Source organism: Specibacter sp. NPDC078692, assembly GCF_040686835.1.
Taxonomy (GTDB): domain Bacteria; phylum Actinomycetota; class Actinomycetes; order Actinomycetales; family Micrococcaceae; genus Specibacter.
Genome location: NZ_JBFBLV010000022.1, coordinates 1 through 57671, shown reverse-complemented (window position 1 = coordinate 57671; position 57671 = coordinate 1). Strand labels below are relative to the sequence as shown.

Annotated in this window: 47 protein-coding genes (1 of these 47 running past the window's edge); 26 read left to right on the top strand and 21 right to left on the bottom strand. The window is 59.4% G+C overall.

Annotation, left to right across the window (positions count from 1 at the left end):
• From AB0O97_RS14585 to AB0O97_RS14575, 3 genes are all read left to right on the top strand, one after another.
• Positions 1-448 carry the 3' portion of a 1,4-dihydroxy-2-naphthoyl-CoA synthase gene (locus tag AB0O97_RS14585; RefSeq protein WP_363883690.1) on the top strand. Its footprint begins 515 nt before the window's first position, so the window shows 448 of its 963 coding nt (coding positions 516-963); its start codon lies off the left edge, out of view; the stop codon is at positions 446-448.
• Positions 449-460: 12 nt separating this feature from the next.
• Positions 461-1603, top strand: a complete 1143-nt coding sequence (locus AB0O97_RS14580) for an AMP-binding protein (protein WP_363883650.1) — start codon at positions 461-463, stop codon at positions 1601-1603.
• Between the two features lie 94 nt (positions 1604-1697).
• A complete protein-coding gene (locus tag AB0O97_RS14575) occupies positions 1698-2576 on the top strand; it encodes a 1,4-dihydroxy-2-naphthoate polyprenyltransferase (RefSeq protein ID WP_363883648.1) in 879 nt (292 codons plus the stop codon).
• 69 nt (positions 2577-2645) lie between these two features.
• Here AB0O97_RS14575 and AB0O97_RS14570 read toward each other — a convergent pair whose 3' ends face one another.
• Positions 2646-3005, bottom strand: coding sequence for a DUF4229 domain-containing protein (locus AB0O97_RS14570; RefSeq protein ID WP_363842749.1), 360 nt, complete (start codon positions 3003-3005; stop codon positions 2646-2648).
• An 82-nt stretch (positions 3006-3087) separates the two neighbouring features.
• On the opposite strand from AB0O97_RS14570, the gene AB0O97_RS14565 reads away from it, so the two are divergent.
• From AB0O97_RS14565 to ugpC, 5 genes are all read left to right on the top strand, one after another.
• Entirely contained in the window at positions 3088-3513 is a 426-nt protein-coding gene (locus AB0O97_RS14565; protein ID WP_363842747.1) for a PLD nuclease N-terminal domain-containing protein, read from the top strand.
• Positions 3514-3746: 233 nt separating this feature from the next.
• On the top strand, positions 3747-4994 hold the full coding sequence (locus tag AB0O97_RS14560; RefSeq protein ID WP_363842923.1) for an extracellular solute-binding protein: 1248 nt from the start codon (positions 3747-3749) through the stop codon (positions 4992-4994).
• 8 nt (positions 4995-5002) lie between these two features.
• A complete protein-coding gene (locus AB0O97_RS14555; protein ID WP_363883688.1) occupies positions 5003-5959 on the top strand; it encodes a sugar ABC transporter permease in 957 nt (318 codons plus the stop codon).
• A complete protein-coding gene (locus tag AB0O97_RS14550) occupies positions 5956-6798 on the top strand; it encodes a carbohydrate ABC transporter permease (protein ID WP_363842745.1) in 843 nt (280 codons plus the stop codon). The genes AB0O97_RS14555 and AB0O97_RS14550 overlap by 4 nt, the downstream gene beginning before the upstream one ends.
• Positions 6799-6828: 30 nt before the next feature.
• Positions 6829-8079 carry a sn-glycerol-3-phosphate ABC transporter ATP-binding protein UgpC gene (gene ugpC / locus AB0O97_RS14545; RefSeq protein ID WP_363883646.1) on the top strand — a complete coding sequence of 417 codons (1251 nt, stop codon included), beginning with the start codon at positions 6829-6831 and terminating at the stop codon, positions 8077-8079.
• A gap of 124 nt (positions 8080-8203) precedes the next feature.
• Here the strand turns inward: ugpC and AB0O97_RS14540 are convergent, their stop codons facing one another.
• From AB0O97_RS14540 to AB0O97_RS14525, 4 genes are all read right to left on the bottom strand, one after another.
• Complete coding sequence (locus tag AB0O97_RS14540) at positions 8204-8443, bottom strand: hypothetical protein (protein ID WP_363883644.1); 240 nt, start codon at positions 8441-8443, stop codon at positions 8204-8206.
• A gap of 107 nt (positions 8444-8550) precedes the next feature.
• A complete protein-coding gene (locus tag AB0O97_RS14535) occupies positions 8551-9330 on the bottom strand; it encodes a TM2 domain-containing protein (RefSeq protein WP_363883643.1) in 780 nt (259 codons plus the stop codon).
• A 94-nt stretch (positions 9331-9424) separates the two neighbouring features.
• A complete protein-coding gene (locus AB0O97_RS14530) occupies positions 9425-10015 on the bottom strand; it encodes a hypothetical protein (RefSeq protein ID WP_363883641.1) in 591 nt (196 codons plus the stop codon).
• A 26-nt stretch (positions 10016-10041) separates the two neighbouring features.
• The gene (locus AB0O97_RS14525; protein WP_363883640.1) at positions 10042-10515 is read right to left on the bottom strand and encodes a hypothetical protein; all 474 of its coding nucleotides are present in this window, start codon (positions 10513-10515) and stop codon (positions 10042-10044) included.
• A 237-nt stretch (positions 10516-10752) separates the two neighbouring features.
• On the opposite strand from AB0O97_RS14525, the gene AB0O97_RS14520 reads away from it, so the two are divergent.
• The 4 genes from AB0O97_RS14520 to AB0O97_RS14505 all read left to right on the top strand — a co-directional run bounded on the left by AB0O97_RS14520 (position 10753) and on the right by AB0O97_RS14505 (position 16478).
• Positions 10753-12813: a hypothetical protein gene (locus AB0O97_RS14520; protein WP_363883639.1), complete on the top strand. Its 2061-nt coding sequence runs from the start codon at positions 10753-10755 to the stop codon at positions 12811-12813.
• Between the two features lie 41 nt (positions 12814-12854).
• On the top strand, positions 12855-14432 hold the full coding sequence (locus AB0O97_RS14515; RefSeq protein WP_363883686.1) for a class I SAM-dependent DNA methyltransferase: 1578 nt from the start codon (positions 12855-12857) through the stop codon (positions 14430-14432).
• A complete protein-coding gene (locus AB0O97_RS14510) occupies positions 14429-15643 on the top strand; it encodes a restriction endonuclease subunit S (protein ID WP_363883637.1) in 1215 nt (404 codons plus the stop codon). The genes AB0O97_RS14515 and AB0O97_RS14510 overlap by 4 nt, the downstream gene beginning before the upstream one ends.
• A gap of 181 nt (positions 15644-15824) precedes the next feature.
• Complete coding sequence (locus AB0O97_RS14505; RefSeq protein WP_363883635.1) at positions 15825-16478, top strand: DUF4230 domain-containing protein; 654 nt, start codon at positions 15825-15827, stop codon at positions 16476-16478.
• Positions 16479-16928: 450 nt separating this feature from the next.
• Here AB0O97_RS14505 and AB0O97_RS14500 read toward each other — a convergent pair whose 3' ends face one another.
• A complete protein-coding gene (locus tag AB0O97_RS14500; RefSeq protein ID WP_363883633.1) occupies positions 16929-18266 on the bottom strand; it encodes a Fic family protein in 1338 nt (445 codons plus the stop codon).
• A 495-nt stretch (positions 18267-18761) separates the two neighbouring features.
• On the opposite strand from AB0O97_RS14500, the gene AB0O97_RS14495 reads away from it, so the two are divergent.
• Positions 18762-19145 (top strand): hypothetical protein, encoded by a 384-nt coding sequence (locus tag AB0O97_RS14495; RefSeq protein ID WP_363883631.1) that lies wholly within the window; start codon positions 18762-18764, stop codon positions 19143-19145.
• 87 nt (positions 19146-19232) lie between these two features.
• Positions 19233-20675, top strand: a complete 1443-nt coding sequence (locus tag AB0O97_RS14490; protein WP_363883630.1) for a hypothetical protein — start codon at positions 19233-19235, stop codon at positions 20673-20675.
• 84 nt (positions 20676-20759) lie between these two features.
• Here the strand turns inward: AB0O97_RS14490 and AB0O97_RS14485 are convergent, their stop codons facing one another.
• A complete protein-coding gene (locus AB0O97_RS14485; RefSeq protein ID WP_363883628.1) occupies positions 20760-22553 on the bottom strand; it encodes a plasmid pRiA4b ORF-3 family protein in 1794 nt (597 codons plus the stop codon).
• Positions 22554-22627: 74 nt separating this feature from the next.
• Here AB0O97_RS14485 and AB0O97_RS14480 point away from each other — a divergent pair, with 74 nt between their 5' ends.
• Positions 22628-23704 (top strand): PDDEXK nuclease domain-containing protein, encoded by a 1077-nt coding sequence (locus tag AB0O97_RS14480; protein WP_363883626.1) that lies wholly within the window; start codon positions 22628-22630, stop codon positions 23702-23704.
• 57 nt (positions 23705-23761) lie between these two features.
• Here AB0O97_RS14480 and AB0O97_RS14475 read toward each other — a convergent pair whose 3' ends face one another.
• Positions 23762-24214: an OsmC family protein gene (locus AB0O97_RS14475; protein WP_363883624.1), complete on the bottom strand. Its 453-nt coding sequence runs from the start codon at positions 24212-24214 to the stop codon at positions 23762-23764.
• A 142-nt stretch (positions 24215-24356) separates the two neighbouring features.
• Between AB0O97_RS14475 and AB0O97_RS14470 the strand changes: the two genes are divergently transcribed.
• A complete protein-coding gene (locus AB0O97_RS14470) occupies positions 24357-27593 on the top strand; it encodes a type I restriction endonuclease subunit R (protein WP_363883622.1) in 3237 nt (1078 codons plus the stop codon).
• A 266-nt stretch (positions 27594-27859) separates the two neighbouring features.
• On the opposite strand, the gene AB0O97_RS14465 is transcribed toward AB0O97_RS14470, so the two are convergent.
• The 8 genes from AB0O97_RS14465 to otnK form a co-directional block, all read right to left on the bottom strand.
• The gene (locus AB0O97_RS14465) at positions 27860-29989 is read right to left on the bottom strand and encodes a PhoX family phosphatase (protein ID WP_363883620.1); all 2130 of its coding nucleotides are present in this window, start codon (positions 29987-29989) and stop codon (positions 27860-27862) included.
• 387 nt (positions 29990-30376) lie between these two features.
• Complete coding sequence (locus AB0O97_RS14460; RefSeq protein WP_363883618.1) at positions 30377-31636, bottom strand: amidohydrolase; 1260 nt, start codon at positions 31634-31636, stop codon at positions 30377-30379.
• Positions 31637-32401: 765 nt separating this feature from the next.
• The gene (locus AB0O97_RS14455; RefSeq protein ID WP_363883616.1) at positions 32402-33025 is read right to left on the bottom strand and encodes an aldolase; all 624 of its coding nucleotides are present in this window, start codon (positions 33023-33025) and stop codon (positions 32402-32404) included.
• Positions 33026-33074: 49 nt separating this feature from the next.
• Positions 33075-34526, bottom strand: a complete 1452-nt coding sequence (locus tag AB0O97_RS14450; protein ID WP_363883614.1) for a gluconate:H+ symporter — start codon at positions 34524-34526, stop codon at positions 33075-33077.
• 30 nt (positions 34527-34556) lie between these two features.
• Entirely contained in the window at positions 34557-35519 is a 963-nt protein-coding gene (denD, locus tag AB0O97_RS14445) for a D-erythronate dehydrogenase (protein ID WP_363883613.1), read from the bottom strand.
• Positions 35520-35533: 14 nt separating this feature from the next.
• Positions 35534-36316 carry a DeoR/GlpR family DNA-binding transcription regulator gene (locus AB0O97_RS14440; RefSeq protein ID WP_363883611.1) on the bottom strand — a complete coding sequence of 261 codons (783 nt, stop codon included), beginning with the start codon at positions 36314-36316 and terminating at the stop codon, positions 35534-35536.
• Positions 36313-37092 carry a 2-oxo-tetronate isomerase gene (gene otnI, locus AB0O97_RS14435; RefSeq protein WP_363883609.1) on the bottom strand — a complete coding sequence of 260 codons (780 nt, stop codon included), beginning with the start codon at positions 37090-37092 and terminating at the stop codon, positions 36313-36315. The genes AB0O97_RS14440 and otnI overlap by 4 nt, the downstream gene beginning before the upstream one ends.
• Positions 37093-37107: 15 nt before the next feature.
• Positions 37108-38355, bottom strand: coding sequence for a 3-oxo-tetronate kinase (gene otnK / locus AB0O97_RS14430; RefSeq protein ID WP_363883607.1), 1248 nt, complete (start codon positions 38353-38355; stop codon positions 37108-37110).
• Between the two features lie 634 nt (positions 38356-38989).
• Between otnK and AB0O97_RS14425 the strand changes: the two genes are divergently transcribed.
• The 6 genes from AB0O97_RS14425 (at position 38990) to AB0O97_RS14400 (ending at position 49485) form a co-directional block, all read left to right on the top strand.
• Positions 38990-41218, top strand: a complete 2229-nt coding sequence (locus AB0O97_RS14425) for a putative transposase (protein WP_363883605.1) — start codon at positions 38990-38992, stop codon at positions 41216-41218.
• A 117-nt stretch (positions 41219-41335) separates the two neighbouring features.
• Complete coding sequence (locus tag AB0O97_RS14420) at positions 41336-42778, top strand: DUF3375 domain-containing protein (protein WP_363883603.1); 1443 nt, start codon at positions 41336-41338, stop codon at positions 42776-42778.
• Positions 42775-43446, top strand: a complete 672-nt coding sequence (locus tag AB0O97_RS14415; RefSeq protein WP_363883601.1) for a DUF4194 domain-containing protein — start codon at positions 42775-42777, stop codon at positions 43444-43446. The genes AB0O97_RS14420 and AB0O97_RS14415 overlap by 4 nt, the downstream gene beginning before the upstream one ends.
• Positions 43443-46823, top strand: a complete 3381-nt coding sequence (locus AB0O97_RS14410; protein ID WP_363883599.1) for an SbcC/MukB-like Walker B domain-containing protein — start codon at positions 43443-43445, stop codon at positions 46821-46823. Before AB0O97_RS14415 ends, AB0O97_RS14410 begins: the two co-directional genes overlap by 4 nt.
• On the top strand, positions 46813-47991 hold the full coding sequence (locus tag AB0O97_RS14405) for a Wadjet anti-phage system protein JetD domain-containing protein (RefSeq protein ID WP_363883597.1): 1179 nt from the start codon (positions 46813-46815) through the stop codon (positions 47989-47991). Before AB0O97_RS14410 ends, AB0O97_RS14405 begins: the two co-directional genes overlap by 11 nt.
• 54 nt (positions 47992-48045) lie before the next feature.
• Positions 48046-49485 carry a DUF5129 domain-containing protein gene (locus tag AB0O97_RS14400; protein ID WP_363883595.1) on the top strand — a complete coding sequence of 480 codons (1440 nt, stop codon included), beginning with the start codon at positions 48046-48048 and terminating at the stop codon, positions 49483-49485.
• Between the two features lie 242 nt (positions 49486-49727).
• On the opposite strand, the gene AB0O97_RS14395 is transcribed toward AB0O97_RS14400, so the two are convergent.
• Both AB0O97_RS14395 and AB0O97_RS14390 read right to left on the bottom strand, forming a co-directional pair.
• Positions 49728-50720 carry a D-glycerate dehydrogenase gene (locus tag AB0O97_RS14395; protein WP_363883594.1) on the bottom strand — a complete coding sequence of 331 codons (993 nt, stop codon included), beginning with the start codon at positions 50718-50720 and terminating at the stop codon, positions 49728-49730.
• 6 nt (positions 50721-50726) lie between these two features.
• Complete coding sequence (locus AB0O97_RS14390; RefSeq protein ID WP_363883593.1) at positions 50727-52025, bottom strand: MFS transporter; 1299 nt, start codon at positions 52023-52025, stop codon at positions 50727-50729.
• Positions 52026-52223: 198 nt separating this feature from the next.
• Here AB0O97_RS14390 and AB0O97_RS14385 point away from each other — a divergent pair, with 198 nt between their 5' ends.
• From AB0O97_RS14385 to AB0O97_RS14375, 3 genes are all read left to right on the top strand, one after another.
• On the top strand, positions 52224-52427 hold the full coding sequence (locus tag AB0O97_RS14385; protein WP_363842683.1) for a helix-turn-helix domain-containing protein: 204 nt from the start codon (positions 52224-52226) through the stop codon (positions 52425-52427).
• Positions 52424-53686: a HipA domain-containing protein gene (locus AB0O97_RS14380; protein ID WP_363883591.1), complete on the top strand. Its 1263-nt coding sequence runs from the start codon at positions 52424-52426 to the stop codon at positions 53684-53686. Before AB0O97_RS14385 ends, AB0O97_RS14380 begins: the two co-directional genes overlap by 4 nt.
• A 67-nt stretch (positions 53687-53753) precedes the next feature.
• Positions 53754-54380 (top strand): TetR/AcrR family transcriptional regulator, encoded by a 627-nt coding sequence (locus AB0O97_RS14375; protein ID WP_363883589.1) that lies wholly within the window; start codon positions 53754-53756, stop codon positions 54378-54380.
• A 46-nt stretch (positions 54381-54426) separates the two neighbouring features.
• On the opposite strand, the gene AB0O97_RS14370 is transcribed toward AB0O97_RS14375, so the two are convergent.
• Both AB0O97_RS14370 and AB0O97_RS14365 read right to left on the bottom strand, forming a co-directional pair.
• Positions 54427-55278 (bottom strand): LytR C-terminal domain-containing protein, encoded by an 852-nt coding sequence (locus tag AB0O97_RS14370; RefSeq protein WP_363883587.1) that lies wholly within the window; start codon positions 55276-55278, stop codon positions 54427-54429.
• A complete protein-coding gene (locus tag AB0O97_RS14365; protein ID WP_363883586.1) occupies positions 55271-55570 on the bottom strand; it encodes a type II toxin-antitoxin system VapB family antitoxin in 300 nt (99 codons plus the stop codon). Before AB0O97_RS14365 ends, AB0O97_RS14370 begins: the two co-directional genes overlap by 8 nt.
• 119 nt (positions 55571-55689) lie before the next feature.
• Between AB0O97_RS14365 and AB0O97_RS14360 the strand changes: the two genes are divergently transcribed.
• Positions 55690-56577 carry a hypothetical protein gene (locus tag AB0O97_RS14360; protein ID WP_363842668.1) on the top strand — a complete coding sequence of 296 codons (888 nt, stop codon included), beginning with the start codon at positions 55690-55692 and terminating at the stop codon, positions 56575-56577.
• A gap of 171 nt (positions 56578-56748) precedes the next feature.
• On the opposite strand, the gene AB0O97_RS14355 is transcribed toward AB0O97_RS14360, so the two are convergent.
• A complete protein-coding gene (locus AB0O97_RS14355; RefSeq protein ID WP_363842665.1) occupies positions 56749-57228 on the bottom strand; it encodes a glutathione peroxidase in 480 nt (159 codons plus the stop codon).
• Between the last annotated feature and the right edge of the window lie 443 nt (positions 57229-57671).

Genomic DNA, 57671 nt, shown 5'->3' with positions numbered 1-57671 from the left:
CGTGGTCTCTGATTTGACCATCGCCTCTCGCCAACACGGCAAGTTCAAGCAGACGGACGCCACCGTGGGAAGTTTCGACGCCGGATACGGCTCGGCTTTGCTGGCCCGCCAGATCGGTCAGAAGAAAGCTCGGGAAATCTTCTTCCTAGCCCGTGAATACTCGGCCGAGGATATGGTCGCCATGGGTGCCGTCAACGAGGCCGTGGACCACAAAGACCTAGAAAACGTGGCCCTGGAATACGCGGCAGATATTGCCCGTCAGTCCCCGCAGGCCATCCGCATGCTCAAGTTCGCCTTCAACCTGGCCGACGACGGCCTCGCCGGCCAGCAGGTCTTCGCCGGCGAAGCCACCCGCCTGGCCTACATGACCGATGAAGCCGTGGAGGGCAAGGAAGCGTTCTTGGAAAAACGCGATCCCGACTGGTCCTCCTTCCCCTACTACTTCTAACTACAGGCGAGCATGTTCATCGAACCCCTCCTCAAGGCCCTCTCCGAAGCACTCGCAGGCGAAGGCCCCGCAGTCCAGATCGCCCCTGACGGTAGCTTCACGCTCATCCCCCAAAGCGAGCTGGGACTCGCCGAAGGAAGCAAAACCGAGATTGCCGCCGTCGTACTTACCTCGGGGAGCACGGGCACACCCAAGCGGACCATGCTCAGCGTCGAGGCGCTGGCGGCGTCGTCCGTGGGCACGGCGCTGACACTGCAGGGCGAGGGCCAGTGGCTGCTCGCGCTGCCCATGAATTACGTAGCCGGGCTGCAGGTTCTGGTGCGCAGCCTGTTCGCCGGAACGCGCCCGTGGGCCATGGATCTGAGCGGCGGATTCACCCCCGAAGCGTTCACCGAGGCCGCCCTTGAGCTGACCGACAAGATGCGTTTCACCTCGCTGGTCCCCACGCAGCTCAGCCGCCTGCTGAGGAATCCGAGCGCCGAAACGCTGACCGTGTTGCGCCGTTTCAACGCGATCCTGCTCGGCGGCGGGCCCATCAACCCCGTGCTGCTCGAGGCCGCGCGCGGTGCCGGGCTGAACGTGGTCACCACCTACGGCATGTCCGAGACGTGCGGCGGTTGCGTGTACGACGGCGTCCCGCTCGAGGGCGTGCGCGTCGCCATCCGCGAGGGCCGGGTCTGGCTCGGCGGGGAGGTGGTGGCGGCCGGGTATCTGGGCAATGCCGCGCTCACCGAGGCGTCTTTCTCCGAGGAAGAGGACGACGGCGAGATGGTGCGTTGGTATAAAAGCGGCGACTTGGGCGAGCTGGATGGTGAGGGACGGCTGCGGGTGCTTGGCCGCGTTGACGACGTGATCATCACCGGCGGGCTGAAGGTTTCTGCCGGTGCCGTGACCGATGGTTTGCACCGGGTACAGGGCGTTCGCGAGGCGTTTGTGCTTCCTGTTCCGTCCGCGGAGTGGGGACAGCAGGTGGCCGCTATGGTGGTTGGCTCGTGCACCGAGGCCGAACTGCTGGCCGCGGCCGGCACCCTGATGGAGCCGCATCTTCTCCCTAAGACTGTGGTGTTCGTCTCCGAGTTGCCACTGCTGCCCAATGGAAAGCCTGATAGGACGGCAATTTTGGCGGCATTGCTCGGTGCTGCGCAAGCAGTCTGAGTTAAGAAAAGGGGCAGAATAAGCCTTAGCCCCAGTCTCTGGGCCGCCATCATCTTGTTTGCTAACGTTTTACGAGTTCTAAAGGAGTACCGCTGTGGCCACTGTGGGTCAATGGATTGCCGGAGCCCGTCTGAGGACCCTTCCCATGGCAGTGGCTCCGGTCATCATCGGTACGGCTGCAGCCTACGATCTTGGTGGGCTGAATTGGGGGCGCGCAATTTTGGCGATGCTGGTCGCCTTGCTCCTGCAGATTGGCGTGAACTACGCCAACGACTACTCCGACGGCATCCGCGGCACCGACGAGGTCAGGGTTGGCCCGCTGCGCTTGGTGGGTAGCGGTGTGGCGAAACCGTCGCACGTGAAAATGGCGGCATTCACCATGTTTGGTCTGGCCATGCTGGCCGGTCTGGGCTTGGTCCTCGCCTCGAGCGCGTGGTGGCTACTGCTGGTGGGCGCTGGCGCGGTGCTCGCTGCGTGGGGTTACACCGGAGGGAAGAATCCCTACGGCTACATGGGTCTGGGCGATGTCTTCGTCTTTGTGTTCTTTGGCCCCGTGGCAACCCTGGGCACCACCTTCACCCAGGCCGGGCAGGTGAGCCCGGCGGCAGTGTTGGGTTCCATCGCAACGGGACTGATCGCCGTCGCACTTTTGATGGCCAACAATGTCCGCGACATCCCCACCGATACCGAGGTGGGCAAACGGACCCTCGCCGTGCGGTTGGGGGACAAGAACGCCCGGCTCAGCTACGTGGTGATGCTGGCGTTGTCGGTGGGCCTGATGATGTTCCTGGTGCCGAGCAAGCCGTGGATTTTGTTGCTCCTGCTGCTGGTGCCGGCCATGCTGATGCCCAGCTGGCTGATGCTCAAGGGCAAGAAGCGCAAGAGTCTGATCCCGGTATTACAGCAAACGGGACTGCTCAACCTCGGATTCAGCGTACTTTTTGCCGTAGCCATGGTGATGACCGCGCTCTAGAGCCGACATTCCGAGCCGAGCGAGTCGGGGCCGAGTGAGTCGGGGCCGGTCGAATAGGGGCCTGGCGGATCAGGCCTGCTCGGCGCCTTCGGGCTTGCTCAGGTTGACGCTGTTCAAGTGGGCGCTGCCGGACTTGCGGTCGGCGTCGATCCAGATGTCGGGGTTCTCATCGATGAGAGCGTCTTCGGCGTCGGCGTCGGCCATGGCCCCGGAAGACTGGGTTGTTGTGGCGTTCGGGGCGAAGGTCTTGGCAACCACTGCGGTTGCGCCGGCGCGCTGCTTACGCAGGAAAATGAAGCTGACCACGAAGGCGCACAGGGCAGCGATCAGGGCCGCGGTGAGCGGGGTGAAGTTCAGCGCCATGTAGGCGATGAGGAAGAACGCCATAAAGAGCACGCCGCGGATCAGGGAGTATTTGAAGAAAGCCACGGACCAAGTTTAGCGGTTGAAGCTGGGCGTCTGCCCTACGCCTGCCAGGGTGCTGATTTTTCTCACAACGGTAGAATGAAGTATGCGCTATATCATTCCAGTGACCATAGGTGTTGTCCTGTTTGTGTACGGACTCATTGACTGCATCCGCAGTGAAGCCCGCGACGTACGCAGCATCCCTAAGCCTGCGTGGATTCTGGTGATCATCTTCTTGAACGTCATCGGCGTGGGGCTGTGGTTCCTCTTCGGGCGCCCGCAGTATGCCGCTTCGGGCTCGGGCAGTTCCTCCTCGTTTGGCCCTTCCGCCGCCGGTCCGCGTCGGCCCGCCGCTACCGGTAGTCAGCAACGTTCAACCGCGCCCGACGACGACCCCGAGTTCCTGCGCAATCTGGCGGTTAACAGGGCTCAGAAGCTGGAAGCCGATAGGCTCCGTAAGCTCAAAGCCGATTTGGACGCCCGCGAAGCCAAACTCCGCGAAGAGCACCCGAACGACGAAACGAAGAATTAGTCTCTAGGATCCCTGCGCACCAACTAAAGGGCTAAATTCCACGCCCTCCCATGGTCAAGCACCCTCCCCGCGGCTATGGTGGAAATCACAGTCGGCTGCTATTCCGCCAAGGAAGCTCAGCCGATGGCTACGTTGGGAGGGAACGTAATATGCCACGAACTAGTGCCATCAACATCCGTGCAAGCGGGAAAAGGAAACGGCTCAGACACTGGGCCTCCATCGTGGCGCTGGGGATGGGCCTAACGATTTTGCCCGGCTGTGCCGCCTCTGATGGCGTTCCCACCCTGACCTGGTACATCAATCCTGACGACGGCGGCCAAGCGAACCTGGCCCAGGTATGCACCACGGCGGCCGAGGGCGCCTACCGGATCGAAACCTCTCTGCTACCCAAGGATGCGGCCGCCCAGCGTGAGCAGTTGGCCCGCAGGCTTGCTGCCGGCGATTCTTCGCTGGACATCATGAGCATCGATCCCCCCTTCATTCCCGAACTTGCCGAGCCTGGCTTTCTGGCTCCGGTGCCCGCAGACGTGGCAGAGCGGACCAGTAAGAACGTTCTGGACGGTGCACTGGCAGGGGCAACCTGGAAAGACCAGCTGGTGACGGTTCCCTTCTGGGCTAACACCCAAATCCTCTGGTACCGGAAATCCGTGGCGAAAGCCGCTGGCCTGGATATGACAAAACCGGTGACGTGGGATCAGCTGATGGAAGCAACTCAGGAGCAAGGCAAATACCTCGGCGTCCAAGGCGCCCAAGCCGAGTCCATGACCGTATGGATCAACGCCCTCATCGAGTCCGCCGGCGGGCATATTCTACTGAACCCGGGAGCCCGGGCTGATGAGATCAAGCTCGGGCTGACCTCTCCCGCAGGCGAGAAGACCGCCGCAATTATTGGCACTATCGGCAAGAAGAATCTTGGCGGTCCTGGCCTGCCCACCTCAACGGAAAATGACTCCATGATTCTTTTCCAAGGGGACAAGGGTTCCTTCATGGTCAATTATCCGTTTGTCTGGCCGGCAACTAATGCGGCTGTGAAGGCAGGAAGCGTTAGCCAGGACGTCCTCGATGACATTGGCTGGACGCTTTACCCTCGCGTTGATGCGGATACTGATACTGCTCCTCCTCTGGGCGGGATCAATTTGGGCGTGGGCTCCAAGAGCCAGCATCAAGATCTGGCCTACAAGGCCATCGAGTGCATCACCTCTCCGGAGAATCAGGCCACCTACTTTGTGACCAACGGCAACCCGCCGTCAAATTCCACGGCATATGACGATCCGCGGGTGGAGAAGCAATTCCCCATGGCTCCGACGATCCGAGAATCACTGAAGCTCGCAGCACCCCGGCCACAGACGCCGTTCTACAACGAAATCTCCACGGGATTGCAGCAGCGTTGGACTCCACCGTCAGCGGTAGATCCCGCAACCACTCCACAGAATTCCCAAGACTTCATCCTTGCTGTACTTAGGGGGGACAGGCTGCTGTGAGCACCTCAATCAAAGCGTCCACGGACGCACCAGCAACTCGAGCGCAGCGCCGGCGTCCGCATCTGAGCGACCGGGCCAAGTCTGAGCGCAGACTGGGCTGGTATCTGGCCGGGCCTGCCTTCATTGTGATGCTGGCCGTAACCCTTTATCCCATCCTGCAGGCCTTTTGGGACTCGCTGTTTTCCCTGCGGCTGACAGCTCCTGACGACAAGGCGTTCATTTGGTTCGCCAACTACGTGACCGTTCTCTCCGATCCTGTCTGGTGGCGAGACTTGGGCGTCACGGTCATCATCACCGTTGTCACTGTGGTGATTGAGCTAATTCTGGGCTTTGCACTGGCTCTAGTCATGGATAAGGCGATCAAATCCCTGCGGGGTCTGTTGCGTACAGCCATTTTGGTTCCCTACGGAATCATTACCGTGGTCTCCGCCTACGCATGGTTCTACGCATTCGATATCAACTCTGGCTACGTCAACCATTGGTTCAGCTGGATCCCAGGGATTAGCACGGACCTGAACTGGTTCGCCGAATTCTGGCCGTCGCTCTTTGTCATCATGGCCTCGGAGATCTGGAAAACCACTCCCTTCATTTCTCTGTTGTTGCTGGCTGGCTTGGCGCAGGTGCCTGGCGAACTCACAGAAGCAGCCCAGGTGGATGGAGCCACCTGGTGGGAACGCTTTCGGAAGGTCATTGTGCCCAACATGAAGGCGGCCATTATGGTTGCCGTTCTGTTCCGCACCTTGGATGCCTTCAGAATCTTTGACAATGTCTTCATCATGACCAACGGGGCCCACGGCACCGAGGTGCTGTCACTGCTGGCTTACCGTACGTCCATTTCCCGGCTGGAAATTGGGCTCGGCTCAGCTATCTCGGTGCTCTTGTTTGTGTGCGTGCTGATCATTTGTTTTGTTGCCATCAAACTTTTCAAGGTGGATCTCGCAGGAACGCAGGGAGGTAAGTCATGACCAGCGGAAAGCAAAAGATCACTTGGGCGGGTATCGCCATCTTGGTGCTGATTTACGCGCTTTTTCCTGTGGCATCAATTCTCTCCACATCGTTCAAGGCACCCAGCGACCTCACCTCAGGAAAATTCCTGCCCAGCTCCGGTGCTGGCACCTTGGAGAACTACGAGCAGATATTAGTCGGCGATGCCCAGGGACTTTTCCTCTCGGCATTGCGCAACTCGATCGGGATCGCACTGATCGCAACTTTCATCGCGGTGGTGCTAGCCACCTTGTGCGCCTACGCCATTGCCAGACTAGATTTCCCTGGCAAGAAAATTGTGCTGACGACGGCGCTGGCTGTCTCGATCTTCCCTGTCATCTCCATCGTCACACCACTGTTCAACCTGTGGCGAAACATTGGCCTCTATGACACGTGGCTCGGATTGATCATCCCGTATCTTTCGCTGACACTGCCCATCTCGATCTGGACGCTGGCAGCATTCTTCCGCCAGATCCCGTGGGAACTTGAACAGGCGGCTCAGGTGGATGGAGCCACTACATGGCAGGCCTTCCGCAAGGCGATTGTGCCACTGGCTGCACCTGGGGTCTTCACCACGGCGATCATTGCGTTTTTCATCGCCTGGAATGACTTTGTGTACGGCATTTCCCTCACCTCTACTGAAAGCGCACGAACAGTGCCGGCGGCTCTGGCGTTCTTCACCGGCGCATCCCAGTTTGAAGCGCCAACGGGCGCCATCTCGGCTGCGGCCATCATCGTGACAATTCCCGTGGTCCTGTTGGTCTTGCTTTTCCAACGCCAAATTGTCTCGGGCTTGACCCAGGGCGCCGTCAAGGGCTGAAACCTTTACTCACAGAATAGGATCGCGAGCATGGCTGCTATCACCCTCAAAAATATCGTCAAGAAGTACGGGGACGGCTTTCCGGCAGTTAACGATGTCAGCATTGACATCGCCGATGGTGAATTCGTCATCTTGGTAGGCCCCTCGGGTTGCGGTAAATCCACTATCTTGCGCATGATCGTGGGCTTGGAGGACATTACCTCCGGAGAATTGCTGATTGGCGGGCAACGTGCCAATGACAAGGCTCCCCGAGACCGGAATCTTGCCATGGTCTTCCAGAACTATGCCTTGTACCCACACCTCACGGTGTTTGAAAATATTGCGTTCCCTTTGCGTTTGGCCAAGGGCAGGCACCAGGAAGAGGATGTCCAGCGGCTGGTCACAGAAGCCGCGGCCATGCTGGAACTCACAGATCACCTGCAACGTAAACCGGCCAACCTATCCGGCGGGCAGCGGCAGCGGGTGGCTATGGGCCGGGCCATTGTTCGTCAGGCGGATGCGTTTCTCTTTGATGAGCCCCTCTCAAACCTGGATGCAAAGCTGCGCGGTCAGATGCGTTCAGAAATTTCTCAGATGCAGCGCCGGCTAGCCACTACTTCTGTCTACGTCACGCACGATCAAACCGAGGCCATGACCCTCGGTGACAGGGTCGCCGTGCTCAAGAAGGGTGAACTGCAGCAGATCGCTTCACCACGCGAGCTCTACGAGCAGCCGGTGAACTTGTTCGTGGCAGGATTCATTGGTTCCCCTTCGATGAACTTCCTACCGGCCAGCCTCGAGGGGAACATCCTGAGCACAGCCATCGGAGACATTGAAATCTCTCCCGAGAAAGCAGACAAGGCCAGAGACCGTCCGGTGATACTGGTGGGTGTGCGTCCGGAGTTCTTTGAGGACGCTTCCCTAGTAGAGGAGCACAAACTTCATCACGGTTCCACCTTCACCGCTGAGTTGACCCACACCGAGTGGCTGGGCAACGAACAGTACGGCTACATCAATTTCGATCCAGCCCCGGAAGTCCGCGAAATGCTGAACAGTCTGGCACGGGATATGGACGCCGATGAGCTGCGACCGCAAGTTGTGGTGACCTTGGATGCCGCCAGCAAGATCCGCGGTGGCCGTCCGGCCGAGCTCTGGTTGGACACCCGCCGCTTGCACCTCTTTGACCCCAAGACAGGGGAAAACCTGACTCTGGACGCGGAAGAGGGTGCCCGTTTGACGGCAGAGGCCAATGCCGAACGGGCCGAGGAAATTGAGTCTGCAAGGCAGGTCGCCGCACACTGAAATATCCAGGATCTGCAATATCTAGGCTCTGAAGTTTTTGCGTCATTCGCGGCGAACCCCGGCACGGCATTAATGCCGTGCCGGGGTTCGTCGTGGCAGAGGTGCCTTTTGCAGTCCATCACCGTCAGCTCTCGTGGCAGCCGACTCCTGCGATATTTGGCTGCGCGCCGTTGCTGGAATCATTTGACAATGGCACTAGCGGGATCGGAAACAACAATCGCCACGGCACAGCATGCCCACCAACCGTAACGGCCGCAGTCTCAGCAGATGCGATCCCATGCCTGGCTGCAGAATCACGCTCGGTTTCAACATGATCGCTGTCCAGACCCTGCTCATCATTGGGGATGTTTACTGATGCATTCATGGGATTATTTGCCTGCCGTTTCTATGATGATGTTCAGACCGTTATCCATGTCCATGGACGCCTGGAGGATTTCACGCCCGGCGCAGCCACCTTTGTGCCTTCTGGTGCTACTTCTTTTCTTCGATCTTCACGGTCCAGGAATCAAGGTTGCCGGCCTTGACATCCAGAAAGTAGTTGCCGGCCTTCTTATGGATGGCCGTGGTGTTGCTCTCCGGCTTGGATGCCATGACAACCGGAATGCCGCCGTCAACCATGATGTCGGTGCCTTCCTTCTCCAAGTAGATGGCGGCGATTGCCATCTCCGGGTCTGATCCGATGAACTCGTAAACCAATCGGGTTTCCTTGCCGGAGAGTGCAAAGACTTGGCTGGCCTGGTCCGCGGTGCCGTTCAGTGCGGCAACTTCAACCCAGGTTGCTTCGGCGGGCTTTTCAGCCGGCTTCTCGGCTGCTTTCTCAACCGGCTTTTCGGCTGCAGGAGCTTCGGCAACCGGTGCGGCCGGAGCCTCGATGCCCGATTCGACGACGGCTTTGGTGCCTGATGATGCAGCCGAGGCTCCGCCAATGCCGCCTACCAGCAGCAGGACCGCAGTGACCGCAATGGCCACAATCTTGTTCTTGGGGTACCCGGCCAGTGCATTGCCGGCCTTGTCCGTCTGCTTTCCGGCCAAGGTGATGATCAGATCGATCAGCGCCCAGACACCGAGTCCACCCAGGGTGAACAGCTTCAGCAGACCCGTGCCAACCTTGCCCAGATAGAAGCGGTCCACACCCCAGTAGCCAAGGAACAAGGAGAGCAACCAGGTCACCATAAATGACTTGGATCCCTCGTGCTGAACAGGAGTGAACGGCGCCTGCTGCGCTTCTTTGGTGTAGCTTTCGTGCTGCATGATGCTTCCTTTCGGGCAGAGCAAATCTGCCGGTTATGGGTGTTTCATTTGATGGTTCAGCAACCGCGTAGTGTGCAGCCGTTGCTCTAAGGAGTTATTGCTTGGTCCAGGAACCACAGCGTGAGGACTTGAAATCTTGTCCCGCAGTAAGAGTTACGGAGGGAAGGCCGCCACCCGGGAGGTCATTATTGATGATGTCGTCGCCATTGGTGCCACTTGCAAGGATTGCCCAGTAGCAGGATGAGCCAACATTGCTACTGGCTTTGTAGCTTCCGGCTTCGATATCCACCCCAACAACCCAGGTGCCATCGGTGATGGTGTTGGCTTCTTTCTTCTTTTCCACCGTGGTCACGGCCGACTCGCGTTTCTTGAGCTCTTCCTCAGCCTTCTTCACAGCGGCCTCACGGAGTAGCAGGGCGTCGTCCTGCTCCACGGCCGCCGACCTGCTGGCGGCAACCTCGCCCTGGAGTTCTTCCAGCTGGCCCCTAAAGGCGTCACGGTCGGTCGCGGCCTTTTGGCCCGTGGCTTCGAGGGCGAGGTACTCATCACTGTTCGCGGGGTCCGTGGTGGCCTGGCCCAACCAAAAACCTCCACCAAAAAGCAGTACGACGGCGAGCGCCACGGCCACCGCTTTTACGCCACGGCGCTTGGGTTTATCGGCGCCGTTTACATCGGACTTGCTCATGACGTTCTCCTTATTGCTTAGAGCAGCTACTTGGCCGCGGTTTCCACAATGATGTTGAGCCCGTCGTCCGGATGGTAGGTCCAAGACGCGGTGTACCCAGACCATTCGGTGCTCTGGGTCCCATCAAGGGCTCGCGTTGATTCCAGCTTCGTGAAGATGCTTTCGGGTGCTTCCAGTTCGTTGAGGACGCAGACCACGGCCGCAACATCAGTGCCGGTGCTCTCTTCGCCGCTGGTCTGCAGGTTCAGGCTCTTGCCGTTGTCCAATACGTCAACGCCGGTGGCGTCCACAACGGAACATTTCTCAAGAGCGGCCGGAATGGCGTTGGAGCTCGCCATGGCATCACCCAGAGCAGCGCCACCGGCGGCGAGCAACAAGCCCGCTACCAGGCCAATCGACAAGCCGCCGAGTCCGAAGTAAAGGTGTTTACGGCTCTTGACCTGCGGAGCAGGAACGTCTGGGCCAATCGGAACAACTTCCGGTGCTGCGGGACTTGTCATGGTCACTCCTGATGATGGTCTTTTACTGCGACATCTAAGGAATTGCGGGCTCCCCCAATGGCCAGCCCGGAATTCTTCACCACGTCCCAGCACTTGATCTGTGCTCTGGAATGAATCTAAAGTGCCCGGGCAATTGAAGCCACGTAAGCGTTGATAACAGGGGTTATCAACATATCCACAGGGATTGTCCACAATGGCCATAGAATGGACTCGTACCTCAAAGACAAGGAGATCCGCATGACCGACCAGCAAGAACAGCAACTGCAGATCACCTTGTCCGAGATTGCGAATCTGGCTCAGGTCCAGCGCCCAGTAGTGTCCATGTGGCGCTCCCGCAGTAAGAATTCAGCAGATCCTTTCCCGGTCTCCATCGGCACCAGCGGCCGCCAGGAACTCTTCAACGCCGCAGAAATAACGGACTGGCTGACCGTCACCGGCCGTGGCAATAATCCCCACGCAGCTGAGGATGCAGCAGCCTTCGCCTCCCCCTTGGGCCAGGAAAGCAAGGACACGCATTTCTCCGGTCTCACGGCGCTGATTGCTTTGCGCTGCCTCATGGATATGCCGCTGGGAGGCCATAACGCCGAGGATCTGGTGGATTTCGCCGATGAATACGATCCTGACAATGAGTTCCTCTTCACCGAGATAGAGGATCTTGGTCCAAATCTGCTCCCACTGGCCCGCTACGCGGATCTCCTGACGGACGCCTCCTACACGGCGGCAGCGGCCTTTGAGCAACTGCTTGGGGATAGATTCCGCGCCGGCCCTGCCGTTCAGGCCAAGACGATGCTGACCGCCGAAGCTACTGAGCTGCTCGCCGCCACTGCGGTGGAATTAACGGCAGGAAGTGAACAGGAACCTGTTTTCACGGACGACGGCGGCAGCGACTTCCTGCTGGCCGTCGCCGACATTTTGGGTGAGGCCGCGCCGGCCACCTTGTGTGTGGGGTCTCTGGCTTCCGAATCAGCCCGGCTTGCTCGCAGGCGAATGCTGGTGCATGGCAGGTCCAAGGAAAATCTGCACGTCACCAACCAGGCTGGCACTGTCCGCGAGGAACAAGTCAAGGTCAGACTGGCGCAGTTCCCTTCCCCCTCGTTCCCCACCTCGGATGCTGTTGAGGTCTTAACGGCCATCGACAACATCTCCTTGGAAATGACCCATCGGGAGTGTGCCGTTGTTCTGGCCCCAGCACCGATCCTGAGCGATTCCTTACTGCGCACAACTCATAATCGTGAGGCGGAGGCCATCCGTTCAGACATTCTGCGTTCGGACCGGGTTCGTGCCATAGTCCGGCTACCGCAGGGGATGCTTCCATCTAGCCCGCGCCAAGCCCAAGCGTTGTGGGTGCTCGGACCCGCGCATGCCAATGTTGCCATTGCCGATCGGTGGACCATGGTGGCCGATCTTTCAGGGCAAGAAATGACGGCGGCCGTCAGGGCTGACCTGGTTGGTGATCTCGCCGCGTCGATGGGCAATCGTGATTATGTCCGGGCACATTCATTCCGTTTTGCCCGGATTGTGCGGACACGTTCTTTGCTGGCAAAACAAGGGTCGTTGACGGCCGCAGCTCAGTCCGCGCCGAGCCCTGCTCTACCGTCACAGGCTTCCGCTGCAGAGCTGATTCGGGCGGAGAATCTAATCGAATCAGTCAGCCAGAGCCAAACTTCGACGCTGAGCATCGCGCTAAGCGCCGAAAACCGCACGGAGCTTAGCCCAACAACTGTTGACGCGGCGATTAAGTCCGGTGCCGTGAAATACCTTCCCGGCCATCGCCTTGCTGACGAGCATGTGGAAGCGGAACTCTCCGGGCGCGCCCAGCTCCCCATCATCGGCGTCGAGGAAATCAGCGGAGAATTACCATGTGAATCCCGCAAGATCAGCCAGCTGGTGTTCGCCAACGCCTACCCGCAAGGCAGGTTGAGCGAACCGGGCGACGTCATCTTCGCAACCGGAGCGCACGCTGGCGCCATGGTCGATGAGGTGGGGGCCGCCGTCGTACTATATCCGGCGAGGATCCTGCGGATCAGCTCCAAAAGTTCCGGTGGATTACTTCCGGAGGTTCTGGCGCGAGATTTATCGGACAGGACTGGTGATTGGCGGCAATGCCCTGCACGCAGGATGCACGACGGCGCCAAGCCCGCCTTGAGCGGGGCGTTGGCTGCGGTGGCGGAGGAACGTCGGAGGCTGGCGGTACGGTTGCAACAGTTGGATGAGCTTTCCGCGCTGCTCGTTGATGGCGCTGTGCATGGAAGTTTTTCGGTATTGAATTTTGGCATGACTACGGAGGGAACCAGCTAGTGGCTGCGAAGAAGGCAAAGGTTGAGGCGCTGCCCTCAACCATGAAGGAATTGAAGGACACGCTGTGGAAGGCCGCGGACAAGCTGCGCGGGTCCATGGATGCTTCGCAGTACAAGGACGTCATTTTGGGGCTCGTGTTTCTCAAGTACGTTTCCGATGCCTTCGACGAGCGCCGTGAGCAGATTCGCGCCGAGCTGACGGTCGAGGGCCTGAACGAGGACCAGATCGGCCAGCTTATTGACGATGTTGATGAGTACACGGGCCGTGGCGTGTTCTGGGTTCCTGCTCGCGCACGCTGGACGTACCTGGCGCAGAATGCCAAGGGCACCTCGGCTTCCTTGGACGAGCACGCAAAGTCCATCGGGGAACTCATCGACGACGCCATGGCGTACGTGATGGGATCGAACCCGTCGCTGGCGGCCACGCTGCCCCTGATTTTCAACAAGGACAACATCGACCAGCGCCGTTTGGGCGAGCTGCTGGACCTGTTCAACTCCGCCAAGTTCACCGGCGAGGGCGCCACAAAGGCCCGCGACTTGTTGGGCGAGGTGTACGAATACTTCCTGGAGAAGTTCGCCAAGGCCGAGGGTAAGCGCGGCGGTGAATTCTACACGCCGGCTGGTGTGGTCCGCGTGCTTGTGGAGGTTTTGGAACCGACGCACGGCCGCGTTTACGACCCCGCCTGCGGGTCCGGCGGCATGTTTGTGCAGGCCGAGAAGTTCCTGGAATCGCACAACAAGGAGGGCTCGGAGATCTCGGTCTACGGGCAGGAACTCAACGAGCGCACCTGGCGCATGGCGAAGATGAACCTTGCCATTCACGGTCTCAACGGCAACCTTGCCTCACGCTGGGGCGATACCTTTGCACGCGATCAGCACCCGGATATGCAGGCCGATTTCATAATGGCCAACCCGCCGTTCAACATCAAGGACTGGGCTCGTTCCGAGAGTGACCCCCGCTGGAAGTACGGCGTACCTCCGGCAGGCAACGCGAACTATGCGTGGATTCAGCACATCATTTCCAAGCTGGCCCTAGGCGGTTCGGCCGGCGTGGTCATGGCGAATGGCTCCATGTCGTCGAACTCCGGCGGCGAGGGCGAAATCCGCGCGCAGCTAGTGGAGGCCGATCTGGTTTCCTGCATGATCGCCCTGCCCACGCAGCTGTTCCGCTCCACCGGTATTCCTGTGTGCACATGGTTCTTCGCGAAGGACAAGACTGCCGGCGCTGCGGGTTCCGTTGACCGGACCGGGCAGGTCCTGTTCATCGACGCCCGGAACCTGGGGCATATGGTGGATCGCGCCGAGCGCGCTTTGTCTGATGAGGACATTGCTCGCATCGCGGGGACGTTCCACGCCTGGCGCGGTTCTGCTTCCGCTGCTGCCTCTGGTCTCACATACGACGACGAACCCGGCTTCTGCAAGTCCGCCACCCTCGCGGAAATCAAGGCTGCTGATTACGCTCTGACCCCGGGCCGCTATGTTGGTGCTGCCGAAGTCGAGGACGACGGCGAGCCGATCGAGGAAAAGATCGCGCGTTTGTCTACGGAGCTATTTGAGCAGTTCGACGAGTCTTCTCGGTTGGCGGCTGTTGTCCGCGAGCAGCTGGGGAGGGTTCTGTGAGTCGCAAGACTATGAAAATTCAGGATATTGCGGCTCCCTCGGCACGCTCTATAGCAATCGGTCCATTCGGTTCTAACCTCAAGGCAGAGCTCTACACTCCTTCCGGCGTCCCAGTTGTTCGAGGGCAGAACATTAAGGCGAGTCCCTATCTCGATGAAGAAGACTTGGTGTTTGTTTCTCCTGAAACTGCCGAGAAACTCTCGTCATCGATGCTGAATGAGGGCGACTTAGTCTTTCCGCACAGGGGTGCGATCGGTCGAGTCGGACTGGTCGGGAAAAAGCGCATGTTGCTCTCGTCAAGCATGATGAAACTGACTGTCGACCCCGCCAAAGCGGATCCGAAATACGTTTTGTATTATTTCAGAGGCCCGGGTGAGCGTGAGCTGCTAATGCGTGCCTCCACCGTCGGGACACCTGGAATTGGTCAACCACTTACTTCACTTCGTGGCATCTCCATTGAGCTTCCAGAACTCGAACAGCAGCAAGCCATCGCAGAGGTCCTGGGTGCCCTCGACGACAAGATCGCCGCCAACACCAAACTCGCTGCGACCTTTGAATCCCTAGGAACTGCCAAGCTTCAGGCGCTGGGAATCAACGCTGAGCCGGAGGCTGGCTTTGTCACCTTGGATACCTTGTTTGACTTCAATCCGCGCCGAACGCCAGCTTCTGACACCGTCACCTTGATCGACATGCAGGCTCTGCCCACTTCTGAACCGCTGGTCGGAACCTGGTCTGAAGGTCCCAAGAAGGGTGGGACCCGCTTCATGAACGGCGACACTTTATTGGCACGCATTACGCCGTGTTTGGAGAATCGCAAGACCGGTTTCGTTGATTTTCTTGACGACGGCCAAGTAGGCATCGGTTCTACGGAATTCATCGTCATGAGATCCCGCGAAGGGCTACCGCTGGGGCTGTCATATTTTGTTGCCACCAGCAGTAGATTTAGAGACTTCGCTATTCAGAACATGGTAGGCACGTCGGGCCGCCAACGGGTGGCTGCAGCTGATATCGCGCGATTTGAGTTCAACCCAATCGAATCAACAGATCTGGTTGAGTTCGGTTCTTGGGCGGACACGAATCTTCGTCTTCTCGGGTCACTTCGGACTGAGAATAAGACACTGGCCGCCACCCGCGACGCGCTGCTCCCCCAGCTAATGTCCGGCAAGCTGCGTGTCAAAGAGGCCGAAGCACTCGTCTCGGCAGCGGTCTGATCAGGAACTGGGCGGCGCAGCAGCACCGCCCAGTTCCGTAACACTGCAGGGCGAGTTCGCAAACTCTCAATCTGTCAGTAATATTTGCACGGGCTGACTTAGTGATGCCCTGCCACACCTGGCGCACCGCCCAACCAATAGGAACGAATCCCATGCATTTTCTAACTCTTGAAGGTGCCCGATGATCGTAGCCAAGCTGTTTAAGTTCTTTGCCGTCCTGGCAACGGCATTTGTCCTGGTACTGGGCGGTATCGCCTTTGCGAATGTGTCCGGATTCAACTTGTTCCAGCTAGGTGCGAAGGACCGGAGCCATCCCGTATTGCTGCAATCAATTCAAGACGTGAGCCAGTACCACGCCGCAGTTGGCAACTTCGATGTGTTAGTCGACTTCGAGGACCCCGCTTCTAAAATCGAAGCCGGGCTGCCCGGCGTCATCGCCGGACAAGTACCCGACTTCATTGCCGGGCGTCGGACGATATTTGTAGGGGCGGGTACTGTCAACGCCTACGTCGATTTTTCCGGTTTTGTCGAGAATGACTTGACCTATTCGGATGATGGCAAGTCTGTGTCGGTCCGTCTGCCCGAAACTAAACTCGACAAGCCCAACCTTGACCAAGAGCGATCTGGCGTTGTTTCGCAGGAACTTGGCGTACTCGATCGAATCAACGATGCGTTGGCAGTTCCCGATCAGGCCAAGTTCTACAAGATGGCCGAAGAAAAGATAGCCGCAGGTGCGGAAGAGTCGGAATTGAAGAAGCGGGCGACTGAGAACACCAAGGCCATGCTGACAGGCATGTTCGGCTCAATGGAAATCCAGGTCATTTTCCGCGACTAGGCCAAGCAGCCTCAGCAGACTGCCATTGTCGACTGAGGGTCGGAAACTCCTCTGCCTTGGCATGATCAAGTGCGATTTGAACAGTAACAGGTATTTCCAGTCATCATCAGAAGTTCGGCATCTCTTCAGAGCCCAAAAACCCACCTCCGCGCAACCCGCGACGGAAAGTTCCACAAGTCGTTATCCTCTGTCGTCGTCGTCCCGTTTGGTGGATACGTACCCGGCCTTGAAGTCCAAGATTTCTCAACGCCCATTTCCAAGGTGTTGCAGGGACTGATGCCTCCCCAGCCAGATGTCCGGCAAGCTGCGGGTCAGGGATGCGGAATCAGCTTATTCAGAACTGGCCGAGTTACAACTCCAAGTTTTCTCCAAGTTCAATTTGTACTTGGAGAAAACTTGAAGTTGCGTTCCCACGCTATGCCGGGATGCTGTGGGCGAAACCCGTCCAACCTACGCTCCACCCTGCAATTTCTGGACCAAGTCCGGTGTTGCACGCCAGATGTACTGCTTACCACTCTTGGAACGGAGCAGGAGCCCGCGTTTCTCCAGAGCCGCAAGGTCGTGGCGTGCCGTCTCTCCTGAAGTTGCATAGGCACCCGAATACCATCGAATATTGGCCACAGTGGATGGATCTTTCGACACCAGCTCCAGGAAGGCAATCTGCCGATGATTAAACTCTCCACGAGCTAGGTGCAGCAAGGCGCGCACATTGACCAGCTCCTGTGTCTTCCTTTCTAGGTAGGCGGTGAGATCATCCAGCGCCCTGTCAACAACCTGCACGTGATACAGCAAGAAATAGGTGAGGTCGCCGTCGTCGTCCTCTGTTAAAAGATAGGAACGCGCGTACTGCCCCGGAGCCTTTCGTAGAATCCTGGAAATCGTGATGAACTCAGCCAACCAATAACCCTGATGGAGCATGCTCCAGTAGAACAACGCCCTAGCAGTTCGCCCGTTCCCATCCGCGAAGTAGTGGTCGTAGCCCATCATAAAGTGCAGCACGATGGCCCTGACAACGGGCGGCATGTAACTGCCGTCTCCGGCGTCTCCATTTGCAAAGTCGCAAAGCGCCTGAAGCCGCCGGGGCAATTCCTCAGCTGGCGGGGGTGCATGAAGCAATTGTTCGTCGTCTCCCCACACTCCAACCCTCTGAACGCCGGGTTGCTCCAACCGTCCCGCGTCGTCAGGATCATCCAACGTGCCATCCGTTACGATGCGGTGAAGCTCGAAAACCAACTCGGGAGTCAACTTTTGATCCCGAATCTGCCGAATATGCTTCATGGCCAAGAAATTGTTGAGAATCATCCGCTCGCTGTTTGTGACAGGCTTTCGGCCGCTCTGCAGCATATCCTTCGCCACCCGACGAGAAGTCGATGCGCCCTCCAGCTGGCTCGAGGTTATAGCCTCCTCAATGAGTGAGTTGATGATGTATTGGTTGCGATCACGCCCTGTAGCCACGGGCTCGGGAAGCTTAATTTCACCACTTGCGGAGCGGGTGATCTTTTCACACGTAGCCAGCAGCTGGTCATTGAGCGAGTAACCAAAGTGCGCGCCTTCCTTGTCGAGCAGCGGAACAACCCTCTGCTGTTGCCGACGCTTGTTTTTAAGCTGAAACCACCATTGCTCGTGTGATAGGCCTTCCGGCGGCATCTTGTAGCGCAATTTATCCCAATGCAGGTACTCCGAATCGTCGACGTCGCGAGTAAGCATCTCGATCAAGTCGGAGGGGTTCAAAGTCGAGAATGACTCAGCGATGACGTTGAGGTCAGGTGCAGGCATCGGAACCTTCATGGCGCATTCATCTCCAAGTTTTCTCCAAATTCAATTTGAACTTGTAGAACCATTGTAGCCTTTCTCCAAGTTCAAGAAAACATTGGAGAAAGGTTGGAGTTGGAGTGCTGACGCGCGCAATGAACGGATTTCAAACGCCAACAGCTCCCGGACAAGCCCACCAATTTCTGTACAAGTTCACACACTCTTGTTGAATTTCACTTAGGTTCATTGACAGCCATGGTTGAGGTGAAAGATGGAGCAGAAGGGATGTCCTTTTTGCGCCCCGGATACGGCGCGGGGCACGGACGGCATCGGCGCTCTAGCGTCAGCGCCACCCTTGCGCACGCCCGCAACACCCTGTGGTCGAGTCGTCGCCACGAGCAAGTATCAACCATGCCACGACACAATCCAGCAGCTGTCATGAGGCCCGAATTTGTGCGAGTAAGCTCAGCTTTGTAATTCGTTGGCACCCAATGATGGGTGCCTGTTTTCCAACCATGATGGGGGCTCATTGTGTCAGACAAGCCAGTTCTACTTTTCCTGCACGGCGTAGGCGACGGAGACCCTGGAAGCCAATGGAAGACAGTCCTTGAGAAGTCTCTGACACGCTCCGGCTACCCAAACCTGGATGGCACTACAGTGATTGTTCCCCTGTACGCGCATGCGCTCAAAGGGTGCGACGAACCGAAACCACTGCCTGTCCGGACCATCAAAGCTCCCGGTCGTGACGCCGCCAAGCTGAACCGCAGGGACTTCGAACGCCGCCTTGCCTCCGTTGAACATCGGATTGGTAGGCAGGACCAGGAACATTTCATCAACGAGGCCCTGGCAAATCGAGCACAGACAGTGCACAACGTCTTTGCTGATGCCGTTGTGGCGCTACCCTTCTTTCAGTAGGCGGCAAACTACCTGAACAGCAATGAAATCCGTGCTCAGGTCCTCAATCGAATCCTTGCTAAGGTCCCAGAATCGGGCAAGATTGTCATGGTGGCCCACAGCCTGGGCTCAGTAATCGCCGCCGACTTATTGCTGCGACTGCCAGAGCACGTTGATGTTTCCGCCTTGGTCACCATTGGCAGCCCCTTGGCCAATGGGAGATTCAAGCTCGGTGACTTGCGTGATGTACTTATCGATCCACCAGTCCACCTGTCTTGGTGGGTGAACTTTAGGAATGCGTGGGATCCGGTGGCAACCAGACGTGGCCTGTCGTCTGCTTTTCCGTGGCTGTTAGACCACACGATCAATACCGGTCCCGGCTTACACCCCGTGGCCCCGCACTCTGCCGTTACTTACCTGGGGCATGGAACAGTCGCAGACACCATTGGTTATGCGCTCTTTGGTTCGAAGTTCAAGGGGCTGGTTCCGTTTGATAATGGTGTGGAGATCGCCCTCAATGATGTTGAGATCAAGACACTGCTCGGGTTGCGATACTGTCATCTGATCAAAAACGAGCTGAGCGGTGACACCCGACGCCGCTACCTTTCCGCTCTGCGGTCAGTTCAGGCACAGGCAGTGTCCGATCTCCGTGCTCATAACAAGTCCATCAATCGCCCCCTTCCGTCACAGCTAGCCCGACTCGATTTTGACTACACCGACGAGCATTCACTACTTCCTGAACCGACGTTTCACCAGAATGAAACGTCAAAAGAGGAAGCAGCGACACTTCTAACGGCCGTGGCCGCAACCAACGTCATCGCCCCCTTCGAGATCACCGTTTCCAAGGAAGTCGAGCAGGCGGCATTGGCGGAACTCGCCTCCGAGATGGGACTGAAACGACAGTTCGGTTCAGACGTCCTGGAGGCGGGAAAACGTGCCCAAGGCATTGTGCGGGACAGCCAGAATCTGCAATGGGTGAAGGTAGGGGCCTTAGTGGCAGGCACAGCCGCATTGGTTGTGGGTACGGGAGGGCTTGCCTTGGCAGCCGCTCCCGGACTTGCAGGCGCTGCCGTTATCACGAGCGCCCTGGCCAGCTTTGGTCCCGGCGGTATGATTGGCGGACTCATAACTGCTGGAGCCCTGGTGAGTGGCGGTGGGTTGCTGGTCGGCTCCGGAGGCGGAACCATGGTGGCTGGCCTTGCCGGGGATGAGACCAGCGTTGATCAGCTCGAAGGTTTCATTGCCCTGCAGTTGGCGGCTGTCATTTTGCGGCAGCAACACAAGATCGATAACGACCCTGCAGTCTGGCAGTTGCTAACCGAAATTGAAATCAAGGTTAGCCGAGAACATGAGCGCCTTGATGAAATCTCTGACAAGAAGGCGGCCTCTGTTGCGGCCCTTGCAAAGAAGCGCACGCTCGTGGGCCGGGCCCTCAAATACATGAGCGACAACGGTTTGGAACCCGGTGAGCCGGAGACAGCCGAACCGGAACCCAAGGCATTGGAAAAGCGCGCGGCGCGGTTCATCCCTCAGTTGCGGCGCGCCGAGTAGCTCTGCCCGCGGCAACTTTCGGCTGGGACTTGCCGTTCCGGCGTCGTCCATGAACTACGACGCCGGCCGGCCGCCGACGGGCGCTTAGAACAGCTCGGTAAGCTCCTCATCGAGGGCCGCACGGTCGAACTCCTTCGGGTCCAGTGCTTCCCCCTGCCCCATGCCCAGCCAGTCCCGGTATTCGGCGTGCTCCTGGTGGGCGGGATCGTTGACAGCCGTCACAACGTTCTGCCAGCCCCAAGTGCCTCCGGAGTCTTCGGCAGGGCCCATCCCCCGACCACCGGCACAGCGCACGGCCGGCCTCGGGGCGAAAGGCAGGATCTTCTCTAGGGTGATCCGGTGGCGCCAATTGTCGCCGAAGTCGTAGGTGTAGCTGATATGCTCCTTCTCCGCTTTCAACAACTGTCCCAAGGTCACGGCAGACTCATCGTGGGGCATGGGATCGCCGAAGTCATGCTCGGGGCCAACGGGTCCGTAGGTAATCCCGTTGTAGCCGCCCACGTTGAACTCGTGCAGATGGCAGTCAAACCATTCAAAGCTTGTCTGGATAATGCTGTGCATTTGCGCCAGAGTTAGATCCGAACGCAGCACCAGCCGGCGCCACACCGGCGGCTTCGTATCCTCGATGGCCACCTTCAGCTGCAAAAGCGGCACAGGATGGGTGGGCGCCAGGCCCAGGCCCGCATTTACGGAACCCGGAAGCCGTGGGCCCGCGCCACCACCGTCTCCGACCTGCCGACCCAGCGCCAGTAAAACCATGGTTGCCAGAGCTGGCTGCACCCGCACGGCGCCATCCAAGGTGACCACTCCCAACTCTTCCAGTTCCACCATGCGCCGGCGCAAGAGTCGGCCAGCAAATTCGTCCATTCCCAGACTCTCCAGCGTGTCCGGGTTCTCTAGCAGGACCACCGGAATGGTGGACCCGGCCAACGCCGCGGCGTACAGCAACCCGGCCTGGGCCTCCGCGGCTGGTGCAACCCACGGCGCCCACACCGGCTCCCCCATGACACTCACGGACAGGAAGTTAGCCATCAATCCGCGCAATGCCGCTAGGTGCGCCGGGTGCCCGTGGTTCAGGATTGCCTCGGCGTTCGGTGTGGGCCACACCTTGGTGGATCCAATGTCGATAAAACCACCACCCTCCAGCGCCGCCCAGATCTTGGACAGCAGGGGCAGCTCATGCATGGTCTTGACGATTAGGGGCGCACTAGGTTCCAGGCTCTCCGTGTTGAAACCTGGGATGTGCTGGCGTTTGGCGTTACGCGCGGCTCCCTTGGCCACCAGACCAACGGCCGCCGCGGCACCTTCAATCTCCGCCAGCTTCAGCGCACCGGTGGATGTAACCGGCTTACTCTCTCCGATCCATTGCAGCAAAGAGCTCAGATGCGCGGCCAGTTGGGTTCCAGAGAGCGCGGCAAGTTCCTCGTCCGCACTCGGGTGCTGCGGCAGTTCCAGCTCGCCGGGCGCGTCGGGCTCGTCGTCGTCGTCGTAAAACAGCGTGAACACCTGAGCCAAGTCTTCTTGGCTACCGGTCCAGCCCTTGGTTTCTTCGAGAAACTGCAGGTAGGTGCGGATGGCGACAAAGATGAATTCGGTGTCCTCTTCAGCCTCGGCGGAGCCAACTGCGGTCATGGCCTGGCCAAAGGCAAGCGGCTCAAAGCTGGTGACATCGGCCGCCGGCACCAGCTTGAAGTAGGCAGATGCCAGCACCCCCACAGCATCGATCAAGTCCTCTAGTGCACCCTCCGGCAGCCCGGGCATGTTGTTGCACCATGCGGCGAATGCCGGGGCCACCGCCTCCACGGCAAGAACCGCCCGCCGTTCGCTGACGGATGTGGTCGATGCGCGGGCCTTGCTGCCCTTGTTGTTCTTGGCCATCCCACAATGATGTCAGACCCTACGTGTAGCTTCTGTGTCATAGGAACGTTGCAAGATTCGAAAGAGGTTTGCTCATGTCCACGTTCAGTGATCCAAATGAAGACGTACCTGCCTTTCCGCCCACCCCAGCGCGCAGCGGGATGCCGAAGTGGTACCCCGACATGTTGGCATCCGTTTCCGAGACGGTGTCCACCGGCCGCGTCCGGGCCATCACCGCCGTCAATCAGGAACTCGTTGCCACGTACTGGGCTGTTGGGCGGGAAATCCTTACCAGGCAGAGTCAGGAAGGATGGGGAACCAAAGTCATCGACCGACTCTCAGCAGACCTGCGAGACAAGTTTCCAAATACCCGCGGTTTTTCTCCCCGAACTCTTAAGTACATGCGTTCTTTAGCCGAGGCATGGCCCGGCGAGGCAATTGTGCAGCAGCCTGCTGCACAATTGCCTTGGGGCCATCACATGGTGCTCTTGGACAAGCTCAGCGATCCCGAAACCCGCCTCTGGTACGCAGCTGCCGCCGTCGAACATGGTTGGTCCCGCAACGCGCTTGTCCACCAAATTGAGACGCGCCTGCACGAACGCTCGGGGCAGGCCATCAGCAACTTCAAGGCCGTTCTTCCCGCCGCTGATTCGGACCTTTTGCAGCAGACCATGAAGGACCCGTACATCTTCGACTTCGTGGCCATGACGGATCGGCACAATGAAGCGGAGCTGGAATCGCAGCTCGTCGACCACGTTGAGAAGTTCCTGCTAGAACTCGGCCAGGGCTTTGCATTCGTGGGCAGGCAGGTTCGGTTTGTAGTGGGCGGTGACGAATTCTTTGCGGATCTGCTCTTTTACAACTTCCGTCTGCGCAGCTTTGTGGTTGTTGAGCTCAAGAACAGCAAGTTCGACCCCGGGTACCTTGGTCAGCTCGGAATGTACATGTCTGCGGTGGACGATCTAATGGCCCACCCGGACGACAATCCAACCATTGGCTTGTTGCTCTGTAAGACCAAAAATAATGTGGTGGCCGAGTACGCCTTACGATGGTACAGCGCTCCGATCGGGGTGGCCGAGTGGAAGACACAGATCATGGACTCTCTGCCGGAGGAGTTCAAATCCAGTTTGCCGAGCATCGAACTGCTGGAAGCGGAGCTGGGCGAGGGGTGAACGAAAGCAATGTTGCAGCAGGCTGTTGCAACATTGCTTGGATCGGCGACGGTCCGGTCAGTCCGTGGTGTCGCCGACGGTGACGTTGAGGGTATGTGCCACGGGGGTACCGCGTTCCACGGTCCGTGAGACGGTGCAGTACTTCTCGTGCGAGAGCCGGGCCAGTCGCTCCACCATTCCGGCAGCCTTCTGGCCGCCCTCGGTGTCGGGGAAGTTGATATCGAAGGCGAGGTTCAGGTTGTCCATACGGGTGGCGCCGTCCTCGACCACCTTGTCACCGGCGGCAGTCACCGTGTAGCTGGTGGGCTCGGCGCTGCGGGCCGTGACGGTATCTACGTCGATGGACGAACAGCCAGCAATGGCGGCCAGCAGCAATTCGACAGGGCTGAACAGGCCTTCGCCATGTCCGAACTGCATCTCCGCTCCTGAGGCATTCCGGACTGTATATACAGCGGTGGAGGTGCGGGTCAGCTCAACGGAACGCAGGGTGGATTCTTCTTTTTGACTCATGCCTCAATCATGCCACCGGCGATGGCATGATTTTTGAACTGTTTCCGCTGATAACCCCGCATAGCGGTCACAACTGCGGCAACGCGAACCACGGCTGATAGCGTCATGACTAATCGACGATCATCATTTGCAGGAGAGCAGCATGACATTGGCAACCACCGGTTTTTCTGAAGCCGCTTGGGAAGGCTTGGCCCTGGATCAGTTGGGCGAGCTGGGCTGGAAGCCAACCCCCGGAGATAGGATCGCCCCAGGCACCGGCGAACGTGAGTCGTGGAGCGAACTGTTGATCCGGCGTCGTCTGCTTCTGGCCTTGCAAAAGTTCAACCCCACCGTGCCGGAGCAGTACCTGCGCCAAGCCGTCGCCGAGATTGCCACCCCCAAATCCAATGACGCGCTCACGGAGAATCACCGGATCCACAAGTACCTCGTGGAGGGGTACCGGCTCAGCTACATCGATACCGATGGCAGCGAAAAGAACCCGACCATTCGCCTCATCAGCAGCGCCACGGATGACAACGATTGGCTGGCCGTCAACCAGGTCACGCTCACCAGCCGCGAGCACTCCCGCCGATTCGACATGGTCCTGTACCTCAACGGCATGCCGGTCAGCGCCATCGAGCTAAAGAAGGCCGGCAGCGAATCCGCCGATGTTGCCGCCGCCCATGCCCAGCTGCAAACGTACCTGCGCGAATTCCCCATGGCGTTCCGCTTCAATCTCCTGAACCTCATTTCCGACGGCATCATCGCCAAATTCGGCACCGCCTTCACTCCCCTGAACCACTTCTCCCCCTGGAATGTGGATGACGACGGCGTTCCTGTACCGCCAGGTGCCATGCTCGACGGCGACCGCATCAGCGCGCTCGATACCGCCCTTTTTGGCCTCTACAACCAGGAACGGTTCCTGCAGCTGATCAACTCGTTCACGGCTTTTGACTCAGGCGCGGAAGGTTTGTCCAAACGCATCGCGAAACCTCACCAGTACTTTGCTGTCACCAAGGCCGTGGGCAGCACCATTGAGGCCGTGCGCTCCAACGGCGAATCCCGCGGCAAGGCCGGCGTCGTCTGGCACACGCAGGGTTCGGGTAAGTCCATGGAAATGGAGCTCTACACCAACCAGGTGATGCGTCGCCCCGAGCTGCGCAACCCCACAGTTGTTGTCATCACGGACCGGAACGAACTCGATGGGCAGCTCTTCGAAGGATTCTCTCGGAGTCTGCTTCTGCCCGAAACCCCGCAGCAAATCCGCCGCCGCTCCCAGCTGCGCGAGGAGCTGAGCAACCGGGTCACCGGCGGCATCTACTTCACCACGCTGCAAAAGTTTGGCCGCAGCAAGGGTGAAAAGGACGCCGGTTCCGATCACCCCCTGCTATCCGACCGCAAGAACATCATTGTCATTGTGGATGAGGCGCACCGGAGCCACTACGACGATCTGAATGGCTACGCCAGACACCTGCGCGATGCCCTGCCCAACGCCACCCTGATCGCCTTCACCGGCACCCCCATTTCCTTCGCGGACCGGGACACCCGCGAGGTATTCGGCGGGTACATCGATGTCTACGATCTGTCCCGTGCAGTGGACGACGGCGCCACGGTTCCGGTGTACTTTGAGCCCCGCCTGATCAAGGTGGGCTTTGCCGACGGCGTTTCAGAAGACACCCTGGATGATTCCGCCGACGAGGCTACCCTTGGCCTTGACGAAACGGAACGGGCCCGCATCGAGGCGAGCGTGGCCGTGGTCAACGCTGTCTATGGCGCCCCGGAACGCATCGCCGCGCTGGCCCAGGATTTGGTGAGCCACTGGGAGAACCGTCGCGGGCAGATGGCCAAGTTCATCGAGGCGCCCGGCAAAGCCATGATCGTGGGCGGGACCCGGGAGATCTGCGCAAAGCTGTACGCAGCCATCGTTGAGCTTCGTCCTGACTGGCACGCCGATGAGCTCGATCGCGGCAAGATCAAGGTGGTCTATTCCGGAACAGCCTCCGACGTGCCTCCGGTTTCCAACCATGTGCGCCGCGATTCGGAGAACGCCTCGATCAAGGAACGTCTGAAGAATGTAGATGACGAACTGGAGCTGGTGATTGTCAAGGACATGATGCTCACCGGGTTCGACGCGCCGCCGCTGCACACTCTGTATCTGGACCGGCCACTCAAGGGCGCGCTCCTCATGCAGACTCTGGCCCGCGTCAACCGAACCTTCCGCGGCAAACAGGATGGGCTCCTGGTGGCGTACGCTCCGCTGGCCGACAACCTGACCAGCGCCCTGGCCGAGTATTCGGATACCGACCGCGCTAAGAAGCCCGCCGGTAAGAACATTGACGAGGCCATCGGCATGGTCCACGAACTTGTGGCACAGTTGCGCCAAATCCTCGTCGGGCATGATTGGAAGGCCACGCTCATGAAGGGCGGGCCAAAAGCCTTCCTCAATGCCACATGGGGAGCGGTAGATTACTTGCGGAACCCCCTCACGCCGGGCAACGCCGTCGTGCCTTCCAGTTCTTCCGCTTCCGCGGACGACGCCGAACAGGAGACTTTGGCGAGCAGCTACCGGCGGGATTCGTCCCGGCTGGCGCGGGCTTGGGCCCTGTGTTCGGGGTCCGATTCGTTGGAGCCGTTGCGGCCCGAGGTTGCGGTCTATGAGGAAATTCGCGTGTGGATGGCCAAGTTGGACGCCGATGACCGGCAGTCCCGCGGCGAGCCCATCCCGGAGGAAATCCAGCGCATGTTGGGTCAGCTGATCGCCGAGGCAACGGCAACCGGCGAAGTTCTGGATATTTACGATGCTGCTGGCATGCCGAAACCGTCGCTGGGTGACTTGACGCCCGAGTTCATTGCCAAGGCGCAGAAGGCCCGGAATCCGCAGTTGGCCATTGAGGCGCTGCGGAAACTGATCTCGGATGAGTCGGCGAAGACCACCCGAACCAATGCCATCCGGGCCCGGGCTTTCTCGGAACGAATTGCCGAGCTGATGCGCAAATACACCAATCAGCAGCTTTCCTCGGCTGAGATCATTGCGGCATTGGTGGAACTGGCCCGTGAGGTGGCCGCCGAGGCAGACCGCGGGAAGACCTTTGACCCGCCGCTGGGATCTGATGAGTTGGCCTACTATGACGCCGTCGCGGAAAATGAATCCGCCGTCGACGTCATGGGCAAGGGTGTTCTGGCAGAGATCGCGCGCCAGCTGGTGCAGATCATGCGCCGCGACGTTCGCACGGATTGGACGGTGCGTGAAGACGTTCGAGCCAAGCTGCGCTCTTCCATCAAACGACTCCTGGTCCTGAACGGCTACCCGCCGGACAAGCAGCCCGCAGCGATCAAGTTGGTCATGGAGCAGATGGAATCCATGGCTCCGAGGTACGCGGAAGAACGGTCCGGGGCGTAAGGGCTTTGTGCGGAGCGAACCATTAACTCAGAGTCAGTAGTTCGCGCCACTAATCTCCCCAACTCCCAACTCCCAAAAAAGTTGGGAGTTGGGAGTTGGGAGCTGACTCTTGTAGACGAAGAGGACCACGCCGCAGGAATCCGGCAACAATGAATGTATTTCGTGACGGCATTCACGGACCCAACCAGGCACAGCTGCGCCATAAACAGAAGCCGGGCCCGCGCTGGAAGGCGCGGGCCCGGCGTCGTGCTTGAAGAAAATAAGGACTAGCGCTTGCCGTTGCCCTTATCGCGATCGCGACCCTTGTCCTTGCCGTCGCCCTTGTCTGAGCCCTTGGGGAACATCTGAACAACGGCGGGGCGGGGCGCACGCACCTCGCCGCGCTTCGGGGTGGCTCCCTCGGCAACGTAGTCGGGGAAGTACGAGGTGTGCGCCCCGTACGTCCCGTCCTCACCCGGGTGCTGCACGGCAACGTAGACCATGGACTCGTCGTCGTGAATGACCGGCCCGCAGGTCTCAGCATCGCGCGGCATGGAGGCGAACTGCTGCACGTTGCCGCGGTTGCGACCTTCCAGACCAACCTTGAACAGACCATCGTTGTAGCCAATGACCGACGGCGCGCCATCCGTTGAGATCCACAGGTTGCCCTGGGTATCAAACGCCAAGTTATCCGGGCAGGAGATGGGGCTGACCTGATCAACCGGGAAGCCGCTGAAGTAGGTGGTTGAGTTCTTGGCCGGATCACCACAGAGCATCAGCAGGTTCCAGTTGAACGTGGTGGCGGTGGAATCATTGCGGCGCTCGGTGATCTCCACAATGTGGCCATCACGGTTCTGGGTCCGCGGGTTCGCCTCGTCAGCAACAGCGTTGGCACCCACGCCACGGTTGGTGTTGTTGGTGCAGGCCACGTAGACCTTGCCCGTCTTCAGGTTGGGCTCGACGTCTTCGCAACGGTCCATCTTGGTGGCGCCGGCTTTGTCCGCGGCGAGGCGGGTGTAGACCAGAACTTCCTGAACGCTCATGCCGGCGATTGCACTCTTACCGTTGACCACCAGCGGCAGCCACGTGCCGGAACCATCAAAGGCACCATCTGCAGGGACCGCGCCGGAGCCGTCAATCTCTGCTGCAGAATCACCGGTGAACTGAGCGGCGTAGAGATCGCCCTCGCTCAACAAGGTCATGTTGTGCGCCCTGTTGTTCTTCTTGTACTTGTTCTTGGAGACGAACTTGTAGAGGTAATCGAAGCGCTCGTCATCGCCCGAGTACGCAACCACCTTGCCGTTGTCGGCGATGATGACGTTGGCGCCTTCGTGCTTGAATCGGCCCATGCTGGTGTGCTTCTTCGGGACCGAGTTGGGGTTCTCCGGATCGATCTCCACGATGTAACCGAAGCGGTTGGGCTCGTTACGGTAGTCGGCGTCCCGGGCGTCGAAGCGGGGATCATCCATTTCCCAGCCCATGCCGGTGGCTTTGTCGGCAAGTCCGTAGCGGCGGTCCCCATCGCTGGTTCCTTCGGTGCGGAAGAAGCCGTTGAAGTTTTCCTCACCGGAGAGGATGCTGCCCCAGGGAGTGGTTCCGCCAGCGCAGTTACCCAAGGTTCCGAGGACGAATCGGCCTTCCGGATCTGCGGCTGTCTTCACGAAATCAGTACCGGCGACCGGGCCCGTCAGCTCAAACTTGGTATCGAGAGTGATGCGGCGGTTCAGCTTGCCACCGCGGACGTAGTCCCATGGCTCACCCTTCTTATCGCGTTCCAACTCCACAACGCTCATGCCCACGGCGTTGCGGAAGATGTTGCGGCGCTCCTTCTCTTCGGCGGCGTTGGCGGGCGCGGCCGGAAACATGATCTGCGGGTTCACGTACTCGTGGTTGCACACAAGCAGACCCTTCTTGCCGTTGGGCTGGCGCAGGATGTCTAGGTAATCGTTGTTGTAACCGAACTGGCCAGCCTGAGCTTCTGCGCTCTGGTTAGCGAAGTCAAAGTCCTTTGACTTCTTGAACAGCGGATCGCCCCAACGGATGATGGGCTGCCAGCTGTAGCCGGTGGGAACGTTAAAAGCATCGACTTCGGCGTCGACCGGTTTGATCGGCGCGAAGGCGAGCTTGCCGTTTTTGTTGTTGCCAACACCGTTCTGGCCGTTGTTTCCGTTGCCGTTGTTTCCGTTTCCGTTGTTTCCGTGAGCCATGACAGCAGTGCTGAGCACGCCAGCCAAACCGATGCCCATGGCCGAACGGCGGGAAAACTCCGTCGAGACAATGTCGCGGAAGTAGTTGTTGGTGGAGGTATTGCAAACAGCCTTAGAACAAGCGTTGTCGCACTTGAGCTGGCAGGTGACGGCACTGCGCTTACCGCGCGTGTGGCCGAGCATGGGCAAGAGCTTCTTCAGATCGTTCATGGCGAACCTTCCTAACGTGAATGCGACCTTGTCACAGTGGCAGGGCTGTACGACGAGTTGGCAGGATTCTGCTGAACGGCAGATTAATAGGATGCAAACCATGAACTTCAGCCGGAGTGGAGTCCCCGATACCCCTTGCCTACTCCGACGCACCCTGCGAGCGCCAAAAAAACTCGACCACGCAACCATGGCCGGTGCCAGAGGGGACCTATGAACCAGCTCTCGGGCCCGGCCGCAACATTCCCGGCGCCTCACGTCAGCCCACTTTTGCTATGCGCCACACCTAGGCTGAGTTTGGCGCTGCCGCATCGGCAGCGCCAAACTGCCTCTCAGTACGGCGCATAAAAGACCGTCACTGGCTTCAGGCTGACATTGTGCTAAAGTCCATCAACTTTCCTTCGCGAGATAGGCGAATGCTGCAACAACGTGGGCCTGCGTGGCCACACCGAGGGTGGGGTCGATCGCAGGTGCGAAGAATGGTGAATGGTTCGCCGGAATGTCCTGCGCAACGGTCCCCTTTTCCGCTGCGGCACGGTAGATCTCCGGTGGCACCGACCCCACAGTCCAATAGGTATAGGGAATACCGAAGGCGTCCGGCAGCCTGCTGAAGTCCTCCGACGCCGTCGCTGGGGCAGTTTGGTACACCATCCCTGGTTCAAAATACTCGGTGAAGGCTGCCGTGACCTTCGCGTTCACCTGCGCATCATTGGTGGTCAGCGGGTACTGGTCGTAGTACTCAAAATCGGGTTCCTTGGGCGAACCTGAGGCGGCGCATTCACCGCGCACGATCCGCTCGATCGAGGCAATGACGCGCCCACGCAACTCGGTGTCATAGGTGCGGATGTTCAGCAGCAAGACGGCGCGATCGGCAATAATGTTAGATTTGGTGCCGGCATTAGAGGCTCCCACCGTGACCACGGCGAACTGGCCTGGCCTAGTCTCGCGCGAGACGATGGTCTGCAACTTCAACACAATGGAGGCCGCCAGCACCACGGGGTCCACGGAATTGTGCGGCATGGACCCGTGGGCGCCGCGCCCGTGAACAGTGATCTTGACGGAGTCCCCGGCGGAGAGGATGGGCCCGGCCGTGGTGCCAATCGTTCCAGCCTCAGTAGCCATCACATGTTGTGAAAGCGCGACGTCGGGCCGGGGCACCTTGGCGACAAGTCCGTCGTCGAGCATGGCACGGGCACCGGCGGCAGTCTCCTCCGCTGGCTGGAACAAGGCAATGTAGGTCCCGGACCAGGAGTCACGCCCGTCCGCCATCAGTTTGGCGGCACCGAGAAGTGCGGTGACGTGGACGTCGTGGCCGCAGGCGTGCATGACGCCCACGGTTGAACCGTCAGTGTCAGTACCGGTGGCCGTGGATGCATAGTCCAGCCCCGTGGCTTCGGTAACGGGCAGCGCGTCGATGTCGGCCCGTGCCAGCACACATGGCCCGGCCCCATTTTCCAAAACTCCGACAACTCCGGTGCCGCCGATCCGCTGGACCGCGAACCCGAAGCTAGTGAGCTTCTCCTCGATGGATGCGGCGGTGGCAAACTCCTGCGAGCTCAGTTCCGGGTGCTGGTGCAGGTTCTTGTAGAACTCGTGCTGCCAAACGAGTTCTTGATCCAATGTTGCGAGAACGGCTTTGACCTCTGACACGTGTCTACCTCACTGTTCGGCGGGACGTTCTAGTGCGCTTGAGCAACTGAGACAGCCCGCGATTGCCACGGTAACCCTAGCGGATGAGCGTGTCCAGATGTTGTCCAGAGAACACAGGGTGACTGTACCGCCCTACGCGCCAAGAACTGTTCACCTGGTTCAAGGGCACGTCGGGGCAACTCATACCTCAGAGTTAATAGTTGCCCCACTCCCACCACGTCAGACGTTTCACCGGACCTGCCACGTCCTAACCCCCTCCGCATATGCCAGACTCGCCCGGGCGGCTCGCCAACAGTGCTGGAGCAGTGGTGTTGGCGAGCCGGCCACTCCGCAAGTCGGTTGTCAAAGACGCGGACCAAAAGTCACACTTTTTGACGGCAGAGCAACAGCTAGTGAGCCTCCCAAATGCGGTATTCATCTGTGGTGCGAAGAAGCTGCCACTGAATGCTGAAGGCGGAAGGCCGACGAGAGCGGGCTTCCGGAATGGTGGGCGACGAATACGCAATTTTAGGCCCGGCGTATCAGCCTGGTTACGTCGGAGCCGCTGGAGTTACGTAAAGGCCCGGCACCCCGCACCCGTGCCTCACCGGCCAGCCATGTCGAAGGCAATGCCCCGTCGGGCTGCTCGCCGAATTCTGGATTTGATTGCTCGGATAACTCGTTGACTGAGTGTTTGGGCTTTATCGCTGACTGCATGCAGAAGGGCCGGTGACAGCAGCCACCGGCCCTTCCAGATACCCCGTAATGGGCGCATGATGTGAAACGTTATCGGTTCATCAACTCGTCAATTTCTGTTGCCGTAAGCGGCCGGGTTTGCCGGCCGTGCAGCAGCAACGCGAGTTTCGCGGAAACTTCCAGCTCCTCGGCGGAATCCACGGCGTGGACTAGGCTGGGGCCGGCCACGATGCTTCCATGGTTGCCCAGAATGATTGCTTTGGAATCCTTGGCCGCCGCGAAAATATCCGCCTCCATGGCAGGGTCGCCCGGTTTGTAGTATTGAACCATGGGGACGTTTTCGCCCAGGCGCATCACCAGGTACGGAGTGTGTGGTTTGAGCAACGGCTCATCGGACGGCGCCAAACAGCTCAGCGCGGTCACGTGCGTGGAGTGCAAATGAACGATGGCCCCGGCGTCAGCACGTGCTTGGTACATGGCACGGTGCATGACCACTTCCTTGGACGGTGTGTCGCCGGAAATGTGCTTCCATTCATGATCTAGGAACGAGAGTCGGTTGACATCCAACCGTCCCAATGACGAATTGGTGGGCGTCATGAGATATCCGCCATCAACCCGTACGCTGATATTGCCGGCGCTGCCCACTGAGTATCCGCGCTGGAAGAGGCTTGTCGCCAATTCCACCATTTCTTCTCTGGTCTCGAGGAAATTCACTTGGTGCCCTTTGCTTTGGAGTGAAGGTGACTGACGAAGTGGTACCGGGTCAGAGTATGGCGTCGGCAATCAGGATGGTAACTAGGGTTGTGGCCCACGCAACGGTGGTTGGTATGGACCACGTGAGAATTTGCCGTTTCACATCCGTGATGCCAAGCATTCTGTTCACGACCCAGAACAAACTGTCATTGAAGTAGCTGAACACCATGGCGCCCAAGCAGGCAGCCTGCGCGGCCAGAATCATGTTGACGTCGGGGATCTGGGCCAAAATGGGTGCCGAGAGGGACGCCGAGGTAATGATGGCAACTGTTCCACTGCCTTGCACCAATCGAACCATGCTGGCAATGAGGAAGGGGATCAAGATGCTCGGCAAAGGAAGGGTGGAGACCCACTGGCCAATTGCATCGCCCACGCCGCTGTCGCGAAGCACTGCTCCGAGTGCGCCACCGCCACCGGTGACGAGCAGGATGATGCCGGCGGATTCAACGCCCTTTTCCATTTCTGCCAGAACGGTGTTGCGGTCCATTTGGCGGGCCAGTCCGTAGATGGCAAAAATGACGCCGATGCCGACAGCAATAACGGGGTTTCCAACGAAGGAAGCAATTTGGACAACCATGTCAGGTATCACACCGTCGGTGGCCCCGGCTACTGCTGAAATGCCAGTGTTCAAGAAGATCAGAATAATGGGGCCAAGCACCGGAAGCAGCGATAGGAACAAAGAGGGCAGTTCCTTCAGCCGCTCGTCGGCCAGCTCGTTGAATTCCTGGAAGGCTTCCTTGGCGGTGGTCTTCTTTTCAACAACAGGAAGAATGGTGCCCGTGCCACCGGATGCGGCCGATACTCCGGCCGGTGCCATTGCCTCGATTCGCGGGCCCGCGAACCGAGCGTAGAGGGTGACGGTCACTAGGGCCGGCAACGTCAAGAGGATGCCGTAGAGGATCATGTCTCCGATGGAGACCCCGTAGATGCCGGCTGCGCCAAGCGGGCCGGGAGTCGGGGGGACTGCGTGGTGGGTCAGAACCATGCCCCCGCCCATGGCGATGCCCAACGTCAGTTTGGACCGACCTGTGCTTGTGGCGAGCGCCTTGACCAGGGGAGTCAAGATGACAAATGCGCTGTCAACGAAGATGGGGATGGAGATGATGTAGCCGGCAACAGACAGTGCCCATTCCTCGCGTCGTCGGCCTAGCCAGCGGATCATGGTGATGGCCAGTTTTTCTGCTGCTCCAGAGACCTCCAGGATGCGTCCCATCATCACACCGAATCCGACCACCAGTCCGATGGTTGCAAGAGTGGAGCCGAATCCCTTCGTGATTGAGGCAACCGCAACTTCAGGAGTCATACCGGCTGCCAGTGCGGCAATCGAAGCAGCAATGATCAGAGCGAGCAGTGCGTGCACTTTGGTCTTGAGCACAAGGAGAATAAGTACAGCAATGGCAACAATGAGCCCGACGATCGCGGCGGGACTGATTGATGCGACGGTTTCGACCGCAAAATTCATGGTGGCGTTCCTATAAGTGAGAAGGGGAGACTAGCCTGCGATAAAGTCGTCGCGGTACTGCTGTACAACTTGGTCAAAATCGGTGTCTGAAACAAAACCAAGGCTACGGGTGCGTTCCACGTCAAATGCGCCGGGCCAGGAACCGACAATGCTGTCAATCTTGGCATCGTAGTCAATACCCACAAGGTCCCGTGCCGATTGGCCAGCCACCCGGGTCAGGCTCTCCAGCATTTCTCCTGCAGTGACGCTCAATCCCGGGACGTTGAGGACACGCCAGCCGCCGATATTTTCGCCGTCAATCTCGAATGCGTGGACCAGGTTGGTGACCGCGGCGTTGGGGGAGGAAAGCCACAATTTCGTGTCGACTGGCACTGGGCACACTGACTTCATGCCATTCATGGGTTCGCGAATGATGGAGCTGGCGAATGATGACGCGGCACTGTTGGGCTTGCCGGGGCGCACGGAAATAGTTGGGAGCCGGCAGATGCGGCCGTCAATGAAGCCCTTGCGAGTGTACTCATTAACCAGCAACTCGCCGATGGACTTGACCATCCCATACGTCGATTCCGGCTGTGTGGCCATGTTCTCCGGCACGCTGTCCGGCATTTCGCCGCCGAAGACGGCCAACGAGCTCGTGAAGACGAAGCGCGGTGTGTTGCGGATGCCCCTTGCAGCCTCCAGGAGCGCACGGGTGCCATCAACATTGACGTTCATCGCTAGGTCGAAGTCGTCCTCCGAGCCACCGCTGAGCACTGCGGCGAGATGGAATATCCCCACCGTGTCTTCGGTGACGATTTCATGGAGCAGTTCGGCGTCACCAATGCTGCCCTTGACGGAGGCAACACGGGAATCCGCCACGGGGCACTCGGCCAGGTCCAAGGAGACAACCTGATCGAATTCCACGGCACCCGTTCCGGCGTCCTTGCCGTCAAGAAGAGCCTGAATGACGCGGCTTCCGAGGAAACCACCACCGCCGGTAACTATAATTTTCATCGTTGAAACTTTCTCTAGTGGGAGGAATCATGGCAGCGATCGACCAAGGTGAGGGAAATTCCCAGTTCCTTGATGTTCTCCACCGCCGAGCGGGCAAGGCCGGTATCTGTAATAATTTCGTCAATATCGGTGAGCTTCACTGCCTGCAAGTTGGCGACACGGCCGTATTTGCTGCTATCACTGACCAAGATGGTTCGTGCGGCAGAGTTCTTGATGGCCAACTTCACTGCCAGTTTGGCGTCGGTGGGGACGGAGGTGCCGCGCAAGTCAAAAGAGGACGTGGAAGTAAACGCCACATCAACACTGAACTGGGCGATCATCCGGGCAGTCATCGAGCCGTCTGAGGAAAAGTTGGCACGGTCGACTGCGCCGCCAGCAAAGTACAGCTCATTGACCGAACGTTCCGACAGGCTCAGAGCGATGGATAGGTCATTGGTGACGAACACTAGGTTTGGTATCGACGCCAGACGATGTGCGATGGCCAATGTGGTCGTCCCAGCATCCAAGAACACCACATTGCCTGGCCGGACCCGTTCCATGGCGGCCCCGGCTATGGCCGTCTTTTCCGCTTGCTGCAAACCCTCCTTGACGGTGTGGGATTGATCCAAAGCAAGGCGCTCCGGCCTGCTGACGCCACCAAGGACCGAGACGACGCGACCCATTTCCTCGAGTCGATGGATGTCGCGGCGCACCGTCATGTGGGAGACGCCCAAGGAATCCACCAAGTTGTTGATGCTGACGCTGTCGTTCTCTTCCAGCATCTGCAGAATGGCGCGCTGCCGTTCGAGGGGTATCACTTGGTCCCGCCTTGGTAGGATGCGAGCCAGCCAAGCCCCGCAACGGTTCCAGCTGCCGGGTGATATTCGCAACCAACCCAACCGTCATAACCGGCGGCATCCAGTGCTTCCAGCACATACAAATAGTTCAGCTCACCGGCATCGGGCTCATGCCGTTCTGGCACCGAAGCAATCTGGACATGTCCGATGTAGTCGATGGTTTCGCGCATGAGCATCGTGACATCGCCCGATGTGATTTGGGCGTGGTAATAGTCAAACTGCAATCGCGCGTTCGGGCGGTCAATTCGTTTTAACAGGTCAATAGCCTGGGTGACACTGCCCAAAAAGTAGCCGGGCATGTCGCGTGCATTGATTGGTTCAATCAGCACCTCGATACCGAGTGCCGCTGCCTGGTCCGCGGCATGCTGCAGGTTATCCACGTAAAGATCCTGCGTATCAGAGGTGTTCTCGGTGATACCTGCCATGATGTGGACTTTGGGGCAACCCAAAATTTGGGCGTAGTCCAACGCTTGGACGATCGAATCCCGGAATTCCTGCTCGCGCCCGGCGAGTGAGGCAAGACCGCGTTCACCGTTGGTCCAATCACCTGCGTGGGCGTTGAAAAGGGCCTGTGCCAGTCCGTTGGCGTTTAGCCGTGTGGCGATTTCAGTTTTGCCGTAGTCGTAGGGAAACAGGTACTCAACTGCTTGGAATCCTGCCTCAGAGGCGGCTTTGAAGCGCTCGAGGAAGGGCAGTTCCGTAAACATCATGGACAGGTTTGCTGCAAATTGGGGCATATTTATTTCCCGTTCCTACTGTGCCTGGCTAAAGAAATCTACGGTTCCAAAGTTTCCGGACTTCAGGGCCAGATCGATTTGTCCGTCCAAAGACCGAACCCAGGGGACACCTGGGGCGATTGGATTCCCGACTTCGAACCCTGTGATGCCCAGTGCGGTCGTAACGGATCCCGATGTTTCGCCTCCTGCCACGATCATGCGCTGAACCCCGGTGGCCACGAGTTCTCTAGCGATGCGCCCAAAAAAATCTTCAATCGCCTTGCTTGATTCAGCAGCTCCATATGTTTGCTGGAGGCGTTGAACTTCTGTGGGACCGGCGGTGGCAAAGATCAATGGTGCCGTAGCCCCGGCGGGCTGTGCGGTGAACCAGGCCAGCACTTCCTCGTCGTATCCGTCCGGGGATGTCATGAGCCGGTCAACGTCGACGGCAAGAAATGGGGCCTTGGTCTTGTAGTCCGCCACCTGGTCGTTGGTCATGACCGAGCAGGAACCGGAAAGGATTACGGCCGGACCGGTTTTGAGTGCGAATCCAGAGTGTTCGCCCTTGACGTCATGGGGGAAGGAGTGGGCGATGGCGCCGCCAAGCCCGGAACCCCCCGTCACGAGCCGCAGCTTGCTAACGGCTGCCCCCAAGATATTCAGGTGCCGATCGTTGAGGGCATCGAGTACTGCGTAGCGTTTGCCCGCGGCCTTGAGCTCAGACAGGGATTCAGCCACGGCTGCAACGCCGCGTTCCACAACACCTACGGGAACCAGCCCTGTTGAGCCTTGCGCCTGGCCGTCCATGAGTCGGATGAGGCTTGCATCGGTCATGGGCGTGACCGGGTGGTTGCGCATGCCGGATTCATTGAGAGGGACACCGTTGACGAACAGCAGGCCCTGGTAGATGGTGCGACCGTTGACCGGCAGTGCCGGGCAAATCACGGTAAAGTCCTCGTTCAATGCCTCAAGCAGTGCATCGGTCACCGGGCCAATGTTTCCCTTGGCGGTGCTGTCGAACGTCGAGCAGTATTTGAAGAATACTTGACGGGCACCTGCGGACTGGAGCAGATCCAAAGCCTGAAGAGATTGATCCACGGCTTCTTGGACCGGATTTGAACGGCTCTTGAGACTGACCACAATGGCCTGGACGTCCTCGTCGAGAGAGCCAATCTTCTGAGCGCCGGACAACTGGACCGTCTTTAGGCCATTGGCCACTAGGAAACTGGCAATGTCAGTTCCACCAGTGAAGTCATCGGCGATTACACCAAGCTGAACAACCATGCTCACTCCCTCTATCTACCGCGACATAACCACCGCGTTACAACGTTTAACACAAATTACCACATAGTCACATTCGCTAGCAAGCGGATCATGGCACAGAATACCCTGAAATATAAGGGTTTTATAAAGTTAATCCGCCAACAAGTGTGGTCTGAGTCGCATGGACGAACGGAAACATTAAGTATATTCACAATATTTCCCACTATTGTCTTGGCCCTCACAATCCCGATGGAGGCCCGTGAGGCATACGAGGTTGGCCGTCGAGCCCCCAGGGATTCTTGTCCTAAATACTCTTGAAGAAGGCTGCAGCAAGGTCATCGAAGGCCATGTGATCGCAATCAAAGACGGAAAGGCCCATCGTTGGCGGGCCAGCCCGGAACTTTCCAAAACACTCGAAATCTAGCCCAACTCCCAACTCCCAAAAAATATGGGAGTCCGTTGGGAGTTGAGCGCTATATCAGTCGGTATTCAGGCCAGCGGAGGTTCAGGCCTCTGGACATGGTGAGGATGCGGCTTTCGTAGTTTGTTGAATTGCCGCGGTTCTTACTACGGCTGGGGCTGTTAATTCCACGCCTTTTGTGAGATAATAAGGGTGTGATGATTTTCTGCGTGGGTGGGTGAAACAATGGTTTCAATGACTACCCAAACCGACCTTCCCGTACTGCCGGATCTCGGCGCTGTGCTCATGGGCGAGCGTGCGGCTCTGTTGGAAAACGCCACTGGTGGCAAGGTTTTCATCAATGGGCAGTTGGCTTATGTGTGGGGTGCGGGCCAGGACGGTCTGCGCCGACTGGCGGCCTCCCAACTGGTCGATACCGGTGCCGCCCAGGTCAATGAAGTAGCCGCGGCTTTCGGCGTCAACACGGAGTCGTTGCGGCGCTGGCGCAAGTCTCTCGAAAGCACTGGCCTGATGGGCCTGGCACCGGTAAAGAAGGGCCCCAAACGCCCATCCCTGCTCACGGAAGCCAAGGCAGCGCAGATTCGTGCTGTTCGTACCGGTGGTGCGAGCCTGCGGGCCACTGCCGAAGCGACCGGGGTTTCCACCGATACGGTCCGTCGCGCCATGGCCGCCATGGCAGAAACCCCGACAACTGAATCTACCCACGATTCTGTAGCACCCCTTGAAGCAGCGGAACAGCCTGTGCTGCCGGCCCCGGTGGCCCGCAATGGGGAGCGGGCAGCGGCACGGGCCGGGCTCCTTGAATGCGCGGCACCGGCGTTCACCCCGGCCGCCCGTGTTCGCCATGCCGGACTGTTCCTGGCGTTCCCGGCACTGGAATCCACCGGCCTCCTTGCCTGCGCCAAAGCCGTGTATTCGGCGTTGCCGAATGGTTTCTACGGGCTCGAAACGATCCTGATCGATAGCGTACTGCGGGCGTTGGCTGGGGAAGCCCGTGCCGAGGGCGCCACCCGCTTTGACCCGGTGGAGCTCGGACGGGTGTTGGGGTTGGATCGGGCCCCGGAAGTAAAAACCATCCGCCGCAGGATTAGCCAACTCGCCGAGGCCAGCAAGGCCGGGGAACTGATTGCCGCCCTGGCTAAACACCACTTGGCCGGCACCGGTCCTGGTGGTGAGGATCTGGCTGCGATCCTTTATGTTGACGGGCATGTGCGCGCCTACCAAGGTACGAAGAAGATCGGGAAACTCTACTCCACGAGGTTGAAGTTCCCGGTCCCGGCGACCGAGGAAACCTGGGTCACCGACGCCAATGGATCCCCAGTCTTCGTTGTCATGGCCTCACCGGGTGCGTCCCTAGCCGCCGAGCTCCGCGACCTGCTGCCCGAACTGCGCACAGCTGTCGGGGACGAACGGCGCGTGTTGGTCGGCTTCGACCGCGGTGGCTGGTCACCAGCGTTGTTCAAGCACATGGATGCGGCTGGTTTTGATGTGCTGACCTGGCGCAAAGGCGCTACCAAAGACATCACGGAAGATCTCTTCAAAGAGGTCTCCCACACCGACGAACACGGTGAAGAGAAGACCTGGTCGGTCGCTGACACGGTCGTTGACCTGCCTCTGGCAACGACGAAGAAGACCGGTGAAGTTTTCAGTATCCGGCAGATCAGCCGGATCGTGGGCACCACCGGTGGTGGCACGAGGCAAATCCACATCCTCACCACCGATCGTGACCTTCCCGCAGGGGAGGTCGTGTATCGGATGGGCAATAGGTGGCGTCAGGAGAATCAGTTCCGCTACGCCCGCATGCACTTCGAGCTCGACTCCCACGATTCCTACGCCAGCACCGATGACGATCAGGATCGGATGGTGCCGAACCCTGCCAAGGCCAAGGCGTCCCAAAAAGTCGTGGCCGCCCGGAACGCCCATGCTGAGGCCGCCGCGATCGCCGACATCAACTTGATGGCATTGAAAACTCCGGCAGAAGGCAGCAATGAACTAACCATCACGGTCACCAGCGCCATGCACAACCAAGCCATGGCACCGCTCTGGGAAGCAGAGAACGCGCTGATCGCAGCGGAGAAGGCCCACAAGAAGATCCCGGCGAAGCTCCGCCTCGGGGACCTGAACCCGTGCCAGCAGGTCTTGGATACCGAGGTGAAGCTGATCCATACCGGCATCCGGATGGCCGCCTACAACACCGCGATGACGATCGCGAGGGAGATCCGCACCAACACCGGATACAAACGCGCCAACCAGGAAGCCCATGCCCTCTTGCGCCAGATCTTCAACCAGACCGGAGACATCGACACCGCCCAGCCCGGACACCTGACCATCACCTTGGACCCGCTACCCACCAAGGCCAAAACCGTGGCCGCCGCCCAACTCTGCGAGCACCTAAACAGCACTGAAACTCGATACCCCGGCACCGAGCTCATCCTGCACTACAAAATCAAGAACAACACCTAACACCCCACAGCAATTACCTCACCATGACCGGAGCCCTGAGGTTACCGACAATGACCGTTTGTCGGCCCCTCCGTCTAGGATTGCTAATGAAGCAATTGCAGCGTTTGGGAGCCCCTCATGGACTACTTTTCAATCAATTCCCTGCGTGAGAATCACGCCGGCTGGTCCCTGCTCCGTGCCCAAAACGCACCCCTCGCGTTGGTGTTCTTCATGACGGCATTCACGGACCCGAATCAGCGCAATCTGGGCCGCCAAGATCTGATCGAGGTCCTTGAGGATGTGTTGTTCAGTTTGCGGGATTCCCTCGGTGAGGACAGATTCCCTCGCTCGGCAGGCGAATACCTAGACGACTGGGCCGAACCTGCCAAAGCCTGGCTCAGAAAGTTCTACACCGACAACCGTGACGAACCCGTCTATGACCTCACAGCCTCCACCGAAGACGTGATCCGCTGGGTGGAATCGTTGCGTGGCCGCGACTTCGTCCCCACCCAATCACGGCTGTCCAGCATCTTCAATCTACTCAAAACCCTGGTCCACGGGTCAGAGACCGATCCCGAAGCGCGCCTCGCTGAACTGCAGCGCCAACGCGATGAGATCGATGCCCAAATGGAACTTATTCGCTCCGGAACCATCCCCGTCATGACCGGCCCCGAAGCCGTAGACCACTTCCATCAGCTCACCACCCAGGCCAAGGACCTGCTCTCTGACTTCCGCGAAGTGGAGGCGAATTTCCGCAAGCTGGACCGCAATCTGCGCGAACAGATCTCCATGTGGGAAGGCGGCCAGGGCGATCTTCTGGAGTCGATCTTCTCCTCCCAACAGGACATCAGCGGCTCCCTCCAAGGACGTACTTTTCAAGGATTTTGGGACTACCTGATGTCCCCACAGCTTCGCTCTGAATTGCACGAACTCCTGGACCGGGCCACCCAGATCGAAGCACTGGCAACTCAAGAGGGTCTGCACTCGATCACCTCGATGCAAAAGGACTGGCTGCCCGCGGTCGAACAGACCCAGTCCACGGTCCGCCAACTCTCAGCCCAGATAAGGCGTCTGCTCGATGACAAAGTATTCCTGGAGAATAAGCGCATCATGGCGTTGATCCGCAACATTGAATCTGGCGCCGTCGCGGTCCGTGCCACTCCGCCGCCCGGGGCCTTCGCCGAATTGGCCGGCCATGATGTGCCGGTCGCGCTGCCGTTCGAACGCCCGCTGTACGAACCCAGCCGCCAAACCCCCATTGACGACGCCGTCGAAGTCGCCGAGGACCTCGATGTGGACGCGCACGCGCTCTTTGACCAGTTCCATGTGGACCCACAAAAGCTCGAAGCCCACATTGATGCGGTCTTGGCCGACGCCGAGCAAGCCACCTTGGCGGACGTTGCTGACGCTTTCCCGCTCAGCCAAGGTTTGGCCGAACTCGTCACCTATTTCCAGCTCGCTACCGAATCAAAATCTGCAACCATCGACCCAGACTCATCTCAAACACTTTCCTGGACGCTCCCCGACGGCAGTCTGAGGGAAGCCACCGTTGAAAAAATCATTTTTGTGAGGCCATCATGACCGCCGCCCTTGAAACCAACCTCGAAGCTGAAGAAAACCCGGAATCAGGGCAGCGAACCCCCGATGGTCTTCCTCTGGTTGTCACCAAGCTGTTCAAAGGGGTCGTCTACCGCGAGGGGGATGAAAAGCTGTGGCAGCGTCTCATGGCATTGTCCGCCCAAACGCGCGACTATGTTGCTGTGCTGGGCCTGGAACTGGTCCTCGATGACACCGAAGGGTACGCCTTCTTGCGTTCACATCCGGACGCCGATGCTGACCTGCCACGCCTAATCCCCCGCCGCCAGCTGACCTTCCATGTGAGCCTCCTCCTAGCCCTGTTGCGCGCCCGGCTGGCCGAATTTGACCAACAAAACAGCGAGACCAGGCTCATTATGACCACCGCACAAATTGCTGACATGGTCTCCGTATTTCTGCCCGAATCCAGCAACGAGGCCCGTGTTCTGGACCAACTGGCCACGAACATCAAAAAGGTCACCGAACTTGGTTTCCTGCGTAAGCTCCGCGGCCAGGATCAAACGTATGAGGTGGCCCGTATCCTCAAGGCCTATGTGGACGCGCAGTGGCTCGAGGAGTTCGACGCACGGCTCGCCGACTACCGCGCCGCCCTCGACGGCGAGACCTCACCAGCCAGCAAGGCAAAAGCACAGTCGAAGGCGGCCACAGCATGAGCACGCAAACTCAGCAAGGACTCTTCAGCCTCGATGACCTCACCACGGACGACGCCGGCACTCGGCCAGGCTTTCGGCTGCACCGTTTGGAGCTGCTCAACTGGGGCACCTTTAATAAGGACGTGCGGACCTTCCGACTGGACGGGGAAAACAGCCTGCTCACCGGCGATATCGGCTCCGGAAAATCCACGGTGGTGGACGCCATCACCACCCTTTTGTTGCCAGCCAACCGGATTGAGTACAACAAGGCTGCCGGTGCGCAAAAGAAGGAACGCAGCCTCATGTCCTATGTGCGCGGCTTCCACAAAAGCGCACGTAGCGGTATCGGGGACGCCTCACGTCCGGTTGCACTGAGAGGTCCGGGTACCTTCACTGTGGTGCTGGGCGTCTTCCACAACGCCACGTTGAACAAAAGCATCACCTTGGCCATCACCTTGTGGGCCACACAGGAGGCCGGGCAACCCACCCGTTTCTACTCCATCGCCGAGGGTGAGCAATCCATCAAGGGTGACTTCTCCGATTTTGGCACCGACCTTGCCAAGCTCAAGCGGCGGCTGCGCAATGACGGCGTCGACGTTTTTGATGTGTTTGAAAAGTACGGGGCCGCCTTCAAGCGCCACTTCGGTATTAGTTCCGCTCAAGCCATGGATCTGTTCCACCGCACCGTCTCCATGAAGCAGGTGGAGAACATCACCCACTTTGTGCGCACCAACATGCTTGAAGAGGACGATGTCGAAACACGCATCAAGAACCTCCTCCACCATTTTGATGACCTGAAGAAAGCCCACGATGCCGTGTTGCGGGCCAAGGATCAGATCCGCATGCTTGAACCTGTTCGGGACAACGCTGCCCGCCACCAAGAGCTGACGGCGGACCACCTCAAGTCACAGCAGCAGCGTGACCAGCTCTCCCCGTGGTTCACCTCCCGCAAGCTGCAACTCAGTGAGGCACACCTGCTGGAATTGGAGCGTGCCGCAGCCAAGGTCACTGAGCAGCAAAACGCGCTCAACGCCGAATTGGGCAGCTTCAACCGGGAACTGGCGGATCTGCGCGATGACATTCGCACCAGCGGCGGCGGGCGGATCGCGGCCATTGATGCTGAACTGGCGCGCATGAGCATCGAATCAGGGGCCCAGCGCGAGCGGTACGCCACCTACTCCGACGCAGCAACAGTTCTTGGCCTCTTTGAACCTGAGGACCAAGTGGTCTTTGACGCCAATGCAGCAGCCTTGCCGGGGGTGGAGAAACATCTTTTTGAGGCCAATGCCGAGCTGCAAGGACAACGCACAGCACTTGACCGCCAACGTTCTGATGCAGCCGAACAGGTGAAGGACCACACCGAAGAACTCAAAAGCCTACTGAACAGGCAAAACCTGCTGCCCGGTTGGCTGATTGCGCTGCGCAAAAAACTTTGCGATGGCACCGGCATCACCGAATCTGAACTGCCCTTCGCTGGCGAACTCATGAAGGTCCGTGAATCCGAAGCTGCTTGGGAAGGCGCCGCCGAGCGAACTCTGCATGGTTTCGCACTATCCCTGCTGGTTACCGGTCAGCACTATTCCGCCGTCAGCGACTGGGTGGATTCAAACAACCTCCGTGCCCGGCTGGTCTATCTCAAGGTCAGCGAGAATGCCACCCCGCGCCCTGTCGCTGCTGACACATTGGCCGGAAAAATCAGCATCAAACCGGGCACGCCGCTTCGCGAATTCTTGCTAGATGAGCTGGGCCGAAGATTTGACCACCAATGCTGTGAAACCATGGCCGAGTTCCGCCGCTATCCCAAGGCGCTGACCCTCAACGGTCAGCTCAAAAGCGGTGGCGGACGCCACGAGAAGGACGACCGCAAGGCGCTCACCGACCGTTCCAGCTACGTCCTGGGCTGGGACAACCACGATAAAATTGCCCGGTTGCGTACAGCGTTGGAGCAGGCCGAAGGTCAGGTCCGCACTGCAGGGGATGGGCTGGGCCGCGTCGATCAACAGCTTGGTAATCTGGGACGTCAGCAACGGCTCATCGGGACCATCTCTGCCGTCGCAAATTTCACGGACTTGAACTGGGAAGCCACGGTGCGGGCCATCTCCGCCTTGGAGGAGGAGAAGTCCGCGCTGGAATCCTCCAGCGATATCCTGCGTGAACTCACTCGCAGAGAGGGCGAAACCGCCACTCGTGTGGAAAAAGCCACCGAGAAACTGCGCACCCTGATGGAGCGAATTGGCTCCAATAAGGCGGATATTCGTACCTTGGCTGAGCAGATTACCGACTGCCGTGAATCGCTTGCTGAAACACCGTTGACGGCCGACGCCGGGCTGTTGGCTGAGCTGGGCAAACTCACCACTGCGGCACTCGAGTCCGGAACCTTGACGTACAAGAACACCGCCAAGATTGAAAGCAAGGTTCGGGATTCCCTCACTAGGAGCATCGACGGCCTGAGCCGGCGGATGAGTACCGCGGAAGGCATCACCATCCGGTTCATGACGGATTTCCGCAACAAGTACCCTGCCGAGACCACAGAGCTAGACGCGTCGCTTGAAGCCGCTGGCGAGTTCAACAAGATCCTCACGCAACTGGTGGAGAACGATCTGCCTCGCTTTGCTGAACGGTTCAAGGAATCGCTGACGCAGAACACCATTCACGAGATCGTGGCCTTCAACGCGTTCTTGGATGCCCGCAAACAGGACATCGTCTCCCGTATCACCGAAATCAATGAGTCCTTGGCTCGAATTGAATACAACACCGGCCGGCACATTCAGCTGGAGCCACAGCCCACCGGGGATCCGGAAGTGCGCGAGTTCGGCACCGATCTCCGAGCCTGTTCCGAAGGGTCCATCGGCGCCCAGGAACAATATTCTGAGCAAAAGTTCCTGCAGGTTGAGGCGCTGGTGGATCGTTTCCGTGGCCGCGAGGGACTCACCAATCTGGATGAGCGCTGGACGGCGAAGGTCACCGACGTGCGCAACTGGTTCACTTTCTCTGCTTCCGAAAAGTGGACGGAGACCGGTGAAGAACACGAACATTTCACCGATTCCGGCGGCAAGTCCGGCGGGCAAAAGGAAAAGCTGGCCTACACGATCCTCGCGGCCGCCCTGGCGTTCCAGTTCGGGATCGCGGCTGGCCCAGGCAATCAGCGCAGCTTCCGATTTGTGGTCATTGACGAAGCGTTCGGGCGCGGATCGGACGAGTCCGCCAAGTACGGGCTGGAGCTGTTTAAACGCCTCAAATTGCAGCTGCTCATTGTCACCCCCTTGCAAAAGATCCACGTCATTGAGCCGTTCGTGGCCAATGTGGGGTTTGTCGCCAACGAAACCGGGGCGGATTCTCAGCTGCGCAACATGACGATTCACGAATACCGGGCTGAACGGGACAAGCGTGGCCGCTAAAACCTCTGGGTGGACTTCACCTGGCGATGTGCGGGCCGCAGCATTGCGCGCGTGGAACAGCGGTGAGCTCCTGCGGGAGTTTCACGCGCCCACGGGACTGCATCCCCGGCGTCGAACTTTGAAGCATCCCAGTGCCACCGCGCTGCGCACCGACTATGCGCTGGCCGCGGCGTGGGCTGCCTCCTGGGATCCGGCACCCCGCGGCGCAACCTTGGAGTACGTCACGGTCGGGGCAACCACCATTGGCGCCAACACGTTACCCGCCGCAGCCGTGTTCGCTTCGGCTGCGGAAGAAATTTCCTTCCTGGGACTCGGACGCGAAGCTGCCAGATTCCTGGAATTGGCCCGCACCCTCGTAACCCTCGACCCAAAGTTGGAAGCGTGGGCCTTGCGCCATCCGCTGGACGTTCTCAGGCAGGGCGAAGACGCGTTGATTGCCGCCCGCGTGGCCCTCTGGATGGTGGCCAATCCGGTCCCCGGGATTTACCTGCGGCAACTGTCCCTGCCAGGGGTTCACACCAAGTTCGTGGAAAACCACCGTAAGCTCATCGATTCGATGGTGTCGGTATTGGCACCTGAGCGGGCGCTATTGGGCAAGAATTATTCGCGCAGACATGGTTTTCTGGCAGCTCCAGAACGGGTCAGGCTGCGTTTCCTTGACCCTGTCCTAGAGCTGTCACCAGGTGTGGCAGATATCGAGGTGAGCGCCGCAGCGTTCATGGCGATGCGCCCAGATGTGGACCGAATTATCACTACCGAGAACCTGGTCAATTTCCTGGCGCTACCTCAAATGCCGCGCACCCTGGCCGTTTTTGGTGGCGGGTACGGCTTCGAAGGCATCCGGGACGCTGCCTGGCTGACTGATGTTGAGGTGTTGTATTGGGGCGATATTGACACTCATGGCTTTAGTATTCTCAGCCAGCTGCGTTCCCATCACCCCCGCGTGCGCAGCATCCTCATGGATGAGGAAACCCTGCTTGCTCACAGCGATTTTTGGGGCCGTGAAGCCACCCCCAACCATGGGGCACTGAACCATTTGACCGCTGATGAGCACGCCGTTTACGCAAATCTGCAGAATGGAACGTACCAGCCATTGCTGCGTCTTGAGCAGGAACTACTGAACTGGGAGTACGTGTTGAAACGGCTCAAGGGACCGCCCCACGCCTAGCCCTAACGAGTTCACAACTTGCCATTTGCCCCGCCACAATGGTGGGCTGGAACCATGAAAAGGCTATTGGGGATTCTGGCACTGACACTTTTAACCCTGCTCGGTGTGGCTCCGGCTGCACTGGCGGATACCCCCACGGAGATCGTGGTGGAGGACACCGCGGGTGTGCTGTACCAGCCGCAATTGCTGCCGGCCTTGGAGAAGATTGATTTCCATTCCCCCACCACCGTAGTGATTTACACCCGAAACGGTGACTATAGCGACAACTTCAACGAGGAAGTCCTGCGCTACGCCCGGGCCAACCACCCAGAATGGATCAGCACCGATGGGCAAAAGTGGGCCGATGGGCTGTTCATCTTTGCTTTCGACCCCCAAGGACGCCAAGTAGGCACGTACATGGGCGAGGACCGGAAGGTGTCACTGGCAAAACGTGAAGCCATCCAAGAATCTGTGAAGGACCTATTCCGCGAAGCCCAGTGGACCGATGGCACCATCACCGGCGTTAAGAAGGCCGCGAAGCTGATCAACCAACCGTGGTATCAATCAGCCGGTTTCATCATCACCACCAGCGTCGTGGGCGGCGTCGCCCTCTTGGGATTTGGTGCCCGAGCTGCCGTCCGCAGCAAAAACCGCACCAAGGCGGCCGAGCATCTCAAACGCGGTGACGCCAGTTTTTCCAGTGTGAGTTTGGCCCTGGAGACCACGGAACTGAACGCCAAAACCATCCCGGATACCTCCACATACGGTGCCCTCGTACTGGAAAAGTACCGTGATTTCAGCTCCCGTTATAACGAGGCCAGTGTGCTCAACCAACAGGTCCATGCCTTCACCAAAAAGGAATTGTCACAAGGCGCCAACGTGAAAATCGTGGGAAAGTACGCGGATCTCGCTGAGGAACTGGACACCCTGGACGATGTCATTGGCGACACCAACACCCTTCTCAACCGCTTTTCCGGATGGGAAGGTGCCTGGGAGCGGCAGTCACAGCCACTACTTGATGACCTCAACCAGCTGCCAACATTGGTCAGCCAACGCGAAGCCAAAGGCCTGCCCACCACCCTTGCGATCGACTCCCTCCACGCGCAAAAGACGAGCGAACTTCAGCATCTAGGAGCCTCTTTTCAAGAAGGTAAACTCTCACCGGAAGAGGCTCTTGATAAGTTGCGGGATCTTCGCAAAGAACTGACGGCAGTGCTGCAACAGCATTCGGAGGCCATGATTGAAAAATTCGCTAAGACCAAATCCGAAAAATCTCAGATGCGTCTAGCCATGGATATCAGCCGCAAGAGCGCATATCGCAGCAGCTCCCCCACCATCCTTGGCTCGGTCTACGGCTGGAGCTCCTACTACTCGGTGCCTTCCTTCAGCACCGGCTACAGCACGGGCCGGAGCCAGGTGAAAACGGCCCGCAGCAACTCCAGTTCCGGTAGCAGCTCCGGCTACGGTTCCAGCGGTGGCAGCTTCTCCGGCTCCGGCAGCTCATCCCGCTTCTAGGGGCCAGGTTCTGCCCAGCTCCCCAAGCACGGATTCTTCCTGCACGACGCCGGTTCCCGTCCAGCGCCCCCACCTCCCCCAAGGCGCGCCGGTGTTACCTTCACACAGTTGGCTTCACACTGAGAGAGCGTTCGCCGAAAACCCGCCATTGCTGCACTAGCGTCAGATGAAAAGCCACCATTGCTGCGATAGCGTCGCCAGGGAGCGTCGCGAGGGAGAGCCGCCGGGGAGGGTCAAGAGGGTCAGGAGGGCAGCGCCTCGGGGTTGACCGGATGCGGCGGCAGCTCGCCCTTAGCCATGGCGATGGCATTCTCCGCCGCCAGCACCGCCATTTTGGCCCGGACAGGGCCCGTGGCACTGCCAATATGAGGCAGCAGCACCGTGTTGGGAAGTTCGGCGAGTCCAGGTGCCAATGCCGGTTCATTCTCGTAAACATCCAGGCCCGCGCCAGCAATGACGCCTTCGCGCAGGGCTGTCACCAGCGCCGCTTCATCCACCACCGGGCCGCGGGCAGTGTTGATCAAGATCGCGCCCGGCTTCATGGCCGCCAGCACAGAAGCATCCACCAAATGCCGGGTGTCCTCGGTCAGCGGCACGTGCAGGGACAAGTAGTCAGACTGGGCCACCACATCCTGCCACGGCAGCTGACGGACCTTTCCAGCGAACTCTCCCAGCTCTTCATCGGAGACAATACGCTCCGCTGGCGGGCGCGGCGAGAACACCACGTCCATGCCAAAGCCCAGCGCCCGGCGGGCCGTAGCGCGGGCGATCCTACCGAATCCGGCCAGCCCCAGCACCTGCCCTGCAACGTCGCTACCAATCATCAGCTCGGGTTTCCACCCAATAAATTCGCCGGCACGGACCAGTGCATCTGCTTCCACGACTCGGCGGGCCGTACCCAGCAGGAGCAGCAGTGCAATATCGGCCGTGGCGTCGGTGAGGACGCCCGGGGTGTTAGCTACCAGAATGCCCTTGGCGGTGGCAGCGGCTACGTCAATGTTGTTAAAGCCTACGGCGTAGTTGGAGATTCCCCGTAGCTTGGCATCGGCCAGCAGTTCCGTGTCGATGGTGTCAGCCAATTGGGACACCAGCACGTCATAGTCGCCGCTGGCACACAGGGCACGCAGTTCAGCCGTGTTCGGGGCGGTCGGCAATACGGTGAGCTCACCGGCGTCGCGCATTATTTGCAGACCAGACTCTGGGATGCTTTCAGTAACTAAGAATCGAAGGGCCATGCCTGTTTACTCCTTGAGGTTGACTGCCAGTTCCGCAGGGGCCGAGTCAATCGGTTCCGCGGCAGAATCTTCAATGTATCGCTTTGCGTTGATCATGACGGCACCGGTCATCATGACCGTCATACAGACACCCAGCGTGGCGAACGATGCGGCCCAGGATCCAGTGGCCTCGTGGATGGTGCCGAAGAACAGCGGCGCGATCCCAGCCCCCGCATAGCCCAGACCCTGGCTGAAGCCGGACAAAACCGAGGAACCGTGGGTTGTCCGCGAGCGCAGATTCACCATGAGTAGTGCCGTAGCGAAGGTGCCCTGACCCAGTCCGGAGAATGTCACCCACAGCCAGGTCCCTTCCACGGGTGAAAGGTACAGGCCCAGATGTCCGGCGGCCCAGAACAGCGCGAAGAGGCTGATGGCCACGATCGGATTCTTCATGCGCGGCACCCAGAGCGGGACCAGCAAGCTCACCGGCAGGCCGAGGATGGCGAAGTAGGCCAGCGCCGTACCTGCCGTGGCCGCATCGAGCCCCTGCCCGGTAAGGTAGGGCGGCAGCCACGTGAAGTAAACATAGGTTTGGGCCGAGTTTCCGGCCAAGAAGATCGCCAGGCCCCAAGCCACCGGAGAACGCCACGGCCGCAACTTCGGTGTGGCTGCGGAACCCGCAACCGCATCAGCTGTGAGGTGGGCTGCCTGCTCGCCGGAACCGCCGGGGTCAACACTGCGTTCCTTGCGATCCCGTACAAACTGGATGATCCAGGGCAGCAGCACCAGCAGGCTCACCGTAGCCCACATGCCAATGGACACCCGCCAATTGCTCAGGCCCGCCACCGGGACAGCCAGCTGCGGACTGATCGCGGTGCCCACGGACAGCAGTGTCACATACCCGGCCGTGACCACACCCACACGGTCCGGGAAGTACTTCTTCACCAGCGGCGGCAGCACCACGTTGCCAATGCCATAGCCGGCCATGACCACGGCCGTGAACCCCAGAAAGGGCCAGACCTGGTCAGTGGCGGAGCGCGCCACTTGCCCCAAAACAGCAAGCACGACGGCGGCTACCAATGCCTTTTCGAGCCCGAACCGGCGGATCAATACAGGGGTCAGCAGCCCGAAGAACGCAAACATCAGCGGCGGCAACATGGCCAGCAGACCTGTTGATCCGGCGTCGAAGCCCAGCTCTCCGCTGAGCTCTCCGAGCAATGGCGGCACCACAGAAACAGCGGTGCGCAGGCTCAACGCCATGACCATGATGCCCAAAAGTGCGCCGATGCGACCTGCCCACGGACGTTTTAGAAGAAAATTGCTCACCGCTCAACACTAGTCAATGGTGTGCAGCTCCCGGACCGCGCCCGCACCCGGACGCCGTCGTTCGCAGAGACAGCACCTTCCCTCTAGTTTTTCTGCAAGATCATGCACAAAAAAGGCCGCGTGGGCTTAGTATGGAGCCACAGGCCACTCAAGGGCCTGAGGGAACTTAGGGCCAGTTGCGGGAAAGTCGGAACCACCATGAACGTTGTCGAACTGGGCGCGGCCTTACGGGCCCGGCGCCGGTCCTTGAATCTGACACAGAATGAGACCGCCGATCTCGCCGACATCTCCACCCGAGTGCTGAGCGATCTGGAAAATGGGCGCGAAACCGTCCGCCTGGACATCCTGACCGCCGTGGCGGCTGCCCTCGGCATGAGCCTGACGCTAGCGGTGACCCGGTGAAGAACCTCGACTACGCCAAAGCCGTCACCCGGGCTGTCATCTACAAGCGCGGGATAGCCGCGGCGACGCTGACCCGGCAAGCTGGTCTGGGCGTGGTTTTCGCCTACCTGCCGGAATATCTGGCGTCAGGTGGCCCCGGCATCGCTTCCACCCTGCCCGCCCTGGATGTCCCCGTGACGTTGAGCCACGGCAGCGTGCCAGCCTTTTTCGCAGGGCTGCTGCCGGAGGGTGAGCGCTTAGCCAAGCTGCGGTGGGCCGTCAAAACCACCATGGATGACGAGTTTTCCCTGCTCGTGGCAGCCGGGGAGAACCCTCTGGGCGATGTTCAGATTGTTGCCGCCGGGCAGCAGCCGGAGACCATCCCGTCCCTGCTGACGGTCACCAAGACCATGGACGACATCAACTTTTCCGACTTTGCCGCAGTTCCTGGCCCGGTTGATCTCTCGGTTCTGCCCGGGTTGCAGGACAAGGTCACCGCCTCCTACCGCCACGACAAGGACCCCACCCGCGCCTACATCCTCAAATTCAACGACGGCAGCCACCACCGTCAGGTCGAGACCGAACATCTTCTCCTCACCAAGGCCCGTGGGCTGTCCATCCCTATCGCCGATGCCCGCTTGGTGTACGACGGCGTTGGCCAAGCCGCGCTGCTCGTCTCCCGTTTTGACCGGTCCCCCGGTGGGCCGTTAGCGGTGGAAGACGGCGCCCAGCTGCTGGGTCTGGGACCGAGCCGTAAGTACGCGGTGCCCAGCGAGGCTGTCGCCGCCGCCGCCATCAGCATGTGCTCATCCCAAGCCCTGGCCGCCCGAAATATTTTCTTGCAGTTCCTCTTTGCCTGGCTCACCGGCAATGGCAACCTCCACGCCAAGAACATCTCCGTGGTGCAACAACCCAGTGGCGAATGGCGCGTGGCCCCGGCCTACGATCTGCAGTGCACGCTGGCCAGCGAAATTGAACAGGGCTTCGCAGCAGGCGTTCCCGGCGGCATCCTGACCGACCTCATAGACGGTGACCCCTCACGCGACCCGGGCATGGCCCTGCCCGTGGGCGGCAGCGCCGGCAGCCGCACGGGACTGAACCGCAACGATTGGCTACGATTTGGCCGGTCCCTGCACATCCCCGAAAGACTCGTGGGCAAGTGCATCGACAAAGCTTTGGACGCCTCCTTGTTGACCACGGCGGAACTGCCGTTTGAGCGGCACGTAAGTGCCGCCGTCGTCCGTGTCTTGGGTATTCGGCGCGCTGCCATCAAACGATAACGGCCCGTAGGGTTCCTTCCAACGAGCCTAAATACTTTTACTGACGAAATGACGCTAAAATGTCACTATGCCACGAATAGCCGCCCCCACGAACGCGGCGCAGCGCGAGCAAACGCAGCGCAAAATCCTCAACGCGTTCGGCGAACTTCTGTTTACCCATGGACTGCCGGGCCTGACAATGACCGATGTTGCCAGGACCGCCGGTGTGGGAAGAACCGCCGTCTACAATTATTTTGCCGATCTGGAACAACTTCTGGTGGCGTATGCGTTGGATGAGACCGGCAAGTTTGTCGTTGACCTCCGGGCCAGCCTTGACGGTCTGGAGAATCCGGTAGACCGCCTGGCGGTGTACGTGCGGGCGCAGATGGAGGATCTCACTCGGCGCCACCTGCCACCCGGTCCCGCCATGCGTTCGGTGCTTTCGAATGAGTCGTTCGCCAAGTTGGGCGTACATGTGGGCGAACTCAACACCATACTGATGGATATTCTGCGCGCCGGAATGGCCCAGCGCTATCTGCCCGAATCCGACGTTGAAGGGCTCGTGCAATTGATCCACGGCTCCTTGACCACCAGCGCCTCCCGCCGCAATGCTGATACCCCGGATGAGGACCACATCACCGGGGCCGTCAGGTTCATTCAGGCCGGGGTGGGCGCCACCTTTGACGCCGACGGCCGCCCCATCCAACGGGCCTAGGGTTTCCACCGCGTCAGAGTCTCCCTGACGTGAAGTTTGTCGACGACTAGGGTTTCCCGGAAGGCTCAATCGGCGGGCCGCTTGGAGCACCGCTCGGGGGATCGCTTGGCGCCGGGCTCAGCCGTGGACAGGACAATACTCCGGCACTTTGATTCACCTCTGGGGCTGCTACGAGGCTGCCAAATTGGCTGGTCAGCACCACATCCACGGTGGCGTCTTCGCGATCATCTTCGACGTATTCGCTGTTGGGGAAGTTACGCTGCAAGTTAAAGGCTGCGGCGTGGCCGCTCGGACCGGAAATGACCACCGTTGGCGCCAATAGCGCCAAGTCATGGTTATCAATTTTCTGAACCTGGTACCCGCGCTTTTTCAGCTCCTCCCCCACCTTTCCCGCCATACCTTCGACGCTGCCACCGTTGTAGACGTTGACCGCGACTGCAGTATTTGCTGGATAATCCAGCGTTTCGGTGGGGCAGGCAAAAGGCGTGGGGCTGGGACGTCCGGAGCCTATTTTCAGATCCAGCTCGCCCCGCTGAATCATGCCCACCAAGACCAATCCGGCCACCACCAAGGACAGCAGCAGCACCAGCACCACGGCGTGCGTGATGCGCCGGCGCACGGTACTCGTTGGCAGTTCGGGAGTTTCTGGCTCCGGGAAGGCCTCCGCTAGGCCTCTGGAATCCACAATGTGGTGCCCACGCCAAGTGGTGCCGTCTTTGACCTTTTTGCGCTGCATACGCAGCTCGTAGGCCTCATCCTTGGCTTGACGGCGCGCAACCCGCTCGGCCCGTCGTCGCTGCCGAGCCGTCAGCAGGACGTCATCGTCCCCTGCAGGGCTCGTTGCGGCGGGATTATTCGCGGGACCATCCGAAGATTCCCCCGCGGGCAGCCTAGTCATCGATGACCAGTACCCGGGCATGCAAAATGGTGCGCTGGTGCAGAGCAGTCCGCACCGCCCGGTGTAGGCCGTCCTCGAGGTACAGTGTGCCGCGCCATTGAACAACGTGCGGGAACAAGTCGCCAAAGAACGTGGAGTCCTCAGCCAGCAGGGCTTCTAGGTCTAGCTGCGCCTTTGTCGTGACCAGTTCGGCCAAGCGAACTTGGTGTGGCGCCACACCAGCCCAGTCCTTGGGCGTGATGTAGCCATGGTCCGGGTAAGGGCGTTTGTCGCCAACAGCTTTGAATATCACCTCCCCAGACTAGGGACAAGTGTGGGTGAAAGGAACTGTGTCACCCTCCAGCGCCACGGTGTGTTGCAAAATGGTTACCGAAAGTGGCTCTTAGGCACCACTGCTGGGAACATGGTGGCATGACAATCGCGCACCCTCCCCTTGCCCTGCTCCTTGATGTTGACGGCCCACTGGCCAGCCCCGTCACTCGCCGCGTGTCCGAGGACATCATCGAGAGCTTGATCGAATTGCTTCGTCGAGGCATTCCGGTGGTGTTCAACACCGGCCGTTCCGACGCTTTCATCTCCGAACAGCTCATGCATCCCATGCTGGAGGCCGGGCTGCCTGCTGGTTCCGTAGTCCACGCCATTTGCGAGAAGGGCGCCGTCTGGTTCAGTTTCACCCCCGATGGCCCCGGCCCCATCCACGTCGATAAGTCTTTGGCCATGCCGACCGGTTTTGGTGACGACATCCGCAACCTCGTGGCGGATTCCTACGCCGAGCACATGTTCTTCGACGAGACTAAGCGGGCGATGGTCTCGGTGGAGCAGCACATTGAGGTAGAGAGCAGCGTGTATTTGGCTGAGCAGAAGAAGTTCGACGCCGATGCGTTGACTCTGCTGGCAGCGCACGGTTTGGGTGCGGTGCGCCTTGATCATCGAGCACCCGGGTCAACTGGCAGCGTTGACTACCGCGTGGATCCGTCCATCATTTCCACGGATATTGAATCGGTGCGGTTGGGCAAGGATTTGGGCGCTAGCCGGGCCGTGGAGCTACTGGCTGCTCAGGGAATTGTCCCGGAGGCGTGGCGGACGGTGGGAGATTCCCGTACGGATTACGCCATGGCTGACTGGTTGCACCACCAGGACCACGCCGTGAAGCACATTGATGTTCGCCCGGCCGAAGGCGTGCCGGAGAAGCCCTACCCGGTCAAGACCGCTGCAGATCTGGAACTGGGCGATGACATTATCAACGACTTCGCCGGGGCAGCGTTTCTGCAGTTCTGGCTGGATGGCCTGGCCAAGTAGCTTCACCGCTTGGGCCGGACCGGGCCTGGCTCGGCCGGGTCTGGCCGGACTGGGTCTGGCCGGGCCGGGCCGGACCGGGCCTGGCTCGGCCGGGTCTGGCCGGACTGGGTCTGGCCGGGCCGGGCCGGACCACGCAGCCGGGTGAATGTGCAGTTAGCGCTCGTTGACCCTTTAAGCGAGAGCAGCTTCCACAGCGGCTACCAGCTCGGGTGAGTCCGGCGTGACGGCAGATTCAAAACGGGCTTGCAGGCCGCCGTCGTTCGTGATCAGGAACTTCTCAAAGTTCCATTTGATCGGCGCGGCACCGTTGTCGGTGAGCAGAGCGAAAATGGGGTTGGCATCGGCGCCGTTCACATCGGTCTTGGCGGCAAGCGGGAAGGTCACCCCGAAGTTCTTGCGGCAGAACTCAACAATTTCCTCTTCCGTGCCGGGCTCCTGACCGCCGAACTGGTTGCAGGGGACGCCAACAACGCTCAAACCCTGGTCGCGATACTTTTCATGGAGGGCCTCAAGGGCGTCGTACTGCTTAGTGAAGCCACATTCTGAGGCCACATTGACCAGCAGCACGGCTTTGGTAGCCAAAGCAGGCAGCGTTGTAGCTGTGCCGTCGTTGAGAGTAAGGGGCAGAGTGTTCAAGGTTTGCGTAGTCACAGCCTGAGTCTAGCGCCGGGACAGTGGCTGGGTCCCGCACCTCGACTTTGAGACAGCAGCAAATGCGATCTACACCCCCACCGCCGATTCGACATCGCAGATATGGCGATGAATCCGCGATTTTTACCGCATCGGCTGCAGTTTGGAACCGGGTGCTAGTGGCACGGGATGTCGAATTTTGGCCGCTAACCCCCTCACTCGAGTCCCCAGATATGGCCCCTTTAATCGCATTTTCGGGGCCAGATATGGCGACTCGAAGATGGCGATCGTGGAAGCCACTGACATGCCCGGGCTGTACACCTTTTGGGGGTTAGCGGCCAAAAGGTGTGTATGAAAAGTGGCTTTTGTCCAGTAATCATATGGGATGCAGGGCCTTGTACATGCTTTGAAAGCATGTATGGTGACAGTTCCCAAGAACCACCCCCGTTGTGGTGTATGTACTC

What these genes read in the sequence shown, in the direction of transcription:
- AB0O97_RS14490 (WP_363883630.1), top strand. Translation starts at nt 19,233, where the DNA reads ATGGTGGCCCACAGCCTGGGCTCAGTAATCGCCGCCGACTTATTGCTG.
- AB0O97_RS14465 (WP_363883620.1), bottom strand. Translation starts at nt 29,989, where the DNA reads ATGAACGATCTGAAGAAGCTCTTGCCCATGCTCGGCCACACGCGCGGT.
- AB0O97_RS14385 (WP_363842683.1), top strand. Translation starts at nt 52,224, where the DNA reads ATGAACGTTGTCGAACTGGGCGCGGCCTTACGGGCCCGGCGCCGGTCC.
- AB0O97_RS14485 (WP_363883628.1), bottom strand. Translation starts at nt 22,553, where the DNA reads ATGGCCAAGAACAACAAGGGCAGCAAGGCCCGCGCATCGACCACATCC.
- AB0O97_RS14525 (WP_363883640.1), bottom strand. Translation starts at nt 10,515, where the DNA reads ATGACAAGTCCCGCAGCACCGGAAGTTGTTCCGATTGGCCCAGACGTT.
- AB0O97_RS14565 (WP_363842747.1), top strand. Translation starts at nt 3,088, where the DNA reads ATGCGCTATATCATTCCAGTGACCATAGGTGTTGTCCTGTTTGTGTAC.
- AB0O97_RS14520 (WP_363883639.1), top strand. Translation starts at nt 10,753, where the DNA reads ATGACCGACCAGCAAGAACAGCAACTGCAGATCACCTTGTCCGAGATT.
- AB0O97_RS14505 (WP_363883635.1), top strand. Translation starts at nt 15,825, where the DNA reads ATGATCGTAGCCAAGCTGTTTAAGTTCTTTGCCGTCCTGGCAACGGCA.
- AB0O97_RS14580 (WP_363883650.1), top strand. Translation starts at nt 461, where the DNA reads ATGTTCATCGAACCCCTCCTCAAGGCCCTCTCCGAAGCACTCGCAGGC.
- denD (WP_363883613.1), bottom strand. Translation starts at nt 35,519, where the DNA reads ATGAAAATTATAGTTACCGGCGGTGGTGGTTTCCTCGGAAGCCGCGTC.
- AB0O97_RS14395 (WP_363883594.1), bottom strand. Translation starts at nt 50,720, where the DNA reads ATGGCCCTTCGATTCTTAGTTACTGAAAGCATCCCAGAGTCTGGTCTG.
- AB0O97_RS14410 (WP_363883599.1), top strand. Translation starts at nt 43,443, where the DNA reads ATGAGCACGCAAACTCAGCAAGGACTCTTCAGCCTCGATGACCTCACC.
- AB0O97_RS14400 (WP_363883595.1), top strand. Translation starts at nt 48,046, where the DNA reads ATGAAAAGGCTATTGGGGATTCTGGCACTGACACTTTTAACCCTGCTC.
- ugpC (WP_363883646.1), top strand. Translation starts at nt 6,829, where the DNA reads ATGGCTGCTATCACCCTCAAAAATATCGTCAAGAAGTACGGGGACGGC.
- AB0O97_RS14470 (WP_363883622.1), top strand. Translation starts at nt 24,357, where the DNA reads ATGACATTGGCAACCACCGGTTTTTCTGAAGCCGCTTGGGAAGGCTTG.
- AB0O97_RS14360 (WP_363842668.1), top strand. Translation starts at nt 55,690, where the DNA reads ATGACAATCGCGCACCCTCCCCTTGCCCTGCTCCTTGATGTTGACGGC.
- AB0O97_RS14420 (WP_363883603.1), top strand. Translation starts at nt 41,336, where the DNA reads ATGGACTACTTTTCAATCAATTCCCTGCGTGAGAATCACGCCGGCTGG.
- AB0O97_RS14500 (WP_363883633.1), bottom strand. Translation starts at nt 18,266, where the DNA reads ATGAAGGTTCCGATGCCTGCACCTGACCTCAACGTCATCGCTGAGTCA.
- AB0O97_RS14515 (WP_363883686.1), top strand. Translation starts at nt 12,855, where the DNA reads ATGAAGGAATTGAAGGACACGCTGTGGAAGGCCGCGGACAAGCTGCGC.
- AB0O97_RS14535 (WP_363883643.1), bottom strand. Translation starts at nt 9,330, where the DNA reads ATGCAGCACGAAAGCTACACCAAAGAAGCGCAGCAGGCGCCGTTCACT.
- AB0O97_RS14475 (WP_363883624.1), bottom strand. Translation starts at nt 24,214, where the DNA reads ATGAGTCAAAAAGAAGAATCCACCCTGCGTTCCGTTGAGCTGACCCGC.
- AB0O97_RS14370 (WP_363883587.1), bottom strand. Translation starts at nt 55,278, where the DNA reads ATGACTAGGCTGCCCGCGGGGGAATCTTCGGATGGTCCCGCGAATAAT.
- otnK (WP_363883607.1), bottom strand. Translation starts at nt 38,355, where the DNA reads ATGGTTGTTCAGCTTGGTGTAATCGCCGATGACTTCACTGGTGGAACT.
- AB0O97_RS14480 (WP_363883626.1), top strand. Translation starts at nt 22,628, where the DNA reads ATGTCCACGTTCAGTGATCCAAATGAAGACGTACCTGCCTTTCCGCCC.
- AB0O97_RS14415 (WP_363883601.1), top strand. Translation starts at nt 42,775, where the DNA reads ATGACCGCCGCCCTTGAAACCAACCTCGAAGCTGAAGAAAACCCGGAA.
- AB0O97_RS14425 (WP_363883605.1), top strand. Translation starts at nt 38,990, where the DNA reads ATGACTACCCAAACCGACCTTCCCGTACTGCCGGATCTCGGCGCTGTG.
- AB0O97_RS14550 (WP_363842745.1), top strand. Translation starts at nt 5,956, where the DNA reads ATGACCAGCGGAAAGCAAAAGATCACTTGGGCGGGTATCGCCATCTTG.
- AB0O97_RS14540 (WP_363883644.1), bottom strand. Translation starts at nt 8,443, where the DNA reads ATGAATGCATCAGTAAACATCCCCAATGATGAGCAGGGTCTGGACAGC.
- AB0O97_RS14375 (WP_363883589.1), top strand. Translation starts at nt 53,754, where the DNA reads ATGCCACGAATAGCCGCCCCCACGAACGCGGCGCAGCGCGAGCAAACG.
- otnI (WP_363883609.1), bottom strand. Translation starts at nt 37,092, where the DNA reads ATGCCCCAATTTGCAGCAAACCTGTCCATGATGTTTACGGAACTGCCC.
- AB0O97_RS14560 (WP_363842923.1), top strand. Translation starts at nt 3,747, where the DNA reads ATGGGCCTAACGATTTTGCCCGGCTGTGCCGCCTCTGATGGCGTTCCC.
- AB0O97_RS14450 (WP_363883614.1), bottom strand. Translation starts at nt 34,526, where the DNA reads ATGAATTTTGCGGTCGAAACCGTCGCATCAATCAGTCCCGCCGCGATC.
- AB0O97_RS14530 (WP_363883641.1), bottom strand. Translation starts at nt 10,015, where the DNA reads ATGAGCAAGTCCGATGTAAACGGCGCCGATAAACCCAAGCGCCGTGGC.